Below are 55922 nucleotides of genomic sequence, written 5' to 3' on the forward strand. Positions count from 1 at the left end.
CGGCGCATGGCGTGGTGCCCGTCGGCTTCGAGGGCTTCGCGCAGCGTGGCGATGGCCGTGGGCACCCCGTCGAGCAGCTCGCGCAGTTCGGGGACGGCGGGCAGCCGGCCGTACGCGGCGCGGAACGGGCCGAGCAGTTGGGCGAGCACGGTGGTGGCCCGCCTGCTGTCGGTGTCGGTGAGGTCGCCGACGAGCCCTTCGGCGAGGACGGACGCCGCCTCGTCGGGGTCGTTGGTGCCGCCGTACAGGTCGAGGTCGTACACGGACTGCGGGTCGCCGAGCTTGACCACGACGTCGTACGCGTCGTCGGGGCCGAGGGGGGTGCCGGTCGCGCATACGGCGACGACGGCGGCCTGCCCGGCGAGCGCCTGGAGCGCGAGCGATTCGACGACGGGCCTGACCAGCGCCTGCGTCTTGCCCGCTCCCGGCGGTCCGACGGCGAGCAGCGAGGTGCCGAGGAGCTGCGGCTCCAGCGCGATGCCGGTGCCCCGCCTGGCGTACGGGTTGCGCTCACCGTCATGGACGGTGCCGAGCCTGACCTGCCGGACGAACAGATCGTGCCGGGCGGCCCTGACGGGCAGATCGCGCTTGCCGGACGGATGGACGCAGGCGGCGGCGCCACCGGTCCGTACGGCCTCGGTGAACGCTGGCAGCCGGGTGGGGTCGACCCGCACGGAGTGCCAGGCGCGCCGGATACGGACGTAGTCGACGTCGTTCATCCGGCCCTCGCGCACCTCACCGGCGAGCCGCGCGGCGCTCTCGCCCTGTCCTGCGGCCCGCAGCTCGGGCCACTCGGCGAGATCGTCCTCGGGTCCTGGCGGCGGCGCGGCGGCGACGGGCGGCGGGGTGTGGGCGCCGAGGCCGAGGACGCGCTTGGCCAGCTCGGGCCAGCGGCCGAGGCGTCCGAAGACGACGATGAGGACGATGATGACCAGCGCGTAGTAGATGTACGAGGCGACGACGGACGTCATGGAACCACGCCAGGAATCCGGCGTGAACGCGTAGAGGGGCCAGAGCCAGAAATGGCCGAGGTAGCCGTTCCAGAGCAGGGACCAGAACAGGACCCCGACCAGCGCCGAGATCAGCGCCCCGCTCACCAACTGCCGCAGCGGCGTCCGCTCCGGTTCCACCGCCGGCCTCGGCCGGTGGCCGTACGTCCAGGTGCCCGGCGCGTCGGACAGGCGCGGCATGTGCAGCCAGTCGCGGAGCGTGGGGCCGGTGGCAGGGGCGTGCTCCGGGGCCGGGGGCGTCGCGAACGGGGCCGATCGCGGCATGGGCGGCGGCCCCGCCAGGGGTCCCGGAGGTCCCGCGTGCGACGGGCTCGGCGGTCCCGCCGGCCGTGGCACGGGAGTGGCGCGAGTGTCGCGTGAGTCGTGCGCGCCGCCCCGCGATTCGTGCGTGCCGTCGGTGTTCATGAACCCCTGCCCCCTGACCAGCCAGGTCCGCTCTGTGCCACCGTCAATCTAGTGCCCTCGCACGGGTAGTTCACCGTCCCACGCGTACGGGGGTGTTGCCGACCGACCGCGCCGACCGGCCACGGACCGGCCACGGACCGGCCGCCACGACCCGCCGACCGACTGTACGCGGCGGACAACGACACGCGCGCACCACTACCGATCGGAGCATGACCGCTCCGCTCCCCCGCATCTAGCCTGCGAAGACAGGCAACCCGAGCCCCCCAGACAGGCAACCGAAGCACCCCCAGGAGCCCCTCATGACCGCAATCCCGCAGGAGCGCCGTCTCGTCACCGCCGTCCCCGGTCCCAAGTCGCTGGAGTTGCAGGCCCGCCGTACGGCCACCGTGGCCGGCGGGGTGGGGTCCACGATGCCCGTCTTCGCCGCCCGCGCCGGTGGCGGGGTGCTGGAGGACGTGGACGGCAACCGGTTCATCGACTTCGGCTCCGGCATCGCCGTGACGACGGTGGGGGTCAGCGCCGAGGCCGTCGTCCGCCGGGCCACCGCCCAGCTCGCCGACTTCACCCACACCTGTTTCATGATCACCCCGTACGAGGGGTACGTCGCCGTCTGCGAGCAGCTCGCCGAGCTGACGCCCGGCGACCACGCCAAGAAGTCCGCCCTGTTCAACTCGGGCGCCGAGGCCGTCGAGAACGCGGTGAAGATCGCCCGCTCGTACACCAAGCGCCAGGCGGTCGTCGTGTTCGACCACGGCTACCACGGCCGTACCAACCTGACGATGGCGCTGACCGCGAAGAACATGCCGTACAAGAACGGCTTCGGTCCGTTCGCGCCCGAGATCTACCGGGTGCCCGTGGCGTACGGCTACCGCTGGCCGACCGGGCCCGAGAACTGCGGCCCCGAGGCGTCCGCGCAGGCCATCGACCAGATCAGCAAGCAGATCGGCGCGGAGAACGTCGCCGCGATCATCATCGAGCCGGTGCTCGGCGAGGGCGGCTTCATCGAGCCGGCGAAGGGCTTCCTGCCGGCGCTGGCGAAGTTCGCGAAGGACAACGGGATCGTGTTCGTCGCCGACGAGATCCAGTCGGGCTTCTGCCGCACCGGACAGTGGTTCGCCTGCGAGGACGAGGGCATCGTCCCCGACCTGATCACCACGGCGAAGGGCATCGCGGGCGGTCTGCCGCTCGCCGCCGTCACCGGGCGCGCCGAGATCATGGACGCGGCGCACTCCGGCGGCCTCGGCGGTACGTACGGCGGAAACCCGGTGGCCTGCGCCGCCGCGCTGGGCGCCATCGAGACGATGCGGGAGCTGGATCTCCCGGCGAAGGCCCGCCGGATCGAGGAGATCATGAAGGCCCGGCTCGCGACTCTGCGCGAGAAGTACGACATCGTCGGCGACGTGCGCGGGCGCGGCGCGATGATCGCGATCGAGCTGGTGAAGGACCGGGACTCCAAGGAGCCGGCGGCCGAGGCGACGGCGGCGCTCGCGAAGGCCTGCCAGCAGGCCGGACTGCTGGTGCTGACCTGTGGCACGTACGGCAATGTGCTGCGCTTCCTGCCGCCGCTGGTGACCGGCGAGGACCTGCTGAACGAGGGCCTGGACATCATCGAGCAGGCGTTCGCCGGGCTCTGAGCGGTCTCGGTGCGGTCTTCGAGCGGCTCTGGGCTGCTTCGAACGGCTCTGAGCTGTCTCTGAGCGGCTCTGGGCTGCTTCGAGCGGCTCTGGGCTGCCTCCGAGTCGGCCCGGCGCCACGCGGCGCCGGGGCAGTGGTGGAGTCCTGTGAAGAACGTGTGCGGGGCCGATGGCAAGATGCGTGTGACGCTGTCGGTGCCCGCACCCCTGCCGTACGGTTTCCGTAGATGAGAGAAACACCCCGCTCGCAGGGGACTGCGGGCAACCCCAGGGCGGAGCGTCCCCAGCGCCGCTTTGGTCGTGCCTTCGCGCACACCACTGGAGCTTCGGGCTTCAGGCATCCTCATGGATCGGACGGCCGACCGCCCCAAACCCCCCGGGGCGAGCGGCACGCCGAACCTTCCGGCCGTCTTGGAGCTACCCCCCCTGCTCCAGGGCGGCCGTCTCTCATGTCCCGACTCTTCGGGCCGCTGTTTCTGCCGGCCCTCCTCTGCTGCGTCGCGCTCTTCGCGCTCGTCACCTGGGCCGCCGCCGTCGGCGGTCCCGTCCGCGGGGCCGACGAGCGCATCGAACTCCACCTGGTGGGTCACGGCCCGCGCGCGCTCACCGAAGTCCTCGCCGATCTGGGGTCCATGACGGTCGCCCTGCCCGTCCTGGCCGCCGCCCTGCTCTACGCGCTGCTGCGGGGCCACCGGCGGCAGGCGCTGGCCGGTGCGGTGACGATGGTGCTCGTTCCCGCGCTGGTCGTGCCGCTCAAGTTCTGGATCGACCGGCCGGGGCCGCTCACCGAGGCGACCGGTTACTACCCGTCGGGCCATACGGCGACGGCGATGGTCGCGTACGGGACAGCGGCCGTCGTTCTCGCGCCCTTCGCGGGCGCGCGCAGGACGGCGCCCGTCGCCGTGCTGCTCACGGTGGCGACGGGCGCCGGACTGCTGCTGCGTGGCTACCACTGGCCGCTGGACGTGCTCGGCAGTGTCGCCCTGTGCGGGGTGCTGCTCCTGCTGCTGGTGCGGGTGGTGCGGATGATCAGCCGAAGTACGCGTCGAAGTTCTTCGAGAACTCCCGCTGGTTGAAGTTGTCCCAGTTGATCGACCAGGTCATCAGGCCGCGCAGCCCCGGCCAGGTGCCGTGCGTCTGGTACGTGCCGCAGTCGGTCTTCTTCGTCAGGCAGTTGAGCGCCTTGTTCACCTCGCCGGGCGCGGTGAAGCCGCCGCCCGCGTTGACCGATGCGGGCAGGCCGACCGCGATCTGGTCGGGGCGCAGGGCGGGGAACATCTTGCTCTTGTCACCCGCCACCGGGAAGCCGGTGAGCATCATGTCGGTCATCGCGATGTGGAAATCGGCTGCGCCCATGGTGTGGTACTGGTTGTCGAGGCCCATGATCGGGCCCGAGTTGTAGTCCTGGACGTGCAGCAGCGTCAGGCTGTCCCGCAGTGCGTAGATCACCGGGAGATAGGCGCCGGCGCGCGGGTCCTGGCCGCCGAAGGGGCCCGAGCCGTAGAACTGGTAGCCGAGCTGGACGAAGAACGTCTCCGGGGCCATGGTCAGCACGAACTTCTCGCCGTACTTGGCCTTGAGCGTCTTGAGCGCCGAGATCAGATTGACGACGACCGGCGTCGTGGGGCTGCGGAAGTCGGTGTCGCCGGTGTTGAGCGAGAGGGAGTGGCCCTCGAAGTCGATGTCGAGGCCGTCGAGACCGTACTCGTCAATGATCTTGGAGACGGACGAGACGAAGGTGTCGCGCGCGGCCGTCGTGGTGAGCTGCACCTGGCCGTTGGCGCCGCCGATGGAGATCAGGACCTTCTTGCCCGCCGCCTGCTTGGCCTTGATGGCGGCCTTGAAGTCCGCCGCCGACTCGACGTTGGGGCATTCGCTCGCCGGGCAGAGGCTGAAGCGGATGTCGCCGGACGTCACCGAGGTGGGTTCGCCGAAGGCGAGGTCGATCACGTCCCACGAGTCGGGTACGTCCGCCATCCGTATGTAGCCGGAGCCGTTGGCGAAGCTGGAGTGCAGGTAGCCGACGAGCGCGTGCGCCGGCAGGGCGCCGCCGGTCCCGCCGCTGCCGCCGGAGGCGGACGTGGTGGCCGTGACGGCGGACGAGAGGGCGGAGGCGCCGCTCGCGTTGGTGGCCGCGACCTGGAAGCCGTACGCGGTGGACGGGTTGAGCCCGCCGACGGTCGCCGACGTGGCGGCCGTGTCGAGGACCTTGGCACCGCCCCGGTAGACGCTGTAGCCGGTCGCGCCCTGGACGGCCGACCAGGAGAGGGACACGGAGGAGGCGGTGACGCCGGTCGACTTGAGGCCGGTGGGCACGGCCGGCGGCTGGACCGGGGCGCCGCCGGGTCCGACCAGGCTGAGGTCGTCCACGTAGTACGCGCCGGTGCCGTACCAGCCGTTGGTGTAGACGGTCACCGACGTGGTGCCGGGGCCCGTGGTGAAGCTGGTGGTGAGCTTCTGCCAGTCGGGGGCCGACTGGGTCCAGGTGGACACGTCGGTGGTGCCGGTCCCCGACGCCCCGAGGTAGACGTAGCTGCCCCGGACGTACGCGCTCAGGGTGTAGGCCGAGCCCGGCTTGACCGTGACGGTCTGCGAGCACTTGGCGTTGTCGCTGCCCGCGGGGGTCGCCTTGAGCGCGCCGCTGCCCGCGTGGACGGGCGTGCTGACGGCGGCGCCGCTGCCCGCCGTACAGCTCCAGCCGGTGATGCCGGACTCGAAGGTGCCGTTGCGCGCGATGTCGGTGTCGGCGGCCTGCGCCGTCTGCGCCGCCGCGGCGAGTCCGCCTGCGGCGAGGGCGGCGGTCGCGAGGACGGCCACCAGTCTTCGGAAGGGGGTACGGCGTCTCGTGCGTTCCACAACTGCCACAACTGCCTCCGGGCATGGGGGAAATGGGGGTGGCGGGGCGCGCACAACATGGTCCAGACCAATTGGTGTTGTCAAGACCTCTGGCAGGACAGGACGCTTGGCGGGACGTCCCGCCCGCCTTCGCACCCGCCTTCGCACCCGCCTTCGCACCCGGCTTCCCGGCAGGCCGCGCTCACTCCCCCGCCCCCTCCTCCCCCGCCCCCGCGAGCCCCGCCGCCGCCTCGTGCATCGCCATTTCCAGCAGCGCCGGATCGGTCAGCGTCCCCGAGCCGTCCGGCGGGATCAGCCAGCGCACCCCGCCGCCCGTGCGCCCCGGGTACGGCACGACGATCCAGGTGCCGGTCCCCGCCCCCCGTACGCCCGTGCCGAGCCAGCGGGCCGCCGTGCCCGGTGGTACGAGGAAGCCCATGCGCGCCTCGCCGAAGTCCGCGAGAACCGGGCCGGGCCGGTCCACGAGCCTGGTCAGCACATCGAGCGTCGGATAGCCGAGTTCCCCCGGCAGGATCAGTACGTCCCAGCGTTTGCCGGCGGGCAGGAGCGCCACCCCGTGCGGGTTGCGCTCCCATTCCCACCGGCACGCTTCGGGATCCGGTGCCACAGCGGCGAGCCACTCCACCGCGTTTTTTGCCCCCGAGCCAGTCATCCGGCCGGCCTCCCGTCCCTGTTGTTGGACTTTCCGTCCATAGGGAGAGAGCGCGGTGGCGCCGGGGCATGACGCGGGTTGGGGCGACGAATTGAAAATAGGTCAGCCGGGGGAAGGCGGCGCGGACGGCGCGGACGTCAACTGTCGAAGCCCAGCCCGAGCCTGTCCATCGTCCGCAGCCACAGATTGCGCCGGCCGCCGCGCTCGTCGGCGCGCGCCAGTGACCACTTGGTCAGCCCGATGCCGGCCCAGGCGGCGGGCTCGGGCGGGAACGGCAGCGGCTTGCTGCGGACCATCTCCAGCGCCGTGCGCTCGGTGCGCTCCCCCGACAGCAGGTCGAGCATGACGTCGGCGCCGAACCGGGTCGCGCCGACCCCCAGCCCGGTGTAGCCCGCCGCGTAGCTGACCCGGCCGTCGTACGCGGTCCCGAAGAACGCGGCGAAGCGGGTGCAGGTGTCGATGGCCCCGCCCCAGGCGTGGCTGAACCGCACGCCTGCCAACTGCGGGAAGCAGCGGAAGAAGTGCGAGGCGAGCTTGAGATACGTCTCCGGCCGGTGGTCGTGCTCGGCGCTGAGCCGGCCGCCGTACGGGTAGACGGCGTCGTAGCCGCCCCACAGGATCCGCCGGTCGGGGGTGATCCGGAAGTAGTGGAACTGGTTGGCGCTGTCGCCGAGGCCCTGCCGGTTGCGCCAGCCGATCGAGGCGAGCTGCTCGGGCGTGAGCTGCTCCGTCATCAGCGCGTAGTCGTAGACCGGCACGGTGTACGGGCGGACGCGCTTGACCAGCGAGGGGAAGACGTTCGTGCCGAGCGCGACCTGCCTGGCCAGCACCCGCCCGTACGGGGTGCGCACCGCCATGCCGGGCCCCGAGCGGGCCAGTTCGAGGCCGCGGGTGTTCTCGTAGATCCGGACCCCGAGATCGAGGCAGGCCCGCTTGAGGCCCCAGGCGAGCCGCGCCGGGTGCAGCATGGCGACGCCGTCCCGGTCCAGCAGTCCGCCGACGAACGTCGGGGAGTTGACCTCGGCCCGTACGGCGTCCTGGTCGAGCAGTTCGAGTCCGGTGAAGCCCAGCCGTTCGGCCTCGTCGCGCAGCTCGGCGAGTTCGTCGAGCTGGTACGGCTCGGTGGCGACGTCGATCTCGCCGGAGCGCTCGAAGTCGCAGTCGATGGAGTAGCGGGCGACGGCCGCCTCGATGGCGTCGAGGTTGCGGGCGCCCAGCTCCTCCAGGGTGTGCAGTTCACCGGGCCAGCGGGCCAGCCCGTTGGCGAAGCCGTGGGTCAGCGAGGCGGCGCAGAAGCCGCCGTTGCGGCCCGAGGCGGCCCAGCCCACCTCGCGGCCCTCGATCAGCACGACATCGCGCCCGGGATCGCGCTCCTTGGCGATGAGCGCGCTCCACAGCCCGCTGTAGCCGCCGCCGACGACGAGCAGGTCGCAGCGCTCGTCGCCGGTGAGGGCGGGCACGGCGGCCGGCCGGTCCGGGTCGTCCAGCCAGTACGAGAGCGGCTGGACGTCGGCCAGGGCGGCCGCGTGCGCGGACGTGTCCGTACGCGCGGTCCTGCCCGCGCCGGTACGCGCGGTCGTTCGCATGGCACCTGGGGCCATGTCTTCCAACTCCTTCAGGGGTGTGATCGTGGCAGGGACCGCCCGCAGGGGCCCCTCAGGCGGTCGCGGCGGTCTTCTTCCTGCGGTTGCTGACGAGCTGGCCGCCGACGACCAGCGCTACGGCAATGATGAACATCGCCGTGCCGATGACGTTGATCTGCACCGGCGTGCCGCGCTGCGCCGATCCCCAGACGAACATCGGGAACGTGACGGTCGAGCCCGCGTTGAAGTTCGTGATGATGAAGTCGTCGAAGGAGAGCGCGAAAGCGAGCAGCGCGCCGGCGACGATGCCGGGCGCCGCGATCGGCAGGGTGACCCGGACGAAGGTCTGCACGGGCCCCGCGTAGAGGTCGCGCGCCGCCTCTTCGAGCCGGGGGTCCATGGACAGCACGCGCGCCTTGACGGCCGTCACGACGAAGCTGAGGCAGAACATGATGTGGGCGATGAGGATGGTGACGTAGCCGAGCTGCGCGCCGAGGTTGAGGAAGAGCGTGAGCAGCGAGGCGGCCATGACGACCTCGGGCATCGCCATCGGCAGGAAGATCAGCGAGTTGACCGGGCCGCGGCCGTGGAACCGGTAGCGGACGAGCGCGAACGCGATCATCGTGCCGAGCACGGTGGCGGCGAGGGTCGCCCAGACGGCGATCTGGAGGGAGAGCCCGAGGGAGTCGCAGAGCCCAGCGGCGCCGCAGGGGGACTTCCAGGCGTCCAGGGAGAAGTGCTGCCAGGCGTAGTTGAACCGCCCGGCGGGCTTGTTGAACGAGAAGACCATCACGACGACGTTCGGCACGATCATGTAGGCGAGCGTCAGCACGCCTGCGATGACGACCAGATTGCGCCTGATCCAGCGGGTCGCTGCCATCAGAGAAGCTCCTCCGTCCCCGCGCGGCGGATGTAGAAGGTGACCATCCCCAGGACCGCGGCCATGAGGATGAACGACAGGGCGGCTGCCGCCGGATAGTCGAGGACCCGTAGGAACTGCGACTGGATGACGCTGCCGATCATCTTGGTGTCGGCGGAGCCGAGCAGTTCGGCGTTGACGTAGTCGCCGCTCGACGGGATGAAGGTGAGCAGGGTGCCGGAGACGACGCCCGGCAGGGAGAGCGGGAAGGTGACCTTGCGGAAGACGGTGAAGGGCCTGGCGTACAGGTCGCCGGCCGCTTCGTGGAGCCGGCCGTCGATGCGCTCCAGCGAGGTGTACAGCGGCAGGATCATGAACGGCAGGAAGTTGTAGGTGAGTCCGCAGACCACCGCCATGGGCGTGGCGAGGACCCGGTCGCCGGTGGTCCAGCCGAGCCAGCTCGTGACGTCGATGATGTGCAGGTTGTTCAGTACGGAGACGACGGGTCCGCCGTCGGCGAGGATCGTCTTCCAGGCCAGGGTGCGGATCAGGAAGCTGGTGAAGAACGGCGCGATGACGAGGACGAGCAGCACGTTGCGCCAGCGGCCCGCCCGGAAGGCGATGAGATAGGCGAGCGGGTAGCCGATCAGCAGGCACAGCACGGTCGCCGTCGCGGCGTACAGCAGGGAGCGCAGGAACTGCGGGTAGTACTGCTGGAGCACGTCCCAGTACGTCTGGAAGTGCCAGGTGACCTGGAAGCCCTTCTCCAGCGAACCGGTCTGCACCGACGTGGACGCCTGGTAGACCAGCGGCGCGACGAAGAAGATCAGCAGCCAGAGGATGCCGGGGAGCAGCAGCCAGTACGGGACGAGCCGCTTGCGCCGGGAGGCCTTGCGTACGGGGGGCTCGGCGTCGGAGAGCGGGGGCGTGGGCGCGGCGGGGGGCGCCGCCGTGGCCGTCATGCCGCCTCCTCGTCGACGGTCTTGACGCCCGCGTCGGCAACTGTCCCGGCAAGCACGGACTGATCGGCGTCGAGTCCGAAGGTGTGCTCGGGGTTCCAGTGCAGGACGACCTCGGCGCCGGGTACGAGCCGGGCGTCGCGCTCGATGTTCTGCGCGTACACCTCGAACTCGGGGCAGACGGGGCTGTCGATCACGTACTGCGTGGAGACGCCGATGAAGCTGGAGTCGACGATCCGGCCGGTGATCCGGTTGCGGCCTTCGGGTACGGCGCCGGCGTCGTCGGCGTGGGCCAGGGTGATCTTCTCGGGGCGTACCCCGACGAGCATCTTGTCGCCCGCGGCGCCCGCCGCCGAGCTGCGTCCCGCGGGGAGCAGCAGTGTGACGCCGCCCGCGGTGACGACGAGGTCCGTGCCGTTCTTCGCCGTCACCTCGGCCTCGATGAGGTTGGAGGTGCCGAGGAAGTTGGCGACGAAGGTGGTCCTGGGGTTCTCGTAGAGGTCGGCGGGGGTGCCGAGCTGTTCGACGCGGCCCGCGTTCATCACGGCGACCGTGTCGGCCATCGTCATGGCCTCCTCCTGGTCGTGTGTGACATGGACGAAGGTGATGCCGACCTCGGTCTGGATGCGCTTGAGTTCGAGCTGCATCTGCCGGCGCAGCTTCAGGTCGAGGGCGCCGAGCGGTTCGTCGAGCAGCAGCACCTGCGGGCGGTTGATCAGCGCGCGGGCGACGGCGACGCGCTGCTGCTGGCCGCCGGAGAGCTGGTGCGGCTTGCGCTTGGCGAAGTCGCCGAGCTGGACGAGGTCGAGCATGTCGGCGACCTGTTGCTTGACGGACTTGATGCCGCGCCTGCGCAGTCCGAAGGCGACGTTCTCGTAGATGTCGAGGTGCGGGAAGAGCGCGTAGCTCTGGAAGACGGTGTTGACGGGCCTGCGGTAGGACGGCAGGTCGGTGACGTCCTTGTCGCCGAGGAAGACGGCGCCCGTGGTGGGCTCCTCAAGACCGGCGATCATGCGCAGGGTGGTGGTCTTGCCGCAGCCGGAGGCGCCGAGGAGGGCGAAGAAGGAGCCTTCGGGCACGGTCAGGTCGAGGGGGCGGACGGCGTGGAAGGAGCCATAGGTCTTGCTGATCCCGGCGAGGCGGACGTCACCGCCGCCGCGGCTGGTGGATGCGTTGTCTGTCATGGATAACGGTCCCGGGGCTAGAGAGATGGACGGGCGCTCGTACGGCAGTGGCCGGGTCAGGCTCCGATGAGGTTGGAGAACTTCTGCTCCAGCGACGTCTCTTCCTTGTTGCTCAGCGAGCGGAAGGCGTGCGACGTGGTCTGCATCTTCGCGTCCGGGATGATCAGCGGGTTGGCGGCCATCGCCTTGTCGATCTTCGCCAGTTCGGGGCCCACGCCTTCGCAGGGGCAGACGTAGTTGATGTAGGCGGCGAGCTGGGCGGCCACCGCCGGCTCGTAGTAGTAGTCCATGAGCTTCTCGGCGTTGGTCTTGTGACGTGCTTTGACCGGGACCATCATGTTGTCGCTGGAGATCATGTAACCGGAGTCGGGTATCGCGTATTTGATGGCCGGGTTGTCGGCCTGGAGCTGGACGATGTCCCCGGCCCAGGCGACGCAGGCGGCGATGTCGCCCTTGTCGAGGTCGGCGGTGTAGTCGTTGCCGGTGAAGCGGCGGACCTGCTGGCTGTCGACGCCCTTCTGCAGCCGGGCTATCGCCGCGTCGTACTGGTCGGCGGTGAACTTCGCCGGGTCGACGCCCATGTCGAGCATGGTCATGCCCATGGTGTCCCGCATCTCGGTGAGGAAGGAGACCCTCCCCTTGAGCTTCGGGTCTTCCAGGAGCTGGGAGACGGAGTCGACGGTGCGGCCCTCGGTCGCCTTGGTGTTGTAGGCGATCACCGTGGGGATGCCGGCCCACGGGTACGAGTGGGCCCGCCCGGGGTCCCAGTCGGGGGTCCTGAACTGCTGGGTGAGGTTGGCGTACGCGTGGCCCAGGTTCGACGCGTCCAGGGTCTGCGCCCAGCCGAGCCCGATGATGCGGCCGACGAGCCAGTCGGTGAGGACGATGATGTCGCGGCCGATGTCCTGGCCCGCGGCGAGCTGCGGCTGGATCTTGCCGAAGAACTCGTTGTTGTCGTTGATGTCCGTGTTGTACGTGACCTTGATCCCGGTGCGCCTGGTGAACGCCTCAAGGGTCGGGTAGTGCTTGTTGTCGTCCGTGACGTCCATGTACTCGGTCCAGTTGGAGAAGGTGATCTTCTTCTCCTTGGCCGAGAAGTCGGTCGACGCGGGACCGCCGTCCTCCTTCTTGGCCGCCGGGATCCCGCAGCCGCTCAGCGCGGCGAGAGCGCCGATGCCGAGCGCGCCTGCCCCGCCGGCTCGCAGCACCGAGCGGCGGGTGAGGGCACCCCTGCCGGTCGTCAGGTGGCGCTGGATGGCCTTCATCTGTACAGCGGACAGCGGGTCGGACTCGTACTGCTCCATGCGCTGTGCCCTTTCGGGTGAGAGTTAAGGACGGTCCCCGAAGATCGTGCGGTGCCAGTCCTTCCTGGGTACCGCTGTGTTGTCGTACATCACATGTTTGACCTGTGTGTACTCCTCGAACGAGTACGCGGACATGTCTTTTCCGTAACCGCTGGCCTTGTATCCGCCGTGCGGCAGGTCGCTGATGATCGGGATGTGGTCGTTCACCCAGACACAGCCGGCCTTGATCTCCCTGGTCGCGCGGCCCGTGCGGTACACGTCGCGGCTCCAGACGGAGGCGGCGAGACCGTACGGGGTGTCGTTGGCGAGCCGGATGCCCTCGTCGTCGGAGTCGAAGGGCAGCACGACCAGCACGGGTCCGAAGATCTCGGCCTGGACGATCTCGCTGTCCTGGGCGGCCCCTGCGATCAGTGTGGGGAGGTAGTAGGCGCCGTCCGTCAGCTCGCCCTGCGGGGCCGCCCCGCCGGTGACGACCTGCGCGTGGCCGCGGGCCCGCTCGACGAAGCCGGCGACCCGGTCCCGGTGGGTGTGCGAGATCAGCGGGCCGAGGTCGGTCGACGGGTCGAAGGGGTCGCCGACGCGGACCGTCTCCATCAGTTCGGCGACACCGGCCACGAACGCGTCGTACAGCGGGCGCTGCACGTAGGCGCGGGTGGCGGCGGTGCAGTCCTGGCCCGAGTTGATCAGCGAGCCGGCGACGGCGCCGTTGACCGCTGCCGCCAGGTCCGCGTCGTCGAAGACGAGGAAGGGCGCCTTGCCGCCGAGTTCCAGATGGAGGCGCTTGACGGTACGGGTGGCGATCTCGGCGACGCGCCTGCCGACGGCGGTCGAGCCGGTGAAGGAGGTCATCACGACATCGGGGTGGCCGACCAGGTGCTCGCCGGCGTCGCGGCCCGCGCCGCTGACGATGTTGACGACTCCGTCGGGCAGCCCGGCCCTGCGGGCGGCCTCGGCGAACATCAGCGAGGTGAACGGGGTGATCTCGGCGGGCTTGAGCACGATGGTGTTGCCCGCGGCGACGGCAGGCAGGATCTTCCAGGCGGCCATCTGGAGCGGATAGTTCCAGGGCGCGATCGAGCCCACGACGCCGATGGCCTCGCGGCGTACGTACGAGGTGTGGTCGGCGCTGTACTCACCGGCGGACACGCCTTCGAGATGGCGCGCGGCGCCCGCGAAGAAGGCGGTGTTGTCGACGGTGCCCGGCACGTCGAACTCGGTGGAGAGCTTGATCGGCTTGCCGCACTGGAGCGACTCCGCGTACGCGAAGTCGTCGGCCTCTTCGGCGAGTACGGCGGCGAAGCGGTGCAGCGCGTCCGAGCGTTCGCCCGGGGTGGCGCCCGACCAGCCCGGGAAGGCGGCGGCGGCAGCGGCGACGGCGGCGTCCACGTCGGCGGTGGACGCCAGCGCGTAGGAGAGGATGCGCTCGCCGGTGGCCGGGTTCACCACGTCCTGGGTACGCCCCGACGTGCCGGGTCGCGGGTGGCCGCCGATGAACTGCGCGCCGGCGGCGAAGCGATCCTGCACCTGGAAGGGGTCGACCATTGCGCTCTCCGTTGTTCCGGCTCCGGTTGAGTGCCGATCCTGGCAGAGCGTCGTGGCCTCAACAAGGGATTCCGTTGTTGCCTTTTGGTTACGCGACGGAATCGGTCGACCATGTGTCGCGCGGAGCCGCCGATCGGCGTACGGAGTGTCAGTGGTGACTGCCAGAATCGCGTGTCATGGGGAGCACGTATCTGTATTTCTGGGGGCACACACCGCGCGCGGACGGCACCCTCGACCGGTCCTGCCTGAGTCAGTGGTGGCCGTCGCCGTTCACGGTCGACGGGGAGCGGTACGCGACGGCGGAGCACTGGATGATGGCGGCCAAGGCCCGGCTGTTCCAGGACGCGGAAGCCGAGCGCCGGGCGATCGAGGCGGCGCACCCGGCGCTGGCGAAGAAGGCGGGCCGGCTGGTGCGCGGGTTCGACGAGAGCGTCTGGGAGCGCGAGCGGTACGGGATCGTGCTGGCCGGCAGCGTCCACAAGTTCGGCCAGGACCCGGCGCTGCGCGCGTTCCTGCTGGCGACGGGCGACCGGATACTCGTCGAGGCCAGCCCGATGGACCGGATCTGGGGCATCGGACTGGCCGCGGACGACGAGCGGGCGGCGGATCCGGAGCGCTGGCGCGGGCTGAATCTGCTGGGGTTCGCGCTGACGGAGGCGCGGGACCGGCTCAGGAGCGGGAGCGACGGCGAGAGCGGGAGCGACGGCGGGAGCGGATCAGGACCCGGGCCGGGGCAGCGCTAACGCGGGACGACGAGTGACGTGTCGTACGTCGGATAGCGGTCCGTCGAGTCCCGTTCGTTCTCCTCCTGGCCGCCCGCCCAGATGACGAAGATGAGGAAGACCGTGGCGAACACCACACCGACGGCGCCGAGGATGATGCCGGCGAGCGCCATACCGCCGTTGCTCGCCACGCCCCTGCGGGCCCGGATGCGGCCGATGATGCCGAGGGTGAGCGCGAGCCCGCCGATGAGGATGTCGACGCCGACGAGGCAGAAACCCACCACGGAGATGATGCCGAGCACCAGCGCCGCCGTGCCCATACCGTCCCTGTTGCCCTGCGGCGGACCGAGCTGGGCGTAGGCCGGGTAGCCGGGATAGCCGTAGCCGGGAGCGCCCGGGTACGGCGGCGCGGGGGTCGGGGCCGGGCCGCTGGGGTAGACCGGGTAGCCGTAGTGCCGGGGCGGGCCGCCGGGGCCGGAGGGGGCCTGCGGCGGAGGCGGCACGGCCGCCGCTTCGGGGCCGCTGCCGGGCATCCCGGCGACGGTCGGCTGGTCGTGCACGGATCCGCCGGACATGCCGGATCCGCCGGACCCGCCCGGGGGCGCCTGCTGGGGGCCGGGGTGCGGCTGCCGGCGCTCCTTGTCCAGCGACGTCTTCTTCTCGGGCGGAGCCCACGGGTCTATCGGCTCGAAGCCGCCCTGCGGCCGCTCGCTCTGGTCTGACAACGGTCCTCCCCCATCGTGATTCCGCCATGCTACGGCCTGCGTTCAGGCCCGGAAGGGCCCGGCCTACGATGATCCGTCGGCGTACCGACCGGCACCCGACCCGGCACGACGGAGGACTCCCGATGACCGATCCGCACCCCTTTATCGCTGGGCTGCCCAAGGCCGAACTCCATGTGCACCACGTCGGTTCGGCGTCGCCGCGCATCGTGTCCGAGCTGGCGGGCCGGCACCCCGACTCCAAGGTGCCGACCGACCCCGAGGCGCTGGCCGACTACTTCACCTTCACCGACTTCGCCCACTTCATCGAGGTCTACCTCTCCGTCGTCGACCTGATCCGCACCCCCGAGGACGTCCGGCTGCTGACCTACGAGGTCGCCAGGGACATGGCCCGGCAGAACGTCCGCTACGCGGAGCTGACCGTCACCCCGTTCAGCTCCACCAGGCGCGGCATCCCCGGCGAGGCCTTCATGGAGGCGATCGAGGACGCGCGCGTCGCGGCCGAGGCCGAGTTGGGTGTCGTGCTGCGCTGGTGCTTCGACATCCCCGGCGAGGCGGGCCTTGAGGCCGCCGAGGAGACGGCCAGGCTCGCGGTGGACCTGGGCCCCGAGGGTCTGGTCGCCTTCGGGCTCGGCGGACCGGAGATCGGCGTGCCGCGGCCGCAGTTCAAGCCGTACTTCGACCGGGCCATCGCGGCGGGTCTGCACTCCGTGCCGCACGCCGGGGAGACGACGGGCCCCGACACCGTCTGGGACGCGCTCACCTCGCTGCGCGCCGAGCGGATCGGCCACGGCACCAGCGCCGTACAGGACCCGAAGCTGCTGGCGCATCTCGCCGAGCACCGCATCGCGCTGGAGGTCTGCCCCACGTCCAACATCGCCACCCGCGCGGTCGCGGACATCAACGAGCACCCGGTGATCGAGATGGTCGCCGCCGGGGTGCTGGTGACGATCGGCAGCGACGATCCGCCGATGTTCGGCACGGATCTCAACCAGGAGTACGGGGTCGCCGCCCGGCTGCTCGGCCTGGACGAGCCGGGCATCGCCGCCCTCGCCAAGAACGGCGTGCAGGCGTCCTTCCTCGACGCCGCGGGCAAGAAGCGGCTCGCCGACGAGATCGACGCGTACACCGCCGCATGGCTCGCCCGGTGACCGGATGGCCCGTCACACGGCGAACGACCGACACAATGGCCTCATGCGAACCGTCGTTGCAGTAGGCCACCGGGGCGACCCCTACCGGGTACGCGAGAACACCCTCCCCTCCGTACGCTCCGCGCTCGCGCGCGGGGCGGCGGCGGTCGAGGTCGATGTGCGGCTCACCAAGGACGGCCTGCCCGTCCTGCTGCACGACGCGTCGTTGGAGCGGCTGTGGGGCCACGACCGGCTCCTCGCCGACGTGACCGCCGCCGAGCTGACGGCGCTGACCGGCGGCGGGGTGCCGACGCTGCGCGAGGCGCTGCTGGCCGCGGCCTCGTCCAGGCTCATGATCGATCTGCCGGGCGCGACCGAGGAAGCGGTCCGCACGGTCATCGGTGTCGTGCGGGAGAGCGGCGCGGCCGACCGGGTGTTCTACACGGCGGGACCCACCACGATGCTGGCCGTACGGAACACCGACGCGTCCGCCGAGATCGCGATGACGTGGAAGTCCGTGGCGCCGCCCGTACCCGCCCTGCTCGACGCCGTACGGCCGCGCTGGCTGAACTACCGGTTCGGGCTGATCGGCGCGGAGCTGGTCGCGCGCAACCACCGGGACGGGCTGCTGGTCTCCGCCTGGACGGTCGACACGGCGCGCTCGATGCGCAAGCTGGTCGAGTACGGCGTCGACTCGATCACCACGAACCGGGTCGACATCCTGTCCGGCCTGCTGAAGGGGAAGTGACGGGGAGGACCCCGACACCGCCGCCGGCCAGGGCTCAGAGGCCGACGATCGCGTCCCAGCGCTTCGCGTAGTCCTCCCGCTCGTCGGACGTGATGTCCCGGGCTATCGCCAGCCGTGCGCGCATCGCGTCGTCGGGGAAGATCAGCGGGTCGTCGGCGAGCGCCGCGCTGTCCTTGTCCTTCGACGAGGCCAGCACGTCCCTGGCGGCCGGCACCGGGCAGACGTAGTTGACCCAGGAGGCGAGTTCGGCGGCGACCTCGGGTTCGTAGTAGTAGTCGATCAGCGCTTCGGCGTTGCTCTTGTGCCGGGCGAGGTTGGGGATCATGAGGCTCTCCGCCCACAGTTCCGCGCCCTCCTCCGGCACCACGAACTCGATGTCGGCGCTGTCCGCCTGGAGCTGGATGACGTCGCCCGAGTACGCCTGGCAGGCCACCACGTCGCCGGTCGCGAGGTCCTTGATGTAGTCGTTGCCGGTGAAGCGGCGGATCTGGCCGCGCCGTTTCTGCCGCTCGACCTGCTCGCACATCGTGTCGAAGTCGTCGGCCGTCCAGCGGGTGACGTCCGCGCCGTTGCCCTGCATGAGCAGGGCGAACGCCTCGTCGAGTCCGGACAGCAGGGTGATCCTGCCGTGCAGGTCGTCCGCCCACAGGTCGTTGGTCGAGCGGATCTCGCGGCCCAGCTTCTTGCGGTTGTACGCGATGCCGGTGATCCCGGACTGCCAGGGGACGCTGTGCAGCCGGCCCTTGTCGAAGGCGGGGCTACGCAGTTGCGGGTCGAGTTCGGCGGCGACATGCGGCTGCTTCGACCGGTCCATCTCCTGCACCCAGCCGAGCCTGACGAACCTGGCGGCCATCCAGTCGCTGATGACGACGAGGTCCCTGCCGGTCTCCTGGTGGTTGATCAGGGAGGGGCTGATCTTGCCGAAGAACTCGTCGTTGTCGTTGATCTCCTCGGTGTACCGGACGCCGATGCCGGTGCGCCGGGTGAACGCGTCGAGGGTGGGGCGGCGGCCCGGGTTGTCGTCGTCGACGTCGATGTAGAGGGGCCAGTTGGCGAAGGTGAGCGTCCGGTCGGCGGCCGACCGGTCGGGCGCGCCGCGGTCGCCGGGCCGCACGTAGGCGGCGGGCACCCCGCAGCCGGTGAGCGCGGCCAGCGCGCCGAGCACGCCCGCCGTACCGAGACCGCGCAGCAGTGTGCGCCGGGAGACCGGTCGGGAAAGGTCCGCAGTAGCCATGGCCCATACCCTCGGCCTTCGCGGAAGGGGCAGGCAATGGACACAGTGTCTACTGCCCGCCCCCTCCGCGGGACTTCGGCGTCCGGAGGCGCGTTACGCGTCGAGCGACGTCATCACGTGCTTGATGCGCGTGTAGTCGTCGAAGCCGTAGCCGGACAGGTCCTTGCCGTAGCCGGAGTGCTTGAAGCCGCCGTGCGGCATCTCGGCGACCAGCGGGATGTGGGTGTTGATCCACACGCAGCCGAAGTCCAGGGACTTGGACATCCGCATCGCGCGTCCGTGGTCCTTGGTCCACACCGACGAGGCGAGGGCGTACTCGACGCCGTTCGCGTACTCCAGCGCCTGCGCCTCGTCCGTGAAGGACTGGACGGTGATGACGGGGCCGAAGACCTCCTGCTGGATGATCTCGTCGTCCTGCTTGAGTCCCGAGACGACGGTCGCCGCGTAGAAGTAGCCCTTGTCACCGACGCGGTGGCCGCCCGCCTCGACCTTGGCGTGGGCCGGCAGCCGGTCGATGAAGCCGGACACGTGCGCGAGCTGGTTGGCGTTGTTGAGCGGCCCGTACGCCACGTCCTCGTCGTCGGCGGCGCCGGTCTTGGTGTCCTCCGCCGCCTTCGCGAGCGCCGTCACGAACTCGTCGTGGATCGACTCGTGGACGAGGACCCGGCAGGCCGCCGTGCAGTCCTGGCCCGCGTTGAAGTACCCGGCCTCGGCGATGGCTTCGACGGCGCCAGCGATGTCGACGTCCTCGAAGACCACGACCGGGGCCTTGCCGCCCAGCTCCAGATGGACCCGCTTGACGTCCTTGGCCGCCGACTCGGCGACCTGCATGCCGGCCCGTACGGAGCCGGTGATGGACGCCATCGCCGGGGTCGGGTGCTCGACCATGGCGCGTCCGCTGTCGCGGTCGCCGCAGATGACGTTGAAGACGCCCTTGGGCACGATCGCGCCGATGATCTCGGCCATCAGCACGGTCGAGGCGGGGGTGGTGTCCGACGGCTTCAGTACGACCGTGTTGCCCGCGGCGAGCGCCGGGGCGAACTTCCACACGCCCATCATCATCGGGTAGTTCCACGGGGCGACCTGCGCGCAGACGCCGACCGGCTCGCGCCGGACGATGGAGGTCAGTCCCTCCATGTACTCGCCGGCCGAGCGGCCCTCCAGCATCCGGGCGGCGCCGGCGAAGAAGCGGATCTGGTCCACCATCGGCGGGATCTCTTCGCTGCGGGTGAGCCCCAGCGGCTTGCCGGTGTTCTCGGACTCGGCGGCGATCAGGTCCTCGGCGCGCTCCTCGAAGGCGTCGGCGATCTTGAGCAGGACCTTCTGCCGCTCGGCGGGTGTGGTGTCGCGCCAGGCGGGGAACGCGGCGGCCGCCGCCTCCATCGCGGCGTCGACGTCGGCGGGTCCTGAGAGCGGGGACGTGGCGTAGACCTCGCCGGTGGCGGGGTTGACCACCTCGATCGTCCGCCCGTCGGCGGCGTCCTTGAACTCCCCGTTGATGTAGTTACGCAGACGGCGCAGCTCGGTGGTCACTGCCACCCCTCCTGTTCGGATGCCGGATCCCTGATTGCTCAGTGGGTGAGACACCCACCCTAAACGCTCGGTCGACGCTTTCGACAGGCCCGACCCTCCTCAACTTCGGATTCGGTTATATTTGACCCCTACAACAACGAATTTCATCGCTTCAGGGTTGCGGGACGGCCGAGTCGCAGTGCACAGTGAACCGCGTGGTTAGCCGTAGCGCAGACTCCAGGACCGGGAACGGGTCGTCGCCAGCGATCGACGCCGTCTCCCTCGCCATCATCGAACAGCTTCAGGAGGACGGACGCCGGCCGTACGCCGCGATCGGCAAGGCCGTCGGCCTCTCCGAGGCGGCCGTGCGCCAGCGCGTGCAGAAGCTGCTCGACCAGGGCGTGATGCAGATCGTCGCCGTCACCGACCCGCTCACCGTGGGCTTCCGGCGGCAGGCGATGGTCGGCGTCAACGTCGAGGGCGACATGGAGGCGATCGCCGACGAGCTGGCCGCCATGGACGAGTGCGAGTACGTGGTGATGACCGCGGGCTCGTTCGACCTGATGGTGGAGGTCGTCTGCGAGGACGACGACCACCTGCTCGATGTGATCAACAAAAGGATCCGCGCGCTCCCCGGCGTGCGCTCCACCGAGAGCTTCGTCTACCTCAAGTTGAAGAAGCAGACCTATATGTGGGGAACCCGATAGCCGTGAGCAAGGACCTCTCCAAAACCGCGTACGACCACCTGTGGATGCACTTCACCCGCATGTCGGACTACGAGAACGCACCCGTGCCCACCATCGTGCGTGGTGAGGGCACCTACATCTACGACGACAAGGGCAAGCGCTACCTCGACGGCCTGTCAGGGCTGTTCGTGGTGAACGCCGGACACGGCAGGCACGAACTCGCCGAGACCGCCTACAAGCAGGGCCAGGAGCTGGGCTTCTTCCCGATCTGGTCGTACGCGCACCCGAAGGCGGTCGAGCTGGCCGAGCGGCTCGCCGACTACGCGCCCGGCGACCTCAACAAGGTCTTCTTCACCACCGGCGGCGGCGAGGCGGTCGAGACCGCCTGGAAGCTCGCCAAGCAGTACTTCAAGCTGACCGGCAAGCCCACCAAGTACAAGGTCATCTCGCGCGCGGTCGCCTACCACGGCACCCCGCAGGGAGCCCTGTCCATCACCGGACTGCCGTCGCTGAAGGCCCCCTTCGAACCGCTGGTGCCCGGCGCGCACAAGGTGCCCAACACCAACATCTACCGGGCGCCGATCCACGGCGACGACCCGGAGGCGTTCGGCCGCTGGGCCGCCGACCAGATCGAGCAGGAGATCCTCTTCGAGGGTCCGGAGACGGTCGCCGCCGTCTTCCTGGAGCCGGTGCAGAACTCCGGCGGCTGCTTCCCGCCGCCGCCCGGCTACTTCCAGCGGGTGCGCGAGATCTGCGACCAGTACGACGTGCTGCTCGTCTCGGACGAGGTCATCTGCGCGTTCGGCCGGCTCGGCACGATGTTCGCGTGCGACAAGTTCGGCTACGTGCCGGACATGATCACCTGCGCCAAGGGCATGACCTCGGGCTACTCCCCGATAGGGGCCTGTGTCATCTCCGACCGGCTCGCCGAGCCGTTCTACCAGGGCGACAACACCTTCCTGCACGGCTACACCTTCGGCGGCCACCCGGTCTCCGCCGCTGTCGCCGTCGCCAACCTCGACCTGTTCGAGCGCGAGAGCCTCAACCAGCACGTCCTCGACAACGAGGGCGCGTTCTTCGACACCCTGAAGAAGCTGCACGACCTGCCGATCGTCGGTGACGTGCGCGGCAACGGCTTCTTCTACGGGATCGAGCTGGTCAAGGACAAGGCCACGAAGGAGACGTTCACCGACGAGGAGACGGAGCGCGTGCTGTACGGCTTCCTCTCCAAGGAGCTGTTCGCCCGCGGCCTGTACTGCCGGGCCGACGACCGGGGCGACCCGGTGGTCCAGCTCGCCCCCGCGCTCATCTCGGACCAGGGGACCTTCGACGAGATCGAGGGCATCCTGCGGTCCGTGCTGACGGAGGCGTACACCAAGCTGTAGGCGTACGCCGTGACGAACAACAGGCGTACGCCCTGATCAAACGCTGAGCCTGTTGACGGCCCGGGTGCCCCCCTTTCGGGTGAGAAGGGCGGCATCCGGGCCGTGTGCTGTCCGCACACCAGCCCGAGTCTGCTTAGCGTGCCCAGTGACCGATCGGCCCCGCCGCCGTCCCCCGGACGGGCGGTAAATCTGATCCGAACGAGGTGTACGCCATGGTGGCCCCGCCGGACAACGACGTGCTCTGGGCGCGTTCCCTGCACTACTCCCACAGCGGCTCGCCAGCGCTCGACGGTGTCTCACTCGGCGTACGCGAAGGGGAGATCCTCGCCGTCAACGGCCCGCGCGGCAGCGGCAAGACGACCCTGCTGCGCTGCCTGTCGGGCCAGTTGGTCCCGCAGGAGGGCGAGGTCTGGTTCGACAGCACCGCCGTGCACACCATGACCCCGCAGCTCCGCGAGCGGCTGCGCAGCGACCGGTTCAGTTGGATCGGCGCCGACCCCTCGCTCGTCCCCGAGCTGAGCGCCTGGGAGAACGCGGCGCTGCCGCTGCTGCTGCGCGGCTCCTCGCACCGCGCGGCCAAGGGCGCCGCGATGGAGTGGCTGGAGCGGCTCGACATCGGCGCGCTCGCCCGCAAGCGCCCGCACACCCTGCTCCAGTCCGAGCGCCAGCGGGTCGCCGTGGCCCGTGCCCTGGTCGCCTCGCCCTCGGTGCTGTTCGCCGACGAGCCGACGGCGCCGCTGCACCGCACGGACCGCGCGCAGGTGCTCCGTACGCTGACGACGGCGGCCCGCTCGCACGACATCACCGTCGTCATCGCCACGCTCGACCCGGAGGCGGCGACGCTCGCCGACCGTACGGTGACGCTGGTCGACGGGCGCCGCACCGACGAAGCGCACCGGACCTCCGAGGCGGAAGGCCGGGCGGCGTGCTCGCTCTCCGTCTAGCCCGGGGCGCGCGGCCCCTGGTCCAGTTGCGCCGGCTGCTGGTCGTCGCCGCTTCGGCGGGTGTCGGCTTCCTGCTGCTGTGCACCCTCGGCTGGGCGCTCGGCCATCCGGCCGGCTCGATGCTGCGGCTGCTGTGGTGTCTGGTCCCGGTGGCCGCGACCGTGCAGTTCGCCGTCGCCGTGGCCCGTACGGACCCCGGGACCAGGCCGCGCTCCGGGCTCTCCGCCGTCGGGCTCGGCCCCGCCCGGCTGACGGCGCTGGCCGCCGCTTCGACCGCCGTGTCCTGCACGCTCGGCAGCGCGCTGGCGCTGCTGGTCTTCCTGCATCTGCGCGGCGATCCGACGGGGCTGCCGTTCGACGGCGCAGCCGCCGGCCTGCTCGCGGCCGACCGTCCCGTACCGGTCGCGGCAGCCGCTCTGCTGCTGGCCCTCCTGCCCGTCACCGCCTCGGTCGCCGCCGCCCTCACGCTGCGGCCCCGGGCCCGCCGGGCGGCGGACGACGCGACCAGGGAAGCGCCGGCGCCGACCGGACTGCCGTGGGGCATCGCGCTGACCGCCGCCGGGCTCGCCGTCGAGACGTACGCGAGCAGGGGCGGTGGCGGCGCACCGCTGCCGCTGCCCGGCCACTTCGACGGCAGTCCGGCCGGTGTGCTGGCCGGCTGGGCGCTCACGGCGGTGGGACTCGCGCTGGCCGGGCCCGGCATCGTCCATCTCTGCGGCTGGCTGCTCCAGGCCCTGCGCCCCGGCGCCGTACGGCTGCTGGCGGGCCGCGCCCTGATGACGGAGGCGCGCAGGATCGGCCGCCCGCTCGGAGTGCTGTGCGCGGTGGTCTCCGGGGTGTTCGCCGCGGCCTCGCTGTACGGCCCCGGCGACGAGCGCCCGTTCGGCCCGCTCACCGGGCTCGGCGCGAGTCTCGTCATCGGCTGCGCGGCCGCGACGCTGCTGACGGCGGCGCTGGAGTCCCGGCAGTCCCGCGCCGACAGCACCCGGGCGCTGCGCGGACAGGGCGCTCCGGCCGCGGTGCTGCGTACGGCCGCGACGACGCGCGCCTTCGCGCTGCTGGTCGTCTTCGTACCGCTGACCTGGGCCGTCTCCACCCTCGCCGCGCTGCCGCTGAGCCGCTGAGCGGCGCCGTGTACGGCCGTGTCGACGGCTTGGGGGACGGCCCCAGGGTTAGGCCGGGGGCATAGGCCCTAGGCTGGCGCCGTGCTGAATCCGGAGAGCAGTGACAGTGGCCAGGACCTGGAGATCGAGTCCTTGGCGGAATTCGATCGCAGGATCGGTGGCGGCAAGCTCGGCGGATACCGTCTGCAGGCCGTCGACCTGACGGGCCGTACGGCCGCCCTGCTGGCCGCCGACACCGCGGGCGCGGTGTTCCTCGGCTGCCCGATGGAGGCGGCGGCGCTGGCCAAGGTGCGCGCGGACGGCGCCCTGGTGTTCCCGCCGGTGCCCGGCCTGCCGTTCGATCCGTACCGCGGTCTGCTGTACACGCCCGAGCAGCTTTTCGACGGTCTCGACGACGCCGGTTACGACGCGACGCCGGACGCCCGCGGCTACGCGTGGTTCCAGCGGACCAGGTCGGACGGCGACATCTTCGCCTCGATGCTGCGCTCCGTGCACGACGACGCGATCTCCGACGCCCTCGACGAACACCTGGTCGGCGCGCAGGTGGTGGGCGTCATGGGCGGCCACGCCATGGCGCGCGGCACCGACGAGTACGCGGGGGCGGCCCGGCTCGGCCGGTCGCTGACCCGTACCGGACTGACCGTCGCCACCGGCGGCGGCCCCGGCGCCATGGAGGCGGCCAACCTCGGCGCCTACGCCGCCTGCTACCGGGACGGCATGCTGGACGAGGCGCTCGAACTCCTCAGCAAGACACCGTCGTTCAGACCGTCCGTCTCCGACTGGGCCCAGGCCGCCTTCGACGTGCGCAGGCGCTGGCCCAAGGGCGACGACTCCGTCGGGATACCCACCTGGTTCTACGGCCACGAGCCGCCGAACGCCTTCGCGGGCCACATCGCGAAGTACTTCGCCAACGCCACCCGCGAGGACGGCCTGCTGGCCCGTTCGAACGCGGGCGTGATCTTCCTGCCGGGCGCCGCCGGCACGGTCCAGGAGATATTCGACAACGCGACCCCCAACTACTACGAGTCGCGCGGCGAGCCGACCCCGATGATCCTGGTCGACCGCGACCACTGGACCCGGCACCTGCCGGCCTGGCCGCTGCTCCAGGCGCTGGCCAGGGAGCGCGCCATGGAGTCGCGGATCGTGCTGGTGGACACGGTGGACGAGGCGGCGGCCGCGCTGGCGAGGCTGACGGACGCGTACTGACGCGGGCGTCATGACCCGCGAGGTAATCGACGCGTGCGGGCGCCCTCGGGCAGGCTTGTGCTCACCACAACGGCACGAGCTACCGGAGACAACGATGACCACCACCCCCGGCACCCCCGCCGCCTCCGCCTCCGCCGCCTCCGAGACCGAGCGCACCCGCGCCGTGGCGCTGGAGTTGCTGCGGCGGGTCGGAGAAGGCGAACCCGCCCTGATCGCCGGGCTGTTCGCCGAGCGGGTCGACTGGTTCATCGCCGAGAACCCGACGGTGCCGTGGATCCGTCCGCGTACCACCCGCGCCGATGTGGCGGACCACTTCGGCGAACTGGCCGCCGGGCAGCGGCCCGACCCCGCGTTCTCCTCGGTCGAGATGGTGCTCGCCGACGGCAAGCAGGCTGTGGTGACGGGGCAGTTGGCCGGGACGGTACGGGCGACGGGCAAGACGTTCCGCTCGCCCTTCGCGATGCGGCTCACCGTCGAGGACGGGCTGATCACCGGCTACCGCATCTACGAGGACAGCCTCGCGATAGCCGCCGCCTGCGCGGACTGACCGGGAACGGGATCAGTCGAGTACGACGACGTCCTCGGCCGCGAAGGCCGCCCCGACCGCCGTCCCCTCGGGCGGCGCCTCCCGCAGGCCGCACTCCGCCTCCAGCACCGGCGCATCGCCGTCGGGACGCAGCAGTACGGCGACGCGGCTGCCCCGGAACGTGCGCGCCTCGACCGTGCAGCGCAGGCCGTCCGCCGGGGCGACGAGCCGTACCCCGGCAGGCCGTACCAGCAGCGTACGGTCGCCCTGCGCGGAGCCTTCGGGCACCGGGAGCTTGCCCCAGCGGGTGTCGGCCGTCCGGCCGATGACGGTGGCGGGCACGACGTTGTCGAAGCCGAGGAAGCGCGCGACGAACGCGGAAGCGGGCCGCTGCCAGACCTCAAGAGGCGTGCCGGTCTGGGCGATTCGTCCGTCCCGCATCACCACCACCCGGTCGGCGAGCGCGAACGCCTCGCCCTGGTCGTGCGTGACGGCGAGCACGGTCGTGCCCAACCGGCCGAACAGCAGCCGCAGTTCGACGACGAGCCGTTCTCGCAGACTCCGGTCGAGCTGGCCCAGCGGCTCGTCCAGCATCAGCAGCCGCGGCTCGGGCGCGAGCGCGCGGGCGAGCGCGACGCGCTGCTGCTCGCCGCCCGACAGCGCGGCGACGGCCCGCCGCCCCGCGCCGGGCAGGCCGACGAGGTCGAGCAACTCGTCCACGCGGCGCCGCTGTTCGTCGCGGGAGGCGCCGCGCATCCGCAGTCCGAAGGCGACATTGCCGCCGACGTCGCGCTGCGGGAAGAGCTGGTGGTCCTGGAACATCAGGCCGACCCCGCGCCGGTGCACCGGCACCCCCGACTGGTCGGCGCCGTCGAGCAGCACCCGTCCGGCGTCGGCGGGTTGCAGCCCGGCGACGACCCGCAGCAGGGTGGACTTGCCGCTGCCGCTGGGGCCGAGCACGCAGACGATCTCGTGCTCGGCGATCTCCAGGTCCACCGCGTCGACTGCCGTGCGCTCGCCGAACCGCGCCGTCACGTCCGCCAGGGTCAGCAGGGCCATCAGAACTCTCCGGAGCTGTCGGTGCGGACACGTTCGAGTACGAGCAGGGAGACCGCGCACACGATCATCAGGACCGTGCTCAGGGCCATCGCCTCGCCGTAGTTCAGCTCCCCCGGCCTGCCGAGCAGCCGCGCCACGGCCACCGGCAGCGTCGGGCTGTCGGGCCTGGCGATGAAGACCGTCGCGCCGAACTCGCCGAGCGAGACGGCGAAGGCGAAGCCGGCGGCGACGAGCAGCGCCCGCCGCACCATGGGCAGATCGACCTCGCGCCAGACCCGCAGCGGCGAGGCGCCGAGGACGGCCGCGGCCTCGCGGAGCCGGCCGTCCACGGCCCGCAGCACCGGCAGCATGGTCCGTACGACGAAGGGGACGCCGACCAGCGCCTGGGCGAGCGGCACCAGGATCCAGGACTGCCGCAGGTCCAGCGGCGGTTTGTCGAGCGTGATGAGGAAGCCGAAGCCGACGGTCACGGCCGAGACGCCGAGCGGCAGCATCAGCAGCGCGTCGAAGCCCCGGACGAACCGGCCCGCCCTGCGGGTGAGCGCCGCGGCGGCGAGGCCGCCGATCGCGAGCGCGATGACGGTCGCGACCAGGGCGTACCGCAGTGAGTTCCACACGGCGTCCAGCGCCGGTACGAGGAAGGTGCCGCCCGCGTCGAGACGGCCGAGCGCCCGGTAGTAGGCGAAGCCGTAGCCGCCGGGCACGTCCAGCGAGCGTTCGACCAGCACGCCGAGCGGCAGCAGGAGCAGCAGCGCGATGCTCGCCAGCACCCCGGCGAGCAGGGTCCACTGCCCGGCGCCGCGCGGCCGGTGCGCGCTCAGCGCCGGGTCGACGAGCTTCAGGGTGGTCTCGCGCTTGCGTACGGTCCAGGCGTGCACGGCGAGGATCGCGCCGACGGCGACGAACTGGACGAGCGTCAGCACGGCGGCCGTCGGCAGGTCGAGCAACTGCGCGGTCTGCCGGTAGATCTCCACCTCCAGGGTGGAGTAGCCGGGCCCGCCCAGGATCTGGACGACGCCGAAGGACGTGAAGGAGAACAGGAAGACCATCAGGGCGCCGGCGGCGACGGCGGGCGCGAGCGCGGGCAGCGTCACCCGCCACCACGCGGCGGCCCGGCCGGCGCCGAGGACCCGCGCCGCTTCCTCCTGGCGCGGGTCGAGTTGCGACCAGAGGCCGCCGACGGTCCGTACGACCACGGCGTAGTTGAAGAAGACATGGGCGAGGAGGATCGCCCAGACCGTGGTGTCGAGCCGTACGCCCCACAGTTCGTCCAGCACCCCGCCGCGGCCGACCAGCGCCAGGAACGCGGTGCCCACGACGACGGTCGGCAGCACGAACGGCACGGTGACCACGGCGCGCAGGAGCTGTTTGCCGGGGAAGTCGAAGCGGGCGAAGACATAGGCGGCGGGCAGCGCCACCAGCAGGGTGAGCAGGGTGGACGCCAGGGCCTGCCAGGTGGTGAACCACAGGACGTGCAGGATGTCGGGCCGGCCGAGCACGTCGCCGATCCGGCCGAACTGCCAGCCGCTGCTGGTCTTCAGGCCCCTGCCGACGATGGCGACGACGGGATAGCCGAAGAAGACGCCGAAGAACGCGACGGGCAGGGCCATCAGGCCCAGCCGCACCGCGTTCCCCCGGCTGTGTGCGGTCACTTCACCACGAGTGAGGACCACGACTGGATCCACTGCTCGCGGTTGGCGGCGATCCGGTCGGGTGCCACGGTCGCGGGCTTGGGGACCGCGGTGCCGAACTTGGTGTACAGCTCGGGCAGTTTCGCGCCCTTGACGACCGGGTTCACGAACATGGTGAGCGGCATGTCCTCCTGGAACTTCTTGCTGATCAGGAAGTCGATTAGGGCCCTGCCGCCGGCCGGGTTCTTCGCCCCGTCGAGCAGCCCGGCGAACTCGATCTGCCGGAAGCAGGTGCCGGTGGAGACGCCGGTCGGCGCCTGGGCCGGCTGCGGCTTGGCGTACAGCACCTCGGCCGGGGGGCTCGACGCGTACGAGACGACGAGCGGCCGGTCCGCCTTGGCCTTCTTGCCGCCGGCCGATCCGGAGAAGTCCTCGTTGTAGGCCTGCTCCCAACTGTCCACGACCTGGACGCCGTTGGCCTTCAGCTTCGTCCAGTAGTCCTGCCAGCCTTCGTCGCCGTACCGCGCGACCGTGCCGAGCAGGAAGCCGAGGCCCGGCGACGAGGTCGCGACGTTCTCGGTGACCAGGAGGTTCTTGTACTGGGGCTTGATCAGATCGTCGAAGGTCTGCGGCGGCGCGAGCTTCTTGTCGGCGAAGTACTTCTTGTCGTAGTTGACGCAGAGATCGCCGCTGTCGACGGGGGTGACCCGGTGCTCGGCCTTGTCGAGCTGGGTGTCGGCTTCGACCTGGCCGAGGCCCTTGGCGGCGTACGGCGTGAAGAGGCCGTTGTCGAGGGCGCGGGAGAGCAGGGTGTTGTCGACGCCGAAGAAGACGTCGCCCTGCGGCGAACCCTTGGTGAGGACGGCCTTGTTGACGGCCTCCCCCGCGTCGCCGCTCTTGAGCACCTTGACCGGGTAGCCGGTCTCCTTGGTGAACGCCTTCATGACGGCGGGCGAGGCGGCCCACGAGTCGTGGCTGACGAGCGTGACTGTCTTGGACTTGGCGCCCCCGCCGCTGCCGCTGCCGCTGCCGCCGCCTGCCGACGCGTCGGAACTGTCGGAGCCGCAGGCGGCGAGGGTCGAGACACCGAGCGCGGCGGCGATCGCCACGGCCGTCATTCTCCGGGTGTTGCTCACTGAATTCCTCCTGGATGTCCAGGAGAAGACGCGGCCCTGCCCGGTGGTCCGCTCGCGGTGAGCGGAATCCGGGCAGGGCGCAACAGCTTGAGGGATGTCCGAACTTCCTACCCAGAATGACCTGGGCAAGGTTCAGAGGGTCTGCGGCCTCTGCCCGTCGTGACGGACATGTGCCGCACTCTCAGCGCTGTGGCGCTCCCCTGTCGGAATGTGACTGTGCGGTTATACAGGAAAAGATTACCCGCAATCTGCCCTGAAACCCGCTGCGGGCCTTACCGCTCGGTAGCGGCAAGCTGCCCGCAGGCCCCGTCGATCTCCTGGCCGCGGGTGTCCCGTACGGTCACGGGCACGCCGTGGGCGGCGATGGCATCGACGAACGCCTTCTCGTCCTCGGGCCGTGACGCGGTCCACTTCGAGCCGGGCGTCGGGTTGAGCGGGATCAGGTTGACGTGCACCCGCTTGCCCTTGAGCAGCCGGCCCAGCCGGTCACCGCGCCAGGCCTGGTCGTTGATGTCCCGGATGAGCGCGTACTCGATCGAGATCCGACGGCCCGACTTCTCGGCGTACTCCCAGGCGGCGTCCAGCACCTCGCGGACGTTCCACCGGGTGTTGACCGGCACGAGCGTGTCCCGCAGCTCGTCGTCCGGGGCGTGCAGCGAGACGGCGAGGCGGCACTTGAACCCCTCGTCGGCGAAGCGCAGCATCGCGGGCACCAGCCCGACGGTCGACACCGTGATCCCGCGCTGCGAGATCCCGAGCCCGTCCGGCTCGGGGTCGGTCAGCCGCCGGATCGCGCCGACCACCCGCTTGTAGTTGGCGAGCGGCTCGCCCATGCCCATGAAGACGATGTTCGACAGCCGCGAGGGCCCCCCGGGCACCTCCCCGTCACGCAGGGCGCGCATGCCGTCCACGATCTGGTGCACGATCTCGGCGGTCGACAGATTCCGGTCGAGCCCCGCCTGCCCCGTCGCACAGAACGGGCAGTTCATCCCGCAGCCGGCCTGCGAGGAGATGCACATCGTCACCCGGTCCGGGTAGCGCATCAGCACGGACTCGACGAGCGTGCCGTCATGCAGCCGCCAGAGCGTCTTGCGGGTGGTGTCGTCGTCGCACGAGATGTGCCGCACCACCGACATCAAGTCAGGCAGCAGCTCGGCGGCAAGCTTCTGCCGCGAGGCGGCGGGGATGTCGGTCCACTGCTCGGGGTCGTGGGCATAGCGCGCGAAGTAGTGCTGCGAGAGCTGCTTGGCACGAAACGCCTTCTCCCCCATGGCGGCAACAGCCTCACGCCGCTCGACAGGACTGAGATCGGCAAGATGCCGCGGCGGCTTCTTGGCGCCGCGGGGCGCGACAAAAGTGAGTTCTCCGGGTACAGGCATGGTCGTACCAGTGTCGCAGACGTACGGAGCGGGGCCCGCTGTCCTGTGGACAAGGGGCCCCGCTCGGGTGCGCGGGTGGGTTCCGGGTGGTCAGGAGCCTACGAAGAGGACCAGGAGCAGCCAGACCACCGGGGCGGTCGGGAGGAGGGAGTCCAGGCGGTCCATGATGCCGCCGTGGCCGGGCAGGAGGGTGCCCATGTCCTTGATTCCCAGGTCGCGCTTGATCATGGACTCGCCGAGGTCGCCGAGGGTGGCGCTGGCGGCGACGCCGAGGCCCAGGAGCAGGCCCTGCCACCAGATTCCGTCGTCGATCAGGAACTGCATGCACAGCGCGCCGGCCACCATCGAGAAGGCGACCGCGCCGAGCAGGCCCTCGCGGGTCTTGCCAGGACTGATGCGCGGGGCGAGCTTGTGGGTGCCGAAGCGCCAGCCGACCGCGTAGGCGCCGGTGTCGCTGACGACGGTCAGGACCAGGAACATCAGGACGCGCTGCGGGCCGTCGTCCGCCCTCAGCAGCATCGCGACGAACGTGGCCAGGAACGGCACGTAGAACGCGGCGAAGACGCCTGCCGTGACGTCCCGGAGGTAGCCCTCGGGAGGTTCGGTCATCCGCCAGACCAGCACGGCGAGCGCGGTCAGGGCCATCGCGACCCAGGCGCCCTCGGCTCCGCGTACGTAACCGGCGACGACCATCGCGGCTCCGCCGACGGCCAGCGGTACGAGCGGGGCCTTGATGCCCTTCTTCTCGGCCAGCCGGGAGGTCAGCTCCCACAGCCCGACGACGACGGCCACGGCGACGACGCCGACGAAGACGGCCTTGACGATGAAGAGGGAGGCGATGACCACGGCGCCGAGCCCCAGGCCGACCCCTATCGCCGCGCGCAGGTCACGGCCGGCCCGTTTCTTCTGCGGCGGCGGTGGCGGTGCTGCGGGCATGGGCTCCTGCGGGATCTCGTCGCGGAACAGGGGGCCGCCCGGCCGAGCAGCCCCCCGGCCGGCATCCTGGTCCCCGCCGTCGGCGGGTTCGTCGGGCACGATGGGCATGGGGCGAGTCTGCTGTGCCTCATGCTCATCGTATGCGGGACCCGCCGGGGCAGCCCCCTGGTCGGGCGGCCCCCAGTAGCCGGCGGTCGGCGGGGTGCCCCAGGAAGAGTCGTTCATCAGACTTCGAGCAGCTCGGCTTCCTTGTGCTTCAGGAGCTCGTCGACCTGGGCGACGTACTTCGCCGTGGTGTCGTCGAGCTCCTTCTCCGCGCGGCGGCCCTCGTCCTCGCCGACCTCGCCGTCCTTGACGAACTTGTCGATCGTCTCCTTGGCCTTGCGGCGCACGGCGCGGATCGAGATCTTCGAGTCCTCGGCCTTGGTCTTGGCGACCTTGATGAACTCCTTGCGGCGGTCCTGGGTCAGCTCGGGGAAGACCACCCGGATGATGTTGCCGTCGTTGCTCGGATTGACACCGAGGTCGGAGTCGCGGATCGCCTGCTCGATGTTGCGCAGCGCCGTCTTGTCGAACGGGGTCACCACGGCCATCCGCGCCTCGGGCACGGCGAACGAGGCGAGCTGGTTGATCGGGGTCAAGGCGCCGTAGTAGTCAGCCACGATCTTGTTGAACATCGCCGGATGCGCACGCCCCGTGCGGATCGCTGCGAAGTCGTCTTTGGCGACCAGGACGGCCTTCTCCATCTTCTCCTCGGCCTCGAGGAGGGTCTCTTCGATCACCACTTGCTCCTGCGTGTCTTGAGTGGGCCCGGTGTGTCTGCTGCCGGTCCCGGCGGAACCTGCGTCGCGTCTTCTCCTGCACGGTGTCCGACCGGCAGGGCTTTGTCCATCCCCGTGCGGGGCCGCTCCGGAGTCAGCTCCGGGTGCCCTGGTCGCTCACGAGAGTGCCGATCTTCTCACCCTTGACCGCACGCGCGATATTGCCCTCGGCCAGCAATTCGAAGACCAGGATGGGCAGTTTGTTGTCCTGGCACAGCGTGATCGCCGTCATGTCGGCGACGCGCAGGCCGCCGGCGATGACCTCGCTGTACTCCAGGGCGTCGAACTTGACGGCCGAGGGGTTGATCTTGGGGTCGGAGTCGTAGACGCCGTCCACGCCGTTCTTCCCCATCAGCAGCAGTTCGGCGTCGATCTCCAGCGCGCGCTGGGCCGCTGTGGTGTCGGTGGAGAAGTACGGCATGCCCATGCCCGCGCCGAAGATCACCACGCGGCCCTTCTCCAGATGGCGCACGGCACGCAGCGGGATGTACGGCTCGGCGACCTGGCCCATGGTGATGGCGGTCTGGACGCGGGAGTCGATGCCTTCCTTCTCCAGGAAGTCCTGGAGGGCGAGGCAGTTCATGACGGTGCCGAGCATGCCCATGTAGTCGGAGCGGGCCCGGTCCATGCCGCGCTGCTGCAGCTCGGCGCCGCGGAAGAAGTTGCCGCCGCCGATGACGATGGCGATCTCCGCGCCGTCGCGTACGACGGCCGCGATCTCGCGGGCGATGGCATGCACGACGTCGGGGTCGACGCCGAGCCCTCCGCCGCCGGCGAACGCCTCACCGGACAGCTTCAGCATGAAGCGGCCGGCCTTCTTGCCGGGGTCGCTCTTGTCGTCGGCAGACTGGTTGGCGTCCGCGCCCTTGTTCATGGGATCTCCTCGTGCACATACGAAGAAGGCCATTGCCGGTGGGTGGGTGTGTCCCTTTCGGCAATGGCCTCCTCGTCAGGTCTGCGGTCGTCCGGCGTGTACACGGCCGACGACTGCTCCAGACCCTAGCGGGATCCGCCGTCGTTCGCGTACGACTGCTGCGACGTCAGGCGCCGACGCGGATGCGCGCGAAGCGCTTCAGCGTGACACCGGCCTCGTCCAGGATCTTCTTGACGCTCTTCTTGTTGTCCTTGGCGAACGGCTGGTCGAGGAGGGTGACCTCCTTGAAGAAGCCGTTGACCCGGCCTTCGACGATCTTCGGCAGGGCTGCCTCGGGCTTGCCCTCCTCGCGGGAGGTGGCCTCGGCGACGCGGCGCTCGTTCTCGACGACGTCGGCGGGGACGTCCTCGCGCGTCAGGTACTGCGGGGAGAAGGCCGCGATGTGCTGCGCCAGGTCCTTGGCGATCGTCGCGTTCTCCTTGTCCAGCTCGACCAGGACGCCGACCTGCGGCGGGAGGTCGGGCATGGTGCGGTGCATGTACGACGCCACGTAGCCGCCATCGGCCGGGAACTGCGCGAAGCGGTCCAGGACGATCTTCTCGCCGAGGTTGGCGTTGGCCTCGTCCACGTACGCCTGGACGGTCTTGCCGGCCTCGATCTCGCTGCTCAGCAGAGCGGCGATGTCGGCGGGGGTGGTCTTGGCGACGTGCTCGGCGATCGCGGTGGCGACGGCCTGGAACCGGTCGCCCTTGGCGACGAAGTCCGTCTCGCACTTCAGCTCGACCAGCACGCCCGAGGTGTTGTCGGCGGCGATGAGGGAGACCACCGCGCCGTTCTCGGCGCTGCGGCTCTCGCGCTTCGCGACGCCCTTCTGGCCCTTGACGCGCAGGACCTCGACGGCCTTGTCGACATCGCCGTCGGCCTCGACCAGGGCCTTCTTGCAGTCCATCATGCCGGCGCCGGTCAGCTCGCGGAGCTTCTTGACGTCAGCGGCGGTGTAGTTCGCCATGTCTGTGAGTCTCTCTCGGAAGTCGAAGATCTACGGGTGGACGGCGGGGGTCTTGTGGACCCCCGCCGTCAGCAACCGAACCTTGTGAGGGTCAGGCCTTCTCGGCGTCCGCGGCCGGAGCCGACTCCTCGGCCTCGGCCGGGGCAGCGGCCTCGGCGGGAGCGGCGGTCTCCTCGGCCTGCTCGGCGTCGGCGACCTTCTCCGTCTCGGCGGAGGTCTGGACCTCGGCCGGGGCTTCGGCGGTGGCCTCGGCGTCGGCGTCGGCCGGCTTCTCGGCCTGCTCGCCTTCGGCGGCCTTCTTGTCACCGGTCAGCAGGTCGCGCTCCCACTCGGCGAGCGGCTCACCTGCGGCCTTCTCACCCGGCTTCTGGTCGCCGGTCGCGGCACCGGAGCGGGCGATGAGGCCCTCGGCGACGGCGTCGGCGATCACGCGGGTGAGCAGGGTGACGGAACGGATCGCGTCGTCGTTGCCCGGGATCTTGTAGTCGACCTCGTCCGGGTCGCAGTTGGTGTCGAGGATCGCGACGACCGGGATGTGGAGCTTGCGCGCCTCACCGACGGCGATGTGCTCCTTCTTGGTGTCCACGATCCAGACGGCGCTGGGCACCTTCTGCATCTCGCGGATACCGCCGAGGGTCTTCTCCAGCTTGGTCTTCTCGCGGGAGAGGACCAGCAGCTCCTTCTTGGTGAGGCCGGACGCGGCCACATCGTCGAAGTCGATCTGCTCAAGCTCCTTGAGGCGCTGCAGACGCTTGTAGACGGTGGAGAAGTTGGTCAGCATGCCGCCGAGCCAGCGCTGGTTGACGTAGGGCATGCCCACGCGCGTCGCCTGCTCGGCGATCGCTTCCTGCGCCTGCTTCTTGGTGCCGACGAACATGATGGAGCCGCCGTGGGCGACGGTCTCCTTGACGAACTCGTAGGCGCGGTCGATGTACGACAGCGACTGGAGCAGGTCGATGATGTAGATGCCGTTGCGCTCCGTGAAGATGAAACGCTTCATCTTCGGGTTCCAACGGCGGGTCTGGTGACCGAAGTGGACGCCGCTTTCCAGCAGCTCCCGCATCGTGACGACGGCCATGGCCGTACTCCTCGGATACTCGGTTGTCGCGGCCGCCGGACGGCGGTCGCGCCTGACGCCCCGGCGCGCTGTGCCACGAAGGACCGAGTGGCGCGGACATCGGCGCGATGAGCGGCCGATGGCGGGGCGTGCGAAGTCGACCCGGTGACCCGGATCGCCACAAGAAGTGTACGGGACCTTCGCACCCCCGGGTGACGGCGCTGTCCACAACCGGTCGGTACTCCACAGATCCGGTTCATGATCAACGCGAACCGGTCGAAACGCGGCACCGTACGCGTCATGATCACTGTTCGTTCGCTGCTCGGGCCGCTCCTGGCCGTCCTGCTCGTCACCGCTCCCGGGGCTCTCTCGGGAGTCGCTTCCGGGGCCGCTCCCGGGGCCGTGTGGCCGGTGGAGCCGCGGCCTGCCGTGGTGCGCGGCTGGGAGCCGCCCGCCTCCCTGTACGGGCGGGGCCACCGCGGGGTGGATCTCGCCGCCGCCCCCGGCGCTCCGGTACGGGCCGCGGCCGGCGGACGGGTCGCCTTCGCCGGCCGGGTCGCCGGGCGCGGGGTGCTGTCCGTCGCGCTGACCGGTACGGGCGATCCGCCGCTGCGCACCACGTACGAACCGGTGGAACCGCTCGTCGCCGAGGGGGCCGAGGTGACCGCGGGGCAGGTGGTGGCCACGCTGGCGCCGGGCCCCGCGCACTGCGCCGGAGGATGTCTGCACTGGGGGCTACTGCGCGGCGCGGTGTATCTGAACCCGCTGTCCCTGCTGCCGCCGGACCTGCTGCGCCGGGGCCCGTCCCGGCTGCTGCCGGTCCTCGGGGTGGCGCAGTCCGAGAGCCGAACCGTGCGCCGGCCCGTGCGTCAGCCCTTGACGACGCCGCGCAGCGCCATCGAGACGGCGGCCTCGGCGATCTCGGCGGGCTCCTCGGCCGCGCCCAGCTCGATCCGGCGGACCGCCGCGTCGACGACCCCCTGGAGGAGCATCGCGGCGAGCCTCGGCTGCGCGTGGCCGAGTTCGGCCAGGGCCTCCACGATCATGGCGATCAGACCGCCGTGCGCGGCGCGGATCTTCTCCCGCGCGCCGTCGTCCAGCTCACCGGCCGAGATGGCGACGACGGCGCGGTGCCTGCGGTCGCCGACCAGCGCCAGTTGCCTGCGCACATAGGCCTCGACCTGGGCCTGCGGGGTTTCGGCTCCGGCCATCGCCGTCTCGACCTCCGCCGCCCAGCGGGGGAAGTCGACGGCGCACAGCTCCTCGACGACGGCGGCGCGGGAGCGGAAGTACTCGTAGACCGAGGATCTGGCGAGGCCGGTGCGCTCGGCGAGGGCGGGGAAGGTCAGCGCTTCCGTACCGCCTTCGGACAGCAAGGAACGCGCGGCGTCCAGCAGGGCGTCGCGCTGCATGGTCCGGTGCTCGGCCACCGAGGCCGCTCGAATCCTGGGCACGGCCCCACTCTACGGACGAGGCGGGCACGATTCAGCGGCAGATCGGCGTCAACGTCCGACGTCGGCCAGTTTGGCGCGCAACTGCAGGACGGACTTGGTGTGGATCTGGCTGACCCTGCTCTCCGTCACCCCGAGGACGTTGCCGATCTCGGCGAGCGTGAGGCCTTCGTAGTAGTAGAGCGTGACCACGGTCTTCTCCCGGTCGGGGAGCGTGTTGATCGCGCGGGCGAGCAGCCTGCGCAGTTCGCGGCCCTCGGCGACCTCGACGGGGTTGTCGGCCGCCGTGTCCTCCAGGGTGTCCATCAGACTGAGCCGGTCACCGCCCTCACCGCCGACATGCAGCAGCTCTTCCAGGGCGACCACGTTGGCGAGGGACAACTGGCTGAAAACGGCGTGCAGTTCTTCGAGCTGGATCCCCATCTCCGCGGCGACCTCGGCCTCGGAGGGGGTACGGCGCAACTGCGCCTCCAGGGTCGCGTACGCCCGCTCGACGGCCCGCGCCTTCTGCCGCACGGAGCGCGGGATCCAGTCCAGCGCCCGGAGTTCGTCGATGATCGCGCCGCGGATCCGGGTGATCGCGTACGTCTCGAACTTGATCGACCGCTCGATGTCGAACTTCTCGATCGCGTCGATGAGCCCGAAGACGCCGGACGACACGAAGTCCGCCTGCTCGACGTTGGACGGCAGCCCCACGCTCACCCGGCCGGCGACGTACTTCACCAGCGGTGAGTAGTGCAGGATCAACTGCTCGCGCAGCCGCTTCTCACCCGTGGTCTTGTACGACCGCCACAGCGCGTCGAGCGCCGACGGTGCGGTAGGCCGCTCGGCGCTCCGGGCGGCTGGGGGCGCTGCCCGGGGCGCCGTGCGGTCGGACCCGGAGGTGTGCTGGGGCATGCGTTGCCTTGAGCCGTTCTGCTGTGAAGTGCGGGGGGAAAGCGTGGGGGCTGTCCGTCTGGGCCGGAATCCTGGTGAGCGTAGCGTGACTGAGGAGTCGCGGTGCGCGAGGAACGGGCGGCCGTTCCTCCCGGTGTCACGGCCGCCGGCAGGGTTATCCCCGATAGAAATACAAAGGTCATCGCTCTCACCATTTCACCCGAATGCCCCAGGTCAAGCACCGCCTCGCCGGGTCGCGACCGGCTCTGCGGCGGGGAAGGCGGGGCGCCAGGTGTCGCCGCGCCGTTCGACGAACCCCAACGAGTGGAGTTCGTAGAGCTTGCCGAGCGCGTCGTCCGGTGTCGTACCGGCCGCCGCCGCGATCTGCCGGACGTCGGCCGCGCCCCCGCCCGGCAGGGCCTCCAGCACCCGGGCGCCGACCGGGTCGAGCAGGTCCCTGGGCAGCACGGGACCGGTGCGGGGCGGGGCGAGATCGCCGATGTCACCGACCAGCTCCGCCACTTCGGCCGCGTCCGTGACCAGCACTCCTTCGCCGCGCAGCAGCTCGTGCACCCCGGCCGACAGACCGCTGGTCGCAGGTCCTGGGACTCCTATCGTGTGCCGCCCGAGCCGCTGCGCGCTGCGGGCCGTGACCAGTGAGCCGCTGCGGTACTGCGCCTCCACCACGACCGTGCCCCGGGTGAGCGCGGCGATCACGCGGTTGCGCAGGATGAACCTGCTGCGGGTCGGGTGGTCGCCGGGCGGCAATTCGCCGATGACCAGACCCTGTTCGGCGATGCGTGCGATCAACTCGGCATGACCGCGCGGATAGACGACGTCGACCCCGCAGGCCAGGACGGCGACCGTCGCACCGCCGGCGGCGAGGGCGCCGCGGTGGGCCGCGGCGTCCACCCCGAACGCGCCGCCGGACACCACGACCCAGCCGCGCTCGGCCAGTCCCGCGCCGATGGCCGCCGCCATGTGTGCCCCGTACGGAGTACACGCCCGCGCCCCGACCACGGCGACGGAGCGCAGCGCCCACAGCCGCAGATCGGGTCCGCCGCGCACCCAGAGCCCGACGGGGACCGCCGGTCCGAGGTCGTCGAGCTGGCTGGGCCACTCCTGGTCGCCGGGGCAGACGAACCGGCCGCCGAGGGCGGCCACCGCCGCCAGATCGCGCTCGGGCCGGGCCGCCGCGGCCCGCGCCCGGTATCCGGCGAGCCGCTGCCCGCTCACCTCACCGAGCCACTCGCGCCGCTCCCCCGCCCCGCCGTCGGGCGCCGAGAGCCCGGCCAGCACCTCGCGCGGACCGTACCGGCGCAGCCACGCGCCGCCGCTCTCGTCGCCCGGCTCGAAGATCCGCGTGAGCGCGGCCCGCGCCAGCCGCTCCTCGGCCCCGCCCGCGCGGGTGCCGGACGTCATGACCTGCTCCCGGCGGCGGCCGGTACGCCCCTGGCGACGCCGGTACGCAACTCCAGCGCGAGCGCCACGTCCCGCTCCTGCGGCCGGTCGCGTCCCGCGAGGTCGGCGACGGTCCAGGCGACCCGCAGCACCCGGTCGAGGCCCCGGGCGGTGAGCAGTCCGCGCTCCAGATCGCGCTCGGCTGCGGCGAGCGCGCCGGGGGCGACGAGCCAGCGGGTGCGCAGCTCATGCCCCGGTACCTCGCTGTTGATGGTCCAGGGTGTGCCGTCGAGCCGGGCGGCGGAGCGCGCCCTGGCCTCGGCGACCCGCGCCGCGACGGCGGCCGTCGGCTCTCCTCTGCCGCCCTGCCCCATCAGATCGGCGCGCTGGACCGGTTCGACCCGCACCCGCAGATCGACCCGGTCGAGCAGCGGCCCGGAGAGCCGCGCCTGGTAGCGGCGGATCGCGGACGGCGGGCACTCGCAGCCGGCGCCTTGCAGGGTGTGCCGCCCGCAGGGGCACGGGTTGGCGGCGAGGATCATCAGGAAGCGGGCGGGCAGCCGCACCACGCCGGCGCTGCGGGCCACCACCACATGACCCGATTCGAGGGGCTGGCGCAGCGCGTCCAGGGCCCGCCCGGAGAATTCGGGCGCTTCGTCGAGAAAGAGAATCCCGCGGTGCGCGAGCGACACGGCGCCGGGCCGCGGCATCCCGTTCCCGCCGCCGACCAGGGACTGCATCGTCGCCGAGTGGTGCGGCGCGCAGTAGGGCGCCGCACGGACCAGCGGCTGCCCCGGCGGCAGCATGCCGGCCACCGAGTGCACCGCGGTGACCTCCAGGGCCTCCTGCCGGGTCAGCGGCGGCAGCACGCCCGGCAGCCGCTCGGCCAGCATCGTCTTGCCCGCGCCCGGCGGGCCGTGCAGCAGCAGATGGTGGCCGCCGGCCGCCGCGACCTCCAGGGCCGTACGCGCCTCGGCCTGTCCCGCCACGTCGGAGAGGTCGGGGCGGTGGCCGCCGTCCGCCCCCGCGCCCATGGCCAGCCCTGTGCCCACTCCGGCGCCCGGCACCAGCAGCCCGGCCAGCATGGGGTCGGGGCGCCCTTCCAGGGTCTCCTCGGGCTCCTCCGGCACGGGCCCGTCCGTCAGCACGGCGATGAGCTGGCGCAGGCTGCGGACGCCGAGGACCGAGACGCCGGGTACGAGGGCCGCCTCGCCTGCGGTCGGCTCGGGGACGACGACCTGCCGGTACCCCGCCTCGGCCGCCGCCAGCACCGCGGGCAGCACGCCCCGTACGGGCCTGACCCGGCCGTCGAGGCCCAGCTCCCCGATCAGCACCAGATCGGCGATCGCCTTGGGATCGATCCGCTCGGCGGCGCCCAGCACACTGGCCGCCACGGCGAGATCGAAGCCGCTCCCGCTCTTCGGTACGGAGGCGGGGCTCAGCCCCACCGTGAGTTTCTTCTGCGGCCATTCGGCGCCGGAGTTGACCACGGCGGCCCTGACCCGGTCCCGGCTCTCCACGAGGCTCTTGTCGGGCAGCCCGACCAGGGTGAAGGCGGCCACTCCCGGCTCCAGATCGGCCTGGACCTCGACCACCACGCCTTCGACGCCCACCAGCGCCACCGAGCACGCACGCGCGAACCCCATCAGGCCACCCCCCGCGCGTGCTCCAGCACGGGCGCGCCGCGGTCCGGCAGCACCACTCCGACGAGATCGATCCGCACCCCGCCGGGCGGCGGGCCGCCCGAGCGCTCAAGCCAGCAGTCGGCCAGCCGTCTCAGCCGCGCCGCCTTGGCCGGTGTCACCGCGGCCATCGGATGCTCGAACGAGTCGGCTCTGCGGGTCTTGACCTCGCAGACCACCAGCACGTCCGCGTCCATCGCCACGATGTCGATCTCGCCGGTCCTGCCGCACCGCCAGTTCCGCGCGAGCACGGTCATCCCCGCCGCGACCAGCCGTCGCGCCGCCAGATTCTCGCCGTACCGCCCCAGTGCCCCCGTCGCGTTCATCTCGGCACCACCTCCACCGCCGACTCTGACGCCTTTGCCGGAATCAAGTGGATCTTGGTGGATAACCCTGTATCTGTGGACAACTCGGCCACTCGCAGGGGTGCCTCAGGGGTGGCGGCTCACTCTCTTCAGCCGCCCGGCAGTTCGAGATCGCTCTTGTTCAGCTCCTCGATGTTCACGTCCTTGAATGTGAGCACCCGGACCTGTTTGACGAACCTGGCCGGCCTGTACATGTCCCAGACCCAGGCGTCCGCCATGGTCACCTCGAAGAAAACCTCACCCTGCACCGAGTGCACCTGCATCTCGTAGTCGTTGGTGAGATAGAAGCGGCGCTCGGTCTCGATCACATATTTGAACAGACCGACGACATCGCGGTACTCCCGGTAGAGCTTCAGCTCCATCTCGGTCTCGTACTTTTCGAGGTCCTCGGCGCTCATGGCATGTTCCCCTTCAGCCGTACGTCCCCCCATTGTGCTCCGGCGCCTCTCACCCCTAGACGATTTCGGGGTCGAGGATCACCGGCTCATCCGGAGGACCCTCGTCGAGCAGCCTGCGCAGCAGCCCGGCGAGCCTGGTCGGATACACCGTCTCACGCGACGCCGACAGTTCGGCGGAGGTCCACCACCTCGACCCGGCGACACTGCGGCGTTCCAGCTCCGTCAGCCCCGCGGACGAGGTGTCGGTCTGTGTCGTACGTGCCAGGAAGTACCACTCGTCCTGGTGCCAGCGGCGGCCGTCGAACGGGAACGAGCAGATCCGCTGCCACAGCACCGGGCCGAGATCCACCTGTGTGATCCCCGTCTCCTCGGCCAGCTCGCGCAGCGCGGCGTCCCGTCTGGTCTCGTCGCCCTCCAGACCTCCGCCCGGGGTGAACCACCACGTGTCGGCGGGGTCGGCCGGTTCGAACCCGCGCAGCAGCAGGATCCGGTCGTCGGGGTCGAGCAGCACCACCCGCGCCACTTTCCGCACCGTCTCGCCGCCCGGCACGTCAGCGGGCACCCGCGGACACCTCGCCCGTCCTGGCGCCCCGCCGGGGCCTGGACAGCCGGTCCAGCAGCGGCCCGAGGGCAGCGCCGCCCAGGATCAGTACGGCGCCGGCGATCACGGCCGCGACCATCAGCTTCAGCGGCCCCGGCCGGGACACCCCGCCCGGCAGCGCGGCGAAGGAGGCGGGACGGCCGATCATGCTCCCCAGCGGCCAGGCGACGGCGTCCACCCGCGCCCGCACCTCGGAGCGCGGCACGGAGCCCTGATCGGGGTCCTGGAGGTGGACGCGCGAGTCCAGCGAACCGCTGCGCTCGTCACCGAGCATGAAGAGCTGCCCCTTCGGCACCGACGCTGAGAAGGCGGTCGCCGAGGCGAGCCCGCCGATGGCCTTCCGGGTGTACGGCTCGTCGATCGGCTTGCCGTTGACGGTGAGCCGGCCGCGGCTGTCGCAGCAGGCGACCTTGTCGCCGCCGACCCCGGCCACCCGCTTCACCATGGGCAGATCGCCCCACTGCTTGTCCTTGAAGACCACCACGTCGCCGCGCCGCACGTCGGCGCCGGATATCCGCTGGGCGAGCACCCGGTCGCCCGCGTCCACCGTCGGCGTCATCGACTCGGTCGGCACCGTGTACGGCTGGTAGACGACGGCGCCCCAGACGAACCCTCCGAGGAAGAGCACACAGCCGACGGCCACGGCCAGCCCCGACAGCACACTGCCGAGGCGGCCGTGGCCGTCGTTGTTCCGTCCTGTCCCGCTCATCCCAGCGCTCCCATGTCCGGAGGGTGATCCTCGGAGACCGAGGGCGATCGTCGGAGACCGACGATCCGGGACGGCACCTTACCCGGGGTTACGCCCGGTTCGCCCGCGAGTCCGCCGAGCTGAGCCCGCGGGCCCGCCGCTTCCTGCGCCACAGCACCAGCGGGAAGGCGCCCACCAGGCCGACCGCCACCGGAGCCGCGCCGGCCGCCGCGCTCAGCCCCGACTGGTCGAAGGTGCTCGGCACGGACAGCGCGTCCCACCGGTTGACCGGCCAGGCCACGACGATGGCCCGGCCGACGACCTCGTCGGTGGAGACCGTGCCGTTGCCGGGCAGCGACTGGTGGTAGCGGGAGTCGAGCGAGTTCTGCCGGTGGTCGCCCATGACCCAGATACGGCCGTCGGGGACCTTGATCGGCCCGAACGGCTCGTCGTCGCACGGAGTGTTGCCGGGGTAGATGTACCCGGACTCCTGCAGCGCGTGCCCGTTGACCTTGACCTTGCCGCCCTTGTCGCAGCTCACCGTGTCACCGCCGACCGCGATGACCCGCTTGATCAGGTCCTTCTCCTCGGCCGACGGCATCAGGCCGATGAAGCTGAGGAACTTCTGCGCCACGTTCGGATCCGGCGTCGGGGTGTCCTCCAGCCAGCCGCCCGGGTCGTGGAAGACGACCACCTCGCCGCGCTCCGGCTCGGCGCCGAACCACGGGGTGAGCTTGTCCACCAGCACCCGGTCGCCCCGCTGCAGGGTGTCCTGCATCGAGTCGGAAGGGATGGAGAACGCCTGCACCAGGAAGGTCTTGATCAGCAGCGCCAGTACCAGCGCGATCCCGATCAGCAGGGGCAGCTCCTTCCAGAAGGAGCGCTGCTTGCGCGGCCTGCCGGCCTCGCCGTCGTCTTCCCCGTCGCCCTCGCCGCCACCGGGGCCGCCACTGCCGCCGTACTCGGTGCCGCTCCCGGATTCCGTGCCCGCTCCGCTCCCCGGCGCCGCCGGTTTCGTCATGTCGTTCGTCATATCGGTCACGGCTGCGGGCGACTCGGCGAGCTGCTCGTGTCCCTCCTCGGGACCATCGTGTCCGGATCGTGCGCCGACCGCCACGTCCCCCACATCCACTCCTTCACTCCGTGCGATTCACTCTGCGATTCGCTCTGTACGAGCCGTACGAGCGCCTGTCCCGCTTCCAGGACAGGACCACCACTCCCATAACGACCGGGAGTTCCGCAGGGCCCGGGGGCCGGACCAATCCGTTGCGATCCTGGGGATCACACTATTCGTACGTACTGACGCCGCCGCGGGGCCCGCACGCGCGTCGGCCACCGAAGCGTACGTGCCCGGTTCCTCCAGTCTGCGCCAGTGGCCGAACGGCCAGGCGATGACCACCGCACGCCCCACGACCTCGGACTCCGCCACCGTGCCCTGGTATTTCTCGTTGAGATGGAAGCGGGAATCGGCCGAGTCGGAGCGGTGATCTCCCATGACGAAGATCCGCCCGGCCGGCACCTTCACTTCGAACGAGAGTGTGGACGGCGGGTTCCCGGGGTGCAGATACGGCTCGTTCAGCGGCGTTCCGTTGACGGTGACTTTGCCATCCTTGTCACAACATTTGACGGTGTCACCGCCGACCGCGATCACCCGCTTGATCAGATCCTGCTCGTCGGCCGACGGCAGCAGTCCGATGAACGTGAGTCCCTGCTTGAGCTGCTTGACGCCCGCGGGAGAGGTGTCGGCGGTGGGCTTCTCGTCCTTCAGCCAGCCGCCGGGGTCCTTGAAGACCACCACGTCGCCGCGGCTCGGCTTCGAGCCGAACCAAGGCGTCAGCTTGTCCACCAGGACGCGGTCGCTGATCCGGATCGTCTCCTCCATCGAACCGGAGGGGATCACGAACGCCTGCACCAGGAAGGTCTTGAGCACGAGCGCGATGAGCACGGCGACGACGATCAGGACGGGCACCTCGACCACGGCCGACCTGCGGCGCCGGTTCTTGACCCGGCGCGCCAGCTTGCGCCGCTCGGCGCGGCCGGGGAGCGCGGGCCGCCCGTCGGTCGGCCGGGTGCCCGTGGGCAGCCGGGTGTCGGACCCGTGGCTGGCCGGCCGGCCGCGCTTACCCACGGGCGCCGCCGGCGTCTCGTACGCCCTGGAAGGCGCCGGTCCGCTTCAGCGTGGTCCAGTGGGCGAACGGCCAGCCGATCCAGTCGGTCCTGCCGATCACCCGGTCCACGGGCACCACACCGCCGCCGGGCTCGCCGAGATGGTCCCGGGAGTCGCGGGAGATGCCCCGGTGGTCGCCCATGACCCACAGCCGTCCGGTGGGCACCACGATGTCGAACTCGACCTCGGAAGGCGCGTCCCCGGGGTACACGTAGCGCTCGTTCACCGCCCGGCCGTTCACCTCGACCCTGCCCCTCTTGTCGCAGCAGACCACATGGTCGCCGCCCACCCCGACCACGCGCTTGACGAAATCGGTCTCGGCGGGCTCGGCGAGACCGAGGGCCGCGGCCGCCCCGTGCAGCAGTGAGGTGACGGGATTGCCCGGCGGCGGCTCCTGGACGAAGGATCCGGTGCCGTCGAAGACGATCACGTCGCCGCGCTGCGGCACAGCACCGAAACGGTACGCCAACTTGTTGACCAGTACACGGTCGCCGACGCGCAGCGTCGGCTCCATCGAGCCGCTGGGGATCAGGAAGGGCTGCACCACGAAATGGCTGAACAGGAGCACGACGACGACGCAGAGAGCGCCGAGGAACACGAGCCTGCGCCACGTGAGCCCGGTGAAACGTGAGAAGCGCGACCCCGCTTCCGCCCCGGTCGGGGATGCGGAAGAGGGGTCGCGCTCCATGTCACGTTCTTCGGTGTCCATCGCGCCCAGAGCTTATCCGGCGGCGCCGCGGACCCGTGCGCGATCGAGCCCGCGGGCTCAGTTGTCGCGCTTCTCCTTGATCTTCGCGGCCTTGCCGCGCAGCTCACGGAGGTAGTACAGCTTGGCGCGGCGGACGTCGCCACGGCTCACGAGCTCGATCTTCTCGAAGATCGGGCTGTGCGCGGGGAAGGTGCGCTCGACGCCGACGGAGAAGGAGACCTTGCGGACCGTGAAGGTCTCGCGGACGCCCGAGCCCTGGCGGCGGATGACTACGCCCTTGAACTGCTGGATACGGGACCGGTTGCCTTCGATGACTCGTACGTGCACGTTGACCGTGTCACCGGGGCGGAAGGCCGGGAGGTCGGTGCGCAGCGAGGTGGCGTCGACGGTCTCTAGCAGGCTGGACATGAAAGATCTGCTTCCTCGTTGATGCCACAGGTCATCAACGGCGATGTCGTAATGAGAGTTCGGGGTGTGCCGTTCGCGTCGGGCGGGCGTCGTTCCCCCTGTGGCAGGGGCGCACTCCGGACGTACAGCAACGGCTCATTCTTCCATGGCGGCGGGCCTGCGCCAAAATCGGCCGCCGGGCTCCGGTGCCCAGCCCATGATGGAGAGCGTCTCGCGGTCCTTCTTGTCGAAGGCGGCGGCGTCCCAGCGCTCGATCATGTCGGGCCGGTTGGCGGCGGTACGGCGCAGGGCCTCGTCCCGGCGCCAGCGCGCGATCTTCCCGTGGTGGCCGCTCAGCAGGATGTCCGGGATCCCCCGGCCGCGCCACTGCGGGGGCTTGGTGTAGACGGGCCCTTCGAGCAGGTTGGCCATGGCGCCGGGCGCGAACGAGTCGTCCTGGTGGGACTCGGCGTTGCCGAGGACGCCGGGCAGCAGCCGGGCCACCGCTTCCGTGATGACGAGGACGGCCGCCTCGCCGCCGGCCAGCACGTAGTCGCCGATGGACACCTCGTGGACCGGCATGCGGCTCGCGTACTCGTCGACGACCCGGCGGTCGATGCCTTCGTAGCGGGCCGGGGTGAAGATCAGCCAGGGGCGCTCGGAGAGTTCGACGGCGAGTTCCTGGGTGAAGGGCCGGCCGCTGGGGGTGGGGACGACGAGTACGGGGCTGCGGGCGCCCGACTCGTAGCCGTCCGCCAGCGCCTCGTCGAGCGACTCGCCCCACGGGCCGGTCTTCATGACCATGCCGGGGCCGCCCCCGTACGGGGTGTCGTCGACCGTGTTGTGCCGGTCGTGGGTCCACTGCCGCAGATCGTGTACGTGTACGTCGAGCAGGCCGCGGGCGCGTGCCTTGCCGACGAGGGAGACGTTCAGCGGGTCCAGGTACTCGGGGAAGATCGTGACGACGTCCAGCCGCATCAGGCGTCGCCCTTGGCGGGGGCGTCATCGGTGGCGGCGGAGGCGCCGGCGGCGGTGTCCTCAGCGGCCTCGCCCTTGCCCGCCACTTCCGCAGCGCCGTCGTCCAGCAGTCCGGGCGGCGGGGTGATCACGGCCCGCTGCTCTTCGAGGTCGATCTCCGTGACGATCTTCTCGACGAACGGGATCATCACCTCGCTGCCGTCGGGGCGCTCCACGATGAACAGGTCCTGCGAGGGCAGGTGGGTGATCTCGGTGATCCGGCCGATCTCCGTGCCGTCGGCCAGGACGACGTCCAGGTCCATCAACTGGTGGTCGTAGTACTCCTCCGGGTCCTCGGGGAGTTCCTCCGGGTCGATCTCGGCGATGAGCAGGGTGTTGCGCAGCGCCTCGGCCCCCGAGCGGTCGCTCACGCCGTCGAAACGCAGCAGCAGCCTTCCGCTGTGCACCCGGCCCGTCTCGATCGTCAGCGGTCCGACGGAGGCCGGTTCGGTGGCGAGCACGGCGCCGGGCCCGAGCCGCAGTTCGGGCTCGTCCGTGCGCACCTCGACGGTGACCTCGCCTTTGATCCCATGGGCGCGCCCGATGCGCGCCACTACCAACTGCACGGTGCTCGTTTCTCCTGTCGTACGACGACGGGCCGGGAAGGGCCGCGAAGGTCCTTCCCGGCCCGTGCCGGTGTCACAACTTCAGTCAGCGGACCTGGTCCACGTCGACGAGGTCGACGCGGATGCCACGGCCGCCGATGGCGCCCACGACGGTCCGCAGCGCGCGTGCGGTGCGGCCGTTGCGGCCGATCACCTTACCGAGGTCGTCGGGGTGGACCCGGACCTCCAGTACGCGGCCGCGGCGCAGGTTGCGCGAGGCGACCTGCACTTCGTCGGGGTTGTCGACGATGCCCTTCACGAGGTGCTCGAGAGCCTCCTCGAGCATGCTCAGGCCTCGGTCGGCTCGGCGGCGGCCGGGGACTCGGTCCCGGCGTCGTCCGCCTTCTTGTCGGCCTTCTTCGCCTTCTGGGTGATGGCCTCACCCTTGGGCTCGTCGCCGGCGTCCTTCGTGGCGGCCTCGAAGAGGGCGCGCTTGTCGGCCTTGGGCTCCGGCATGAGCAGCGGCGCGGGGGCCGGCAGTCCCTTATGGGCCTGCCAGTCACCGGTGAGCTTGAGGATCGCGAGGACCGGCTCGGTCGGCTGGGCGCCGACGGACAGCCAGTAGCGCGCGCGGTCCGAGTCGACCTCGATACGCGAGGGGTTCTGCACCGGGTGGTACAGGCCGATCTCCTCGATGGCCCGGCCGTCGCGGCGGGTACGGGAGTCGGCGACGATGATGCGGTAGTGAGGCGAACGGATCTTGCCCAGACGCTTCAGCTTGATCTTGACTGCCACGGGAGTGGTGTCTCCTGGTCTTGACGTGGTTGGGCACGGCGGGAATGCCACGTGGGGTTGCGGCACCCGAAATGCCCGATGGACGCGTCAGCCGGAGGAGAGAGGGGTCCTGTGCGACTGTCGAGTGCAGCTTGCCATTGTGCCACACACCTGCGGTGGGGCTTGACCCGGCAGGAGAGGCACGGACGGCGGCGCGCTGCGGAGCTGCCCGGCACTTCAGCTCGCAGCGGCGACCACTTCCTGTTCCGGGATGCGGAACGGCTTGAGACAGCCGCCGCAGACGATGGGCGCCTGCGCGAGGACCGAGGGCACGACCCGTACGTTGCGCCCGCAGTCGCAGACCGCCTTGACCCGGACGCCCCCGCCGGACGAGCCGTGCCGGGCGGCCGGACCCCGGAAGCTGCGCTTGGTGTCGGCCGCCGTCGCGACGGTGTGCGCCTTGAGAGCGCGCTGCAGCCGCTCCATGGTCGGCCGGTAGCGGCGCTTGGCCTCGGGGCTGAGCAGGACCAGCGAGAAGCCGCTGCTGGGATGCGGCTCGTCGGGGTGGTCCAGACCCATCTCCTCGGCGATCGCGAGGAATCGGCGGTTGTGGTAGCGGCCTGCGCGCGAGGTGTCACGGACGCCTCTGGCTGCGGCAATGCCATGGACCGCTTCGTGAAGCAGTCGTTCGAAGGAGAGCTCGGCGCCGCAGGCGGACGAGGACTCTCCGATCAGGGACTCTGGCGCGGCAAGATCGGGCAGCTCGGGGTGGTGCCGCTGAATATCGGCCCACGCCTGCGCCAGCTCTGCGGCGAGAACAGGTGGTGTCGTGCTCACGTCGTGAATAACGAGCAGAACGGCTCCCGGGTTCCATTACGGGGCATCCCAAATAATTTGCACGTACCCGTCAGTTGCCGTTGATGCGTCCTGACGAGGGCGGGTGCGTCTATCTGCGGAGAAGCCTCACAGCTCACACCAAGGTGGTACGTAGCGACTCGTACGCTCCGGCACGTAGCCGATCTACGTCAGTAGGCGCGCGCCACGACAGCGACAGTACCCGGGGCGTCGTCGGCCTCCGGCACCGAGCCGTCCTCGGCGACCAGTGCCCGTACGGACACGCCCTGCCCGGCGAGGGCCGCCTCGCCCTCGGCGCCGAGCTTGTCCCACGGCACCCGCGCCCAGCCGCCGGCGTTGGCGACCTCGGCCGCCTCCTCCAGGGTGCCGACGTCGCTGGTACGGGAGAGGCGGCGCTCGCGTGACTGCGCGAGCAGCAGCGCCTGGTCCTCCTCCAGGATGCCGGGCAGCAGCCCGGCGACCGCGTCGAGCGCGACCGGCTCCTTGCCGCCGGGGATCCGGCGGGCCAGCATCGCCGTACCGTTCTCCAGGTCGCGCGGGCCGATCTCGATCCGTACGGGCACGCCCTTCAGCTCCCAGTCGACGGCGCGCCGGCCGAAGGGGGTGTCGATGCGGTCGTCGACCTGGACGCGGATCCCGGCGGCGGTGAGCTGCTCGCCCAGCTCGCGGACCTTGGCCACCGCCTCGTCGCCCTTGATGGCGAGGACGACGACCTGGACGGCGGCGAGCCGGGGCGGTACACGCAGGCCGTTGTCGTCGCCGTGCATCATCACCAGCGCGCCGATCATGCGGGTGGTCGAGCCCCAGGAGGTCTGCCAGACGTACTCCTGCTCGCCGTCCTTCGACAGGTAGCGGGTGTGGAACGCCTTGGCGAAGTTCTGCCCCAGTTCATGGCTGGTGCCGAGCTGGAGCGCCTTACCGTCGCCCATCATCCCTTCGAGGGTGAGGGTGTTGATGGCGCCGGCGAACCGCTCCTTGGGCGTCTTGCGGCCGAGGACGAAGTCCATGGCGAGGACGTTCTCCATGAAGTCGCCGTAGACGTCCTGGTGGATGCGGGCGGCGAAGTCGTGCGCCTCCTCGTAGCTGGCGTGGGCGGTGTGGCCCTCCTGCCAGAGGAATTCGGAGGTGCGCAGGAAGAGCCTCGGGCGCAGCTCCCAGCGGACGACGTTGGCCCACTGGTTGATCAGCAGCGGCAGGTCGCGGTAGCTCTGCACCCACTTCGCGAAGTACTCGTTGATGATCGTCTCGGAGGTGGGCCGGACGACGGCGGGCTCTTCCAGCTCCTTGCCGCCGCCGTGCGTGACGACGGCCAGCTCGGGGGCGAAGCCCTCGACGTGGTCGGCCTCGCGGGCGAGGTACGACTGGGGGATGAGCAGGGGGAAGTAGGCGTTCTGGGTGCCGGTCGCCTTGATCCTGGCGTCCATGCCGGACTGCATCCGCTCCCACAGGGCGTACCCGTACGGCCTAATCACCATCGTGCCGCGTACCGGCCCGTTGTCGGCCAGTTCGGCCTTGTTGATCAGATCCTGGTACCAGCGGGGGAAATCGTCCGCCCGGGGCGTGAGTACGGGTGCCTTTGCCATGGCGGGCATCGTACGGCGATGTGAAGCGCGGGACAGAATCGGCCCTGTGCGCCGGGGCGTACGCCCGCGACACACACAGTTTGCCTGACACCCACTGGACGGGAGCACGGATGGGGAGTTCCCTGGCATACGGGGGACGAAGGCGCGCACGTACACGGGGGATGTCAATCAGGGCATGCTGACCTCTCGGCGGATTGGGGCGCTATCCATGACACCTACGCTCGTCAAGCACCACCGGCATCAGACGCACGCGGCCTCGGCTTCGACGGCTTCGGCGGACGTGAGTGCGCGTGCCCGCGACTGGGCCGAGATCCAGGAACGGATGCTGGTGCCGCTCTACGAAGCGGTGTACCAGCGCCTGGAGGTCCGCGAGGGGACCCGGCTGCTGGGCCTCGGCTGCGGCTCGGGGCTCGCGCTGCTGATGGCGGCCACCCTGGGCGCCGAGGCGACCGGCGTGGACTCCGACAGCGAACTGCTCGCGCTGGCCGGTGAGCGGCTGGACAGCGGCACGCTGCTGCCGGCGGACCGGCTGGCGGACGCCGCGGAACCGGGCAGGCCGGGGTACGACGTGATCACCGCCTTCCAGCCGGTCGGCTCTGTCGCGGGCGACACCAAGGGCCTGGGGCCCGCGCTCGGCCGGGCGATACCGCTGGCCAAGCGGGGCGCGCCGGTGGTGCTGGCGGGCTGGGGCCCGCCGGAGCGGTGTGCGACGGCCGGGGTGCTCCAGGTGGCGGGCCGGCTGACGGACCGGCTGCGCAAGGGCACGTGGCGGCCGGCGCTGCGGGACGATCTGGAGGACGTGGCGGCGCGCGTGGGGCTGCGCCCGGACGGCTCGGGCCGGGTGGCCTGCCCCTTCGGCTACGCGGACACGGAGAGCGCGGTGCGCGGGATGCTGTCGACGGGCGTGTACGACGGCGCGATACGGGCCACCGACCGGCGCCAGGTGGAGAAGGAGATCGCGGAGGCGCTGCATCCGCATGTCCGCCGCGACGGCACGGTCTGGATGCCGAACGTGTTCCGCTACCTGATCGCCCGTACTCCCTGACCTGCGGATTCAGCGCGTCCTTCACGTGGACCGCAGAAATCCTTGTCAGTATCCAGAATCCTGGTTACTGTCTCTTCCGTGACAGCCTTCGACGAGCGCTTTCTGACGCGCAACGGGCTCGCGGCCCGGCAGCTCGCGGTTCTCCTGCTGAACCATGAGCCGGACACCCGGCTGCCGCGCGTCCGCGACTTCGCCGAAGAGCTGGGGGTCGGCAACGGCACCGTACAGGCGGCGCTCCAACTGCTGGAGAACGCCGAGGCCATAGAGACGACGGCCCGCGGCCATCTCGGCACGTTCCTGGTCCGCTCGGACCGGGCCGTCCTGTGGCGGCTGTCCGGCCTCGGCACCCTGCTCGCCGCGATGCCCCTGCCGTACTCGCGCCGCTACGAGGGGCTGGCCACCGGACTGCGCTCCGCGTTCGAGGAGGCGGGCGCACCCTTCGCGATCACCTTCATGCGCGGCGCGGGCGCCCGGACGACCGCGCTGCTCGAAGGCAAGGTCGATCTGGTGGTGCTCTCGCGCTTCGCGGCGGACCGGCTGATCGAGGAGCATCCGGTGGAGCTGGTGGCCGATCTCGGCCCCGCCACCTACGTCGGCGCGCACGGGCTGCTGCTGCGGCACGGCGTCACCCAGGACTCCCCCGGACTGCGGGTCGCCGTCGACCACGCGTCGGAGGACGGCCGGATGCTCGCCGACCGGGTCTTCGCCGGGCGCACCGACATCGAGTGGGTCGAGGCGTCGTACATGCAACTGCGGGAGCTCTTCGAACGTGACCTTGCCGACGCCACCGTCTGGAACCTGGACGAGGCGCAGGACCGGCTCGGCGGCGGGGTGGACGTCCTGCCGCTCGGCGACGAGATCAACCGCGACCTATCGCTGCGCAACTCCAGCGCGGCGATCATCGGCAGAACCGAAGGGGCGAAGGCGCTCGGCGCCGTACGCGACTCGCTCGACCTGTCGATCGTGACCTCCGTCCAGACGCAGGTGCTGCGCCATGAACGGACGCCTTCGTACTGAGACCCGGAAATCGGAGGGTCGAGGCGTAGGCTCAAAATACAAAATACTGGTTACTGTCTTATCGACTTGTCGAGCATGCTCTAGGAGGACCCCATGGACGACCAGCTCGCCCTCCGCATCCAGCTCTTCCGCGAGAGCGGTCAGGTACGCCCCGAGGTCGCCGCCTTCGTGACCGGCGAACTGACCGCGCTGGCCGACGAGGGCCGCACCGTCACGGAAGCCACGGCGGGCATGCTCACCAGCCATCTGATGATGGCGCTGACCAGGCTTCTCGACGGTGAACCCATTGAGAACTTCACCACCGACGAGCAGGTGGCGGCCGAACTCGCCGACCACCCCGAGGCGGTCGCCAGGTCCCGGGCGGTCTCCGCGCGGGCCGGGCGTGAGCTGGGCACCCCCCTGCCCGACTCGGAGATCAACTTCCTCGCGCTGCACCTCGCCGTACTCGCCCAGAACTCCCCCGCCTGAAAGCTCCGCCCGTAAGCCCGCCCGAAAGCCCGCCCGAAAGGAAGACAGCCATGACGAAGATCCTCACCGGAGGCGTCGGCAAGACCGAGGTCGCCGGCATCGTCTCCACGCTCGGCATCGACGGCGTCGAGATCGCCGTCTCCAACGACATGGACGCGGCGATGAAGCTCCGCGGCGGCCAGGCCGACTTCTACCTCGGCACCTGCCACACCGGAGCCGGCGCCTCCCTCGGCGTGCTCGTGGGACTGCTCGGCAAGCCGCTGTGCCACACCTTCGGCCGCTCGGTCCCCACCGAGGACGAGGTCACCGCCCTGCTCGCCGAAGGCAAGAAGGTCTTCGGCTTCGCCATCGACCAGATCGACGCCGTGGCGCCGGTCATGGCCCGCGCCATCGCCGCGCGCGGCTGATCCCTGAATTCCAGGGCCCGGAGGAGAAACTCCCGTGAACACCCTCGCAGCGAGCACCAACCACCTGGACTTCACGCTCGCCCAGCAACTGACCGTCATCGTGCTCGCCGCGCTCACCGCGTTCATCTCGCACATGGCCCTGGCCGTCTTCAACGACGGCACCCGCCCCTTCATGCTCGACTTCATCCAGGGGCGCTCGTCCCGCAGCGCCACGGCCGCGGTGTCCTTCGGCCTCTCGGCCGGGTTCATCTTCGGCCTCGGCGCGCCGATGGCCCTGTCCTCCGGCGTCCTCAACCCGTGGCTGCTGTTCCTGCCGACCGACATCCTCGGCATCCTGGCGTTCAAGAAGTGGCTCGCGCCGCTGCTGGGCGGCGCCTGGGGCGCGCTGATCGTCTTCGGGCTCGGCGGCACCAACAACCTGGCGCACAAGCTGCCCGTCGACTTCCTGACGGCGATGCAGCAGATGTCCACGCCGATCCTGTTCCTGTTCACGCTGTTCCCGGTGCTCGCCATCACCAAGCAGTTCGGCCGGGCGCGCGGCGGGATCGCCGCCGTGATCGAGCTGGCCTTCGTGATCATGACGATGAAGCTGTGGCCGAACGTCTTCGCCGGATCGCTCGCGATGGCCGCCGGGGTGCTGATGCTCATCGGCTTCGCCGTCCGCAAGGACCTGCTCCAGCGCAAGGCCGACCGGGCGGCGGCCGTCGCCGAGGGCAAGACAGGTGACGAGCCGGCGGAAGCCGATCCGGACGACCCGATGGCGTCCCTGTTCAGCGCGAGCGCCGCGCGGCTGCGCCGGTACCTGCCGCTGTTCATGGTGCTCGGCGCGGGCGTCTGCGTACTCGCCCAGATGCACATATTCGGCGGTGGTGAGGCCACCAGCTTCCTGATAGCCAAGGGGCAGTACAGCGAGGCGGCGCAGGTCGACTTCTACCGCGTCTTCGGCTTCATCCCGCTGATCGCGACGACCGCCCTCGCCTCCGGCGCGTACGGCATCGCCGGTTTCACGCTCGTGTACCCCATCGGCTACCTCCTGCCGAACCCGTTCCTCGCCGCCGTCGTCGGCGCCGTCGTCTTCGCCCTCGAAGTGCTGGCCCTGTCGTACATCGGCAGGCTCCTCGGCAAGCTGCCGAGCGTCCGCGACTCCTCCGAGCACCTGCGCGGCGCCATCACCGAGACGCTGTCCCTGGCCATCCTCTTCGGCTCGCTGCTCGCGGCGAACGTCATGGGCGGCGGTCTCGCGATCCTCATCGTCGGCGGGCTCTACCTGATCAACGAGGCGATGGGCCGGCCCGTGGTGCGGATGGCAGCGGCCCCGGCCGCCGTCATCGTCGGCGGCATCCTGCTCAACGTCCTGTACTGGCTCGACCTCTTCACCCCGATCAAGAGCTAGAGCACCCCCCACCTCAGGAAGCGCAGCACATGCAGCACCATCTCCACACCGTCGCCGGGCCGCTGCCCGTGTCCGCCGTGCGCGGCCCGGCCCTGGCGCACGAACATCTGGCCCTCGACCTCGACAGGACCGACAGCGGCGAGGCCGTCATCGACGGCCGGCACACCGCGGCCGTCACCGCCGAACTGGCCGCTCTGCATGAGGAGTTCGGCCTGGCCCTGGTCGTCGAGCTGACCTGCCGCGGGATGGGCCGCGACCCGCGCG

The 55922-nt window shown here is 70.7% G+C and carries 55 protein-coding genes and 2 pseudogenes (2 of these 57 cut by a window edge); 18 read left to right on the forward strand and 39 right to left on the reverse strand.

The window, feature by feature from the left end; all coding sequences use genetic code 11:
• Positions 1–1415: the 5' portion of a type IV secretory system conjugative DNA transfer family protein gene (locus tag ACZ63I_RS33525; RefSeq protein WP_469343204.1), read on the reverse strand. 760 nt of this gene lie to the left of the window's left edge; the window shows 1415 of its 2175 coding nt (coding positions 1–1415); the start codon lies at positions 1413–1415; the stop codon falls past the left edge of the window.
• A gap of 299 nt (positions 1416–1714) precedes the next feature.
• Between ACZ63I_RS33525 and gabT the strand changes: the two genes are divergently transcribed.
• Positions 1715–3049, forward strand: a complete 1335-nt coding sequence (gabT, locus tag ACZ63I_RS33530; RefSeq protein WP_469343205.1) for a 4-aminobutyrate--2-oxoglutarate transaminase — start codon at positions 1715–1717, stop codon at positions 3047–3049.
• Positions 3050–3498: 449 nt separating this feature from the next.
• A complete protein-coding gene (locus ACZ63I_RS33535; RefSeq protein ID WP_469343206.1) occupies positions 3499–4125 on the forward strand; it encodes a phosphatase PAP2 family protein in 627 nt (208 codons plus the stop codon).
• Here ACZ63I_RS33535 and ACZ63I_RS33540 read toward each other — a convergent pair.
• The 8 genes from ACZ63I_RS33540 to ACZ63I_RS33575 form a co-directional block, all read right to left on the reverse strand.
• Entirely contained in the window at positions 4079–5905 is a 1827-nt protein-coding gene (locus ACZ63I_RS33540; protein ID WP_469343276.1) for a chitinase, read from the reverse strand. The genes ACZ63I_RS33535 and ACZ63I_RS33540 overlap by 47 nt on opposite strands.
• 181 nt (positions 5906–6086) lie before the next feature.
• On the reverse strand, positions 6087–6557 hold the full coding sequence (locus ACZ63I_RS33545) for a bifunctional DNA primase/polymerase (RefSeq protein WP_469343208.1): 471 nt from the start codon (positions 6555–6557) through the stop codon (positions 6087–6089).
• Positions 6558–6694: 137 nt separating this feature from the next.
• Positions 6695–8158 carry an NAD(P)/FAD-dependent oxidoreductase gene (locus ACZ63I_RS33550; RefSeq protein ID WP_469343210.1) on the reverse strand — a complete coding sequence of 488 codons (1464 nt, stop codon included), beginning with the start codon at positions 8156–8158 and terminating at the stop codon, positions 6695–6697.
• Positions 8159–8213: 55 nt separating this feature from the next.
• The gene (locus ACZ63I_RS33555) at positions 8214–9020 is read right to left on the reverse strand and encodes an ABC transporter permease (protein ID WP_469343211.1); all 807 of its coding nucleotides are present in this window, start codon (positions 9018–9020) and stop codon (positions 8214–8216) included.
• Positions 9020–9961 (reverse strand): ABC transporter permease, encoded by a 942-nt coding sequence (locus ACZ63I_RS33560; protein ID WP_469343212.1) that lies wholly within the window; start codon positions 9959–9961, stop codon positions 9020–9022. Before ACZ63I_RS33560 ends, ACZ63I_RS33555 begins: the two co-directional genes overlap by 1 nt.
• Positions 9958–11142, reverse strand: coding sequence for an ABC transporter ATP-binding protein (locus ACZ63I_RS33565; RefSeq protein WP_469343213.1), 1185 nt, complete (start codon positions 11140–11142; stop codon positions 9958–9960). The genes ACZ63I_RS33560 and ACZ63I_RS33565 overlap by 4 nt, the downstream gene beginning before the upstream one ends.
• A gap of 56 nt (positions 11143–11198) precedes the next feature.
• Positions 11199–12446, reverse strand: a complete 1248-nt coding sequence (locus ACZ63I_RS33570) for a polyamine ABC transporter substrate-binding protein (protein WP_469343215.1) — start codon at positions 12444–12446, stop codon at positions 11199–11201.
• Between the two features lie 24 nt (positions 12447–12470).
• The gene (locus ACZ63I_RS33575) at positions 12471–13988 is read right to left on the reverse strand and encodes a gamma-aminobutyraldehyde dehydrogenase (RefSeq protein WP_469343216.1); all 1518 of its coding nucleotides are present in this window, start codon (positions 13986–13988) and stop codon (positions 12471–12473) included.
• A gap of 176 nt (positions 13989–14164) precedes the next feature.
• Here ACZ63I_RS33575 and ACZ63I_RS33580 point away from each other — a divergent pair, with 176 nt between their 5' ends.
• The gene (locus ACZ63I_RS33580) at positions 14165–14731 is read left to right on the forward strand and encodes an NADAR family protein (protein ID WP_469343217.1); all 567 of its coding nucleotides are present in this window, start codon (positions 14165–14167) and stop codon (positions 14729–14731) included.
• Here ACZ63I_RS33580 and ACZ63I_RS33585 read toward each other — a convergent pair.
• A complete protein-coding gene (locus ACZ63I_RS33585) occupies positions 14728–15435 on the reverse strand; it encodes a DUF4190 domain-containing protein (RefSeq protein WP_469343219.1) in 708 nt (235 codons plus the stop codon). The genes ACZ63I_RS33580 and ACZ63I_RS33585 overlap by 4 nt on opposite strands.
• A gap of 122 nt (positions 15436–15557) precedes the next feature.
• Here ACZ63I_RS33585 and ACZ63I_RS33590 point away from each other — a divergent pair, with 122 nt between their 5' ends.
• Both ACZ63I_RS33590 and ACZ63I_RS33595 read left to right on the forward strand, forming a co-directional pair.
• Complete coding sequence (locus ACZ63I_RS33590) at positions 15558–16583, forward strand: adenosine deaminase (RefSeq protein ID WP_469343220.1); 1026 nt, start codon at positions 15558–15560, stop codon at positions 16581–16583.
• Positions 16584–16626: 43 nt separating this feature from the next.
• Positions 16627–17310, forward strand: coding sequence for a glycerophosphodiester phosphodiesterase (locus tag ACZ63I_RS33595; protein ID WP_469343222.1), 684 nt, complete (start codon positions 16627–16629; stop codon positions 17308–17310).
• A gap of 34 nt (positions 17311–17344) precedes the next feature.
• On the opposite strand, the gene ACZ63I_RS33600 is transcribed toward ACZ63I_RS33595, so the two are convergent.
• Together ACZ63I_RS33600 and ACZ63I_RS33605 are read right to left on the reverse strand one after the other, a co-directional pair.
• Positions 17345–18544, reverse strand: coding sequence for a polyamine ABC transporter substrate-binding protein (locus ACZ63I_RS33600; protein WP_469343224.1), 1200 nt, complete (start codon positions 18542–18544; stop codon positions 17345–17347).
• Positions 18545–18637: 93 nt separating this feature from the next.
• The gene (locus tag ACZ63I_RS33605; protein WP_469343226.1) at positions 18638–20077 is read right to left on the reverse strand and encodes a gamma-aminobutyraldehyde dehydrogenase; all 1440 of its coding nucleotides are present in this window, start codon (positions 20075–20077) and stop codon (positions 18638–18640) included.
• Positions 20078–20271: 194 nt separating this feature from the next.
• On the opposite strand from ACZ63I_RS33605, the gene ACZ63I_RS33610 reads away from it, so the two are divergent.
• The 6 genes from ACZ63I_RS33610 (at position 20272) to ACZ63I_RS33635 (ending at position 25948) form a co-directional block, all read left to right on the forward strand.
• On the forward strand, positions 20272–20763 hold the full coding sequence (locus ACZ63I_RS33610) for an Lrp/AsnC family transcriptional regulator (RefSeq protein ID WP_469343227.1): 492 nt from the start codon (positions 20272–20274) through the stop codon (positions 20761–20763).
• Entirely contained in the window at positions 20748–22127 is a 1380-nt protein-coding gene (locus ACZ63I_RS33615; RefSeq protein WP_469343228.1) for an aspartate aminotransferase family protein, read from the forward strand. Before ACZ63I_RS33610 ends, ACZ63I_RS33615 begins: the two co-directional genes overlap by 16 nt.
• A gap of 212 nt (positions 22128–22339) precedes the next feature.
• The gene (locus tag ACZ63I_RS33620; RefSeq protein WP_469343230.1) at positions 22340–23071 is read left to right on the forward strand and encodes an ABC transporter ATP-binding protein; all 732 of its coding nucleotides are present in this window, start codon (positions 22340–22342) and stop codon (positions 23069–23071) included.
• A complete protein-coding gene (locus ACZ63I_RS33625; protein WP_469343231.1) occupies positions 23053–24195 on the forward strand; it encodes a hypothetical protein in 1143 nt (380 codons plus the stop codon). The genes ACZ63I_RS33620 and ACZ63I_RS33625 overlap by 19 nt, the downstream gene beginning before the upstream one ends.
• Before the next feature lie 81 nt (positions 24196–24276).
• A complete protein-coding gene (locus ACZ63I_RS33630; protein WP_469343233.1) occupies positions 24277–25401 on the forward strand; it encodes an LOG family protein in 1125 nt (374 codons plus the stop codon).
• A gap of 94 nt (positions 25402–25495) precedes the next feature.
• A complete protein-coding gene (locus ACZ63I_RS33635; RefSeq protein WP_469343235.1) occupies positions 25496–25948 on the forward strand; it encodes a nuclear transport factor 2 family protein in 453 nt (150 codons plus the stop codon).
• Positions 25949–25960: 12 nt separating this feature from the next.
• On the opposite strand, the gene ACZ63I_RS33640 is transcribed toward ACZ63I_RS33635, so the two are convergent.
• The 9 genes from ACZ63I_RS33640 to rpsB all read right to left on the reverse strand — a co-directional run bounded on the left by ACZ63I_RS33640 (position 25961) and on the right by rpsB (position 35850).
• Positions 25961–26986 carry an ABC transporter ATP-binding protein gene (locus tag ACZ63I_RS33640; protein ID WP_469343237.1) on the reverse strand — a complete coding sequence of 342 codons (1026 nt, stop codon included), beginning with the start codon at positions 26984–26986 and terminating at the stop codon, positions 25961–25963.
• A complete protein-coding gene (locus ACZ63I_RS33645) occupies positions 26986–28611 on the reverse strand; it encodes an ABC transporter permease (protein WP_469343278.1) in 1626 nt (541 codons plus the stop codon). Before ACZ63I_RS33645 ends, ACZ63I_RS33640 begins: the two co-directional genes overlap by 1 nt.
• Positions 28612–28634: 23 nt before the next feature.
• The gene (locus ACZ63I_RS33650) at positions 28635–29735 is read right to left on the reverse strand and encodes a thiamine ABC transporter substrate-binding protein (protein ID WP_469343280.1); all 1101 of its coding nucleotides are present in this window, start codon (positions 29733–29735) and stop codon (positions 28635–28637) included.
• A 290-nt stretch (positions 29736–30025) separates the two neighbouring features.
• The gene (gene rlmN, locus ACZ63I_RS33655; RefSeq protein ID WP_469343238.1) at positions 30026–31132 is read right to left on the reverse strand and encodes a dual-specificity RNA methyltransferase RlmN; all 1107 of its coding nucleotides are present in this window, start codon (positions 31130–31132) and stop codon (positions 30026–30028) included.
• 90 nt (positions 31133–31222) lie between these two features.
• Positions 31223–32293, reverse strand: a complete 1071-nt coding sequence (locus ACZ63I_RS33660; protein WP_469343239.1) for a phosphatidate cytidylyltransferase — start codon at positions 32291–32293, stop codon at positions 31223–31225.
• Positions 32293–32850 (reverse strand): ribosome recycling factor, encoded by a 558-nt coding sequence (frr, locus tag ACZ63I_RS33665; RefSeq protein WP_469343241.1) that lies wholly within the window; start codon positions 32848–32850, stop codon positions 32293–32295. Before frr ends, ACZ63I_RS33660 begins: the two co-directional genes overlap by 1 nt.
• Before the next feature lie 133 nt (positions 32851–32983).
• Entirely contained in the window at positions 32984–33763 is a 780-nt protein-coding gene (gene pyrH, locus ACZ63I_RS33670) for a UMP kinase (protein WP_469343243.1), read from the reverse strand.
• A gap of 166 nt (positions 33764–33929) precedes the next feature.
• Entirely contained in the window at positions 33930–34772 is an 843-nt protein-coding gene (gene tsf / locus ACZ63I_RS33675) for a translation elongation factor Ts (RefSeq protein WP_469343244.1), read from the reverse strand.
• Positions 34773–34863: 91 nt separating this feature from the next.
• Positions 34864–35850, reverse strand: coding sequence for a 30S ribosomal protein S2 (gene rpsB, locus ACZ63I_RS33680; RefSeq protein ID WP_469343245.1), 987 nt, complete (start codon positions 35848–35850; stop codon positions 34864–34866).
• A 279-nt stretch (positions 35851–36129) separates the two neighbouring features.
• Here rpsB and ACZ63I_RS33685 point away from each other — a divergent pair.
• Positions 36130–36660 (forward strand): annotated as a pseudogene (locus ACZ63I_RS33685) (peptidoglycan DD-metalloendopeptidase family protein); the annotation flags it as partial.
• A 38-nt stretch (positions 36661–36698) separates the two neighbouring features.
• Here the strand turns inward: ACZ63I_RS33685 and ACZ63I_RS33690 are convergent.
• The 18 genes and pseudogenes from ACZ63I_RS33690 to proS form a co-directional block, all read right to left on the reverse strand.
• Positions 36699–37241 (reverse strand): TetR/AcrR family transcriptional regulator, encoded by a 543-nt coding sequence (locus ACZ63I_RS33690; RefSeq protein ID WP_469343281.1) that lies wholly within the window; start codon positions 37239–37241, stop codon positions 36699–36701.
• Between the two features lie 90 nt (positions 37242–37331).
• Positions 37332–38177 carry an RNA polymerase sigma factor WhiG gene (whiG, locus tag ACZ63I_RS33695; RefSeq protein ID WP_041983893.1) on the reverse strand — a complete coding sequence of 282 codons (846 nt, stop codon included), beginning with the start codon at positions 38175–38177 and terminating at the stop codon, positions 37332–37334.
• A gap of 213 nt (positions 38178–38390) precedes the next feature.
• A complete protein-coding gene (gene dprA / locus ACZ63I_RS33700; protein WP_469343246.1) occupies positions 38391–39578 on the reverse strand; it encodes a DNA-processing protein DprA in 1188 nt (395 codons plus the stop codon).
• Positions 39575–41203, reverse strand: a complete 1629-nt coding sequence (locus ACZ63I_RS33705) for a YifB family Mg chelatase-like AAA ATPase (RefSeq protein WP_469343247.1) — start codon at positions 41201–41203, stop codon at positions 39575–39577. Before ACZ63I_RS33705 ends, dprA begins: the two co-directional genes overlap by 4 nt.
• The gene (locus tag ACZ63I_RS33710) at positions 41203–41565 is read right to left on the reverse strand and encodes a YraN family protein (protein WP_469343248.1); all 363 of its coding nucleotides are present in this window, start codon (positions 41563–41565) and stop codon (positions 41203–41205) included. The genes ACZ63I_RS33705 and ACZ63I_RS33710 overlap by 1 nt, the downstream gene beginning before the upstream one ends.
• Positions 41566–41693: 128 nt before the next feature.
• Positions 41694–42002: a DUF2469 domain-containing protein gene (locus ACZ63I_RS33715; protein ID WP_014675276.1), complete on the reverse strand. Its 309-nt coding sequence runs from the start codon at positions 42000–42002 to the stop codon at positions 41694–41696.
• A 55-nt stretch (positions 42003–42057) separates the two neighbouring features.
• A complete protein-coding gene (locus ACZ63I_RS33720; protein ID WP_469343250.1) occupies positions 42058–42564 on the reverse strand; it encodes an NUDIX hydrolase in 507 nt (168 codons plus the stop codon).
• Positions 42554–43312 (reverse strand): signal peptidase I, encoded by a 759-nt coding sequence (lepB, locus tag ACZ63I_RS33725; protein WP_469343251.1) that lies wholly within the window; start codon positions 43310–43312, stop codon positions 42554–42556. The genes ACZ63I_RS33720 and lepB (ACZ63I_RS33725) overlap by 11 nt, the downstream gene beginning before the upstream one ends.
• 88 nt (positions 43313–43400) lie before the next feature.
• Complete coding sequence (lepB, locus tag ACZ63I_RS33730; RefSeq protein WP_469343283.1) at positions 43401–44408, reverse strand: signal peptidase I; 1008 nt, start codon at positions 44406–44408, stop codon at positions 43401–43403.
• Positions 44338–45419: pseudogene (gene lepB / locus ACZ63I_RS33735) on the reverse strand (signal peptidase I); the annotation flags it as partial. The pseudogene lepB (ACZ63I_RS33735) and the gene lepB (ACZ63I_RS33730), both read right to left, overlap by 71 nt.
• The gene (gene lepB / locus ACZ63I_RS33740; RefSeq protein ID WP_469343252.1) at positions 45412–46167 is read right to left on the reverse strand and encodes a signal peptidase I; all 756 of its coding nucleotides are present in this window, start codon (positions 46165–46167) and stop codon (positions 45412–45414) included. The gene lepB (ACZ63I_RS33740) and the pseudogene lepB (ACZ63I_RS33735), both read right to left, overlap by 8 nt.
• Before the next feature lie 57 nt (positions 46168–46224).
• Positions 46225–46575 carry a 50S ribosomal protein L19 gene (rplS, locus tag ACZ63I_RS33745; protein WP_041983945.1) on the reverse strand — a complete coding sequence of 117 codons (351 nt, stop codon included), beginning with the start codon at positions 46573–46575 and terminating at the stop codon, positions 46225–46227.
• Between the two features lie 135 nt (positions 46576–46710).
• Positions 46711–47532 (reverse strand): tRNA (guanosine(37)-N1)-methyltransferase TrmD, encoded by an 822-nt coding sequence (gene trmD / locus ACZ63I_RS33750; protein WP_469343254.1) that lies wholly within the window; start codon positions 47530–47532, stop codon positions 46711–46713.
• Positions 47532–48137 carry a ribosome maturation factor RimM gene (gene rimM / locus ACZ63I_RS33755; protein ID WP_469343255.1) on the reverse strand — a complete coding sequence of 202 codons (606 nt, stop codon included), beginning with the start codon at positions 48135–48137 and terminating at the stop codon, positions 47532–47534. The genes trmD and rimM overlap by 1 nt, the downstream gene beginning before the upstream one ends.
• A gap of 85 nt (positions 48138–48222) precedes the next feature.
• Positions 48223–48462 (reverse strand): RNA-binding protein, encoded by a 240-nt coding sequence (locus ACZ63I_RS33760; protein ID WP_020868149.1) that lies wholly within the window; start codon positions 48460–48462, stop codon positions 48223–48225.
• Positions 48463–48464: 2 nt separating this feature from the next.
• Positions 48465–48911 (reverse strand): 30S ribosomal protein S16, encoded by a 447-nt coding sequence (gene rpsP / locus ACZ63I_RS33765; RefSeq protein ID WP_469343256.1) that lies wholly within the window; start codon positions 48909–48911, stop codon positions 48465–48467.
• A gap of 216 nt (positions 48912–49127) precedes the next feature.
• On the reverse strand, positions 49128–49727 hold the full coding sequence (locus ACZ63I_RS33770) for a hypothetical protein (protein WP_469343257.1): 600 nt from the start codon (positions 49725–49727) through the stop codon (positions 49128–49130).
• A gap of 188 nt (positions 49728–49915) precedes the next feature.
• Positions 49916–51328: a proline--tRNA ligase gene (proS, locus tag ACZ63I_RS33775; RefSeq protein WP_469343259.1), complete on the reverse strand. Its 1413-nt coding sequence runs from the start codon at positions 51326–51328 to the stop codon at positions 49916–49918.
• Between the two features lie 208 nt (positions 51329–51536).
• On the opposite strand from proS, the gene ACZ63I_RS33780 reads away from it, so the two are divergent.
• From ACZ63I_RS33780 to ACZ63I_RS33805, 6 genes are all read left to right on the forward strand, one after another.
• On the forward strand, positions 51537–52373 hold the full coding sequence (locus ACZ63I_RS33780) for an SAM-dependent methyltransferase (protein ID WP_469343260.1): 837 nt from the start codon (positions 51537–51539) through the stop codon (positions 52371–52373).
• A 78-nt stretch (positions 52374–52451) separates the two neighbouring features.
• Complete coding sequence (gene yhfZ, locus ACZ63I_RS33785; RefSeq protein WP_469343262.1) at positions 52452–53390, forward strand: GntR family transcriptional regulator YhfZ; 939 nt, start codon at positions 52452–52454, stop codon at positions 53388–53390.
• Between the two features lie 93 nt (positions 53391–53483).
• A complete protein-coding gene (locus ACZ63I_RS33790) occupies positions 53484–53858 on the forward strand; it encodes a PRD domain-containing protein (protein WP_469343264.1) in 375 nt (124 codons plus the stop codon).
• Between the two features lie 50 nt (positions 53859–53908).
• Positions 53909–54265, forward strand: a complete 357-nt coding sequence (locus tag ACZ63I_RS33795) for a DUF2620 domain-containing protein (protein ID WP_469343265.1) — start codon at positions 53909–53911, stop codon at positions 54263–54265.
• 34 nt (positions 54266–54299) lie between these two features.
• Positions 54300–55658, forward strand: coding sequence for a YhfT family protein (locus ACZ63I_RS33800; RefSeq protein WP_469343267.1), 1359 nt, complete (start codon positions 54300–54302; stop codon positions 55656–55658).
• Between the two features lie 29 nt (positions 55659–55687).
• Positions 55688–55922 carry the 5' end (the start) of a phosphotriesterase family protein gene (locus tag ACZ63I_RS33805; RefSeq protein ID WP_469343268.1) on the forward strand. It continues 707 nt past the right edge of the window, so 235 of the gene's 942 nt are visible here — the first part of the coding sequence; the start codon lies at positions 55688–55690; its stop codon lies beyond the right edge, outside the window.

The sequence above is a fragment of the Streptomyces sp. NPDC087906 genome, assembly GCF_055584925.1.

Bases quoted from the DNA above. Each gene is read 5' to 3' on its own strand.
- gabT (WP_469343205.1), top strand. From the start codon at position 1,715: ATGACCGCAATCCCGCAGGAGCGCCGTCTCGTCACCGCCGTCCCCGGT.
- ACZ63I_RS33535 (WP_469343206.1), top strand. From the start codon at position 3,499: ATGTCCCGACTCTTCGGGCCGCTGTTTCTGCCGGCCCTCCTCTGCTGC.
- ACZ63I_RS33545 (WP_469343208.1), bottom strand. From the start codon at position 6,557: ATGACTGGCTCGGGGGCAAAAAACGCGGTGGAGTGGCTCGCCGCTGTG.
- ACZ63I_RS33550 (WP_469343210.1), bottom strand. From the start codon at position 8,158: ATGGCCCCAGGTGCCATGCGAACGACCGCGCGTACCGGCGCGGGCAGG.
- ACZ63I_RS33555 (WP_469343211.1), bottom strand. From the start codon at position 9,020: ATGGCAGCGACCCGCTGGATCAGGCGCAATCTGGTCGTCATCGCAGGC.
- ACZ63I_RS33560 (WP_469343212.1), bottom strand. From the start codon at position 9,961: ATGACGGCCACGGCGGCGCCCCCCGCCGCGCCCACGCCCCCGCTCTCC.
- ACZ63I_RS33565 (WP_469343213.1), bottom strand. From the start codon at position 11,142: ATGACAGACAACGCATCCACCAGCCGCGGCGGCGGTGACGTCCGCCTC.
- ACZ63I_RS33570 (WP_469343215.1), bottom strand. From the start codon at position 12,446: ATGGAGCAGTACGAGTCCGACCCGCTGTCCGCTGTACAGATGAAGGCC.
- ACZ63I_RS33575 (WP_469343216.1), bottom strand. From the start codon at position 13,988: ATGGTCGACCCCTTCCAGGTGCAGGATCGCTTCGCCGCCGGCGCGCAG.
- ACZ63I_RS33580 (WP_469343217.1), top strand. From the start codon at position 14,165: ATGGGGAGCACGTATCTGTATTTCTGGGGGCACACACCGCGCGCGGAC.
- ACZ63I_RS33590 (WP_469343220.1), top strand. From the start codon at position 15,558: ATGACCGATCCGCACCCCTTTATCGCTGGGCTGCCCAAGGCCGAACTC.
- ACZ63I_RS33595 (WP_469343222.1), top strand. From the start codon at position 16,627: ATGCGAACCGTCGTTGCAGTAGGCCACCGGGGCGACCCCTACCGGGTA.
- ACZ63I_RS33600 (WP_469343224.1), bottom strand. From the start codon at position 18,544: ATGGCTACTGCGGACCTTTCCCGACCGGTCTCCCGGCGCACACTGCTG.
- ACZ63I_RS33620 (WP_469343230.1), top strand. From the start codon at position 22,340: ATGGTGGCCCCGCCGGACAACGACGTGCTCTGGGCGCGTTCCCTGCAC.
- ACZ63I_RS33635 (WP_469343235.1), top strand. From the start codon at position 25,496: ATGACCACCACCCCCGGCACCCCCGCCGCCTCCGCCTCCGCCGCCTCC.
- ACZ63I_RS33640 (WP_469343237.1), bottom strand. From the start codon at position 26,986: ATGGCCCTGCTGACCCTGGCGGACGTGACGGCGCGGTTCGGCGAGCGC.
- ACZ63I_RS33650 (WP_469343280.1), bottom strand. From the start codon at position 29,735: ATGACGGCCGTGGCGATCGCCGCCGCGCTCGGTGTCTCGACCCTCGCC.
- rlmN (WP_469343238.1), bottom strand. From the start codon at position 31,132: ATGCCTGTACCCGGAGAACTCACTTTTGTCGCGCCCCGCGGCGCCAAG.
- ACZ63I_RS33660 (WP_469343239.1), bottom strand. From the start codon at position 32,293: ATGAACGACTCTTCCTGGGGCACCCCGCCGACCGCCGGCTACTGGGGG.
- pyrH (WP_469343243.1), bottom strand. From the start codon at position 33,763: ATGAACAAGGGCGCGGACGCCAACCAGTCTGCCGACGACAAGAGCGAC.
- tsf (WP_469343244.1), bottom strand. From the start codon at position 34,772: ATGGCGAACTACACCGCCGCTGACGTCAAGAAGCTCCGCGAGCTGACC.
- rpsB (WP_469343245.1), bottom strand. From the start codon at position 35,850: ATGGCCGTCGTCACGATGCGGGAGCTGCTGGAAAGCGGCGTCCACTTC.
- ACZ63I_RS33690 (WP_469343281.1), bottom strand. From the start codon at position 37,241: ATGCAGCGCGACGCCCTGCTGGACGCCGCGCGTTCCTTGCTGTCCGAA.
- whiG (WP_041983893.1), bottom strand. From the start codon at position 38,177: ATGCCCCAGCACACCTCCGGGTCCGACCGCACGGCGCCCCGGGCAGCG.
- dprA (WP_469343246.1), bottom strand. From the start codon at position 39,578: ATGACGTCCGGCACCCGCGCGGGCGGGGCCGAGGAGCGGCTGGCGCGG.
- ACZ63I_RS33705 (WP_469343247.1), bottom strand. From the start codon at position 41,203: ATGGGGTTCGCGCGTGCGTGCTCGGTGGCGCTGGTGGGCGTCGAAGGC.
- ACZ63I_RS33710 (WP_469343248.1), bottom strand. From the start codon at position 41,565: ATGAACGCGACGGGGGCACTGGGGCGGTACGGCGAGAATCTGGCGGCG.
- ACZ63I_RS33715 (WP_014675276.1), bottom strand. From the start codon at position 42,002: ATGAGCGCCGAGGACCTCGAAAAGTACGAGACCGAGATGGAGCTGAAG.
- lepB (WP_469343251.1), bottom strand. From the start codon at position 43,312: ATGAGCGGGACAGGACGGAACAACGACGGCCACGGCCGCCTCGGCAGT.
- lepB (WP_469343252.1), bottom strand. From the start codon at position 46,167: ATGGACACCGAAGAACGTGACATGGAGCGCGACCCCTCTTCCGCATCC.
- rplS (WP_041983945.1), bottom strand. From the start codon at position 46,575: ATGTCCAGCCTGCTAGAGACCGTCGACGCCACCTCGCTGCGCACCGAC.
- trmD (WP_469343254.1), bottom strand. From the start codon at position 47,532: ATGCGGCTGGACGTCGTCACGATCTTCCCCGAGTACCTGGACCCGCTG.
- ACZ63I_RS33760 (WP_020868149.1), bottom strand. From the start codon at position 48,462: ATGCTCGAGGAGGCTCTCGAGCACCTCGTGAAGGGCATCGTCGACAAC.
- proS (WP_469343259.1), bottom strand. From the start codon at position 51,328: ATGGCAAAGGCACCCGTACTCACGCCCCGGGCGGACGATTTCCCCCGC.
- ACZ63I_RS33780 (WP_469343260.1), top strand. From the start codon at position 51,537: ATGACACCTACGCTCGTCAAGCACCACCGGCATCAGACGCACGCGGCC.
- ACZ63I_RS33790 (WP_469343264.1), top strand. From the start codon at position 53,484: ATGGACGACCAGCTCGCCCTCCGCATCCAGCTCTTCCGCGAGAGCGGT.
- ACZ63I_RS33795 (WP_469343265.1), top strand. From the start codon at position 53,909: ATGACGAAGATCCTCACCGGAGGCGTCGGCAAGACCGAGGTCGCCGGC.